This is a genomic window from Cloacibacterium rupense (assembly GCF_014645495.1).
Taxonomy (GTDB): domain Bacteria; phylum Bacteroidota; class Bacteroidia; order Flavobacteriales; family Weeksellaceae; genus Cloacibacterium; species Cloacibacterium rupense.
In genome coordinates, this window is sequence record NZ_BMLV01000002.1 from 1 (window position 1) to 57,671 (window position 57,671).

46 protein-coding genes and 2 tRNA genes are annotated in these 57,671 nt (G+C 33.2%); 10 read left to right on the forward strand and 38 right to left on the reverse strand.

All coding sequences use genetic code 11. The features are described from left to right. Window positions 1-581: 581 nt before the first annotated feature. The 12 genes from IEW40_RS03960 to bglX all read right to left on the reverse strand — a co-directional run bounded on the left by IEW40_RS03960 (window position 582) and on the right by bglX (window position 22,710). Window positions 582-875 carry a VanZ family protein gene (locus tag IEW40_RS03960; RefSeq protein WP_505625219.1) on the reverse strand — a complete coding sequence of 98 codons (294 nt, stop codon included), beginning with the start codon at window positions 873-875 and terminating at the stop codon, window positions 582-584. 55 nt (window positions 876-930) lie between these two features. Beyond that, complete coding sequence (gene gcvH / locus IEW40_RS03965) at window positions 931-1,308, reverse strand: glycine cleavage system protein GcvH (RefSeq protein ID WP_188616802.1); 378 nt, start codon at window positions 1,306-1,308, stop codon at window positions 931-933. A gap of 117 nt (window positions 1,309-1,425) precedes the next feature. Further along, on the reverse strand, window positions 1,426-8,412 hold the full coding sequence (gene sov / locus IEW40_RS03970) for a T9SS outer membrane translocon Sov/SprA (protein WP_188617474.1): 6,987 nt from the start codon (window positions 8,410-8,412) through the stop codon (window positions 1,426-1,428). A gap of 66 nt (window positions 8,413-8,478) precedes the next feature. Continuing rightward, window positions 8,479-9,063, reverse strand: a complete 585-nt coding sequence (gene ruvA / locus IEW40_RS03975) for a Holliday junction branch migration protein RuvA (protein WP_188616803.1) — start codon at window positions 9,061-9,063, stop codon at window positions 8,479-8,481. A 111-nt stretch (window positions 9,064-9,174) separates the two neighbouring features. Continuing rightward, window positions 9,175-9,858 (reverse strand): carboxylesterase family protein, encoded by a 684-nt coding sequence (locus IEW40_RS03980; protein WP_188616804.1) that lies wholly within the window; start codon window positions 9,856-9,858, stop codon window positions 9,175-9,177. Between the two features lie 152 nt (window positions 9,859-10,010). Continuing rightward, window positions 10,011-11,390, reverse strand: coding sequence for a glucoamylase family protein (locus IEW40_RS03985; RefSeq protein WP_188616805.1), 1,380 nt, complete (start codon window positions 11,388-11,390; stop codon window positions 10,011-10,013). Window positions 11,391-11,406: 16 nt separating this feature from the next. Continuing rightward, window positions 11,407-12,795, reverse strand: coding sequence for a glucoamylase family protein (locus IEW40_RS03990; RefSeq protein ID WP_188616806.1), 1,389 nt, complete (start codon window positions 12,793-12,795; stop codon window positions 11,407-11,409). A 93-nt stretch (window positions 12,796-12,888) separates the two neighbouring features. Next, a complete protein-coding gene (locus IEW40_RS03995; RefSeq protein ID WP_188616807.1) occupies window positions 12,889-13,950 on the reverse strand; it encodes a LamG domain-containing protein in 1,062 nt (353 codons plus the stop codon). 26 nt (window positions 13,951-13,976) lie between these two features. Then, complete coding sequence (locus tag IEW40_RS04000) at window positions 13,977-15,488, reverse strand: RagB/SusD family nutrient uptake outer membrane protein (RefSeq protein WP_188616808.1); 1,512 nt, start codon at window positions 15,486-15,488, stop codon at window positions 13,977-13,979. A 25-nt stretch (window positions 15,489-15,513) separates the two neighbouring features. Then, window positions 15,514-18,360 (reverse strand): SusC/RagA family TonB-linked outer membrane protein, encoded by a 2,847-nt coding sequence (locus IEW40_RS04005; RefSeq protein WP_188616809.1) that lies wholly within the window; start codon window positions 18,358-18,360, stop codon window positions 15,514-15,516. 194 nt (window positions 18,361-18,554) lie between these two features. Further along, a complete protein-coding gene (locus IEW40_RS04010; protein ID WP_188616810.1) occupies window positions 18,555-20,363 on the reverse strand; it encodes a discoidin domain-containing protein in 1,809 nt (602 codons plus the stop codon). Window positions 20,364-20,373: 10 nt separating this feature from the next. Beyond that, the gene (bglX, locus tag IEW40_RS04015) at window positions 20,374-22,710 is read right to left on the reverse strand and encodes a beta-glucosidase BglX (RefSeq protein ID WP_229663374.1); all 2,337 of its coding nucleotides are present in this window, start codon (window positions 22,708-22,710) and stop codon (window positions 20,374-20,376) included. A 177-nt stretch (window positions 22,711-22,887) separates the two neighbouring features. Here bglX and IEW40_RS04020 point away from each other — a divergent pair, with 177 nt between their 5' ends. Further along, window positions 22,888-24,657, forward strand: coding sequence for an AMP-dependent synthetase/ligase (locus IEW40_RS04020; protein ID WP_188616811.1), 1,770 nt, complete (start codon window positions 22,888-22,890; stop codon window positions 24,655-24,657). Between the two features lie 43 nt (window positions 24,658-24,700). On the opposite strand, the gene IEW40_RS04025 is transcribed toward IEW40_RS04020, so the two are convergent. The 3 genes from IEW40_RS04025 to IEW40_RS04035 are packed head-to-tail and all read right to left on the reverse strand — an operon-like array spanning window position 24,701 to window position 28,174. Next, window positions 24,701-26,986, reverse strand: a complete 2,286-nt coding sequence (locus IEW40_RS04025) for an NADP-dependent malic enzyme (RefSeq protein WP_188616812.1) — start codon at window positions 26,984-26,986, stop codon at window positions 24,701-24,703. A gap of 27 nt (window positions 26,987-27,013) precedes the next feature. After that, a complete protein-coding gene (locus tag IEW40_RS04030; protein WP_188616813.1) occupies window positions 27,014-27,874 on the reverse strand; it encodes a BadF/BadG/BcrA/BcrD ATPase family protein in 861 nt (286 codons plus the stop codon). A 45-nt stretch (window positions 27,875-27,919) separates the two neighbouring features. Beyond that, complete coding sequence (locus IEW40_RS04035; protein WP_188616814.1) at window positions 27,920-28,174, reverse strand: hypothetical protein; 255 nt, start codon at window positions 28,172-28,174, stop codon at window positions 27,920-27,922. Window positions 28,175-28,393: 219 nt separating this feature from the next. On the opposite strand from IEW40_RS04035, the gene IEW40_RS04040 reads away from it, so the two are divergent. The 5 genes from IEW40_RS04040 to IEW40_RS04060 all read left to right on the forward strand — a co-directional run bounded on the left by IEW40_RS04040 (window position 28,394) and on the right by IEW40_RS04060 (window position 32,949). Next, entirely contained in the window at window positions 28,394-28,852 is a 459-nt protein-coding gene (locus IEW40_RS04040; RefSeq protein WP_188616815.1) for a GtrA family protein, read from the forward strand. Window positions 28,853-28,855: 3 nt separating this feature from the next. Beyond that, window positions 28,856-29,578, forward strand: a complete 723-nt coding sequence (locus IEW40_RS04045; protein WP_188616816.1) for a lysophospholipid acyltransferase family protein — start codon at window positions 28,856-28,858, stop codon at window positions 29,576-29,578. A gap of 81 nt (window positions 29,579-29,659) precedes the next feature. After that, window positions 29,660-30,934 carry an MFS transporter gene (locus IEW40_RS04050; protein WP_188616817.1) on the forward strand — a complete coding sequence of 425 codons (1,275 nt, stop codon included), beginning with the start codon at window positions 29,660-29,662 and terminating at the stop codon, window positions 30,932-30,934. Window positions 30,935-30,936: 2 nt separating this feature from the next. Further along, on the forward strand, window positions 30,937-31,890 hold the full coding sequence (locus IEW40_RS04055) for an ROK family protein (protein WP_188616818.1): 954 nt from the start codon (window positions 30,937-30,939) through the stop codon (window positions 31,888-31,890). Between the two features lie 6 nt (window positions 31,891-31,896). Next, complete coding sequence (locus IEW40_RS04060) at window positions 31,897-32,949, forward strand: DUF3810 domain-containing protein (protein WP_188616819.1); 1,053 nt, start codon at window positions 31,897-31,899, stop codon at window positions 32,947-32,949. Between the two features lie 291 nt (window positions 32,950-33,240). Here the strand turns inward: IEW40_RS04060 and IEW40_RS04065 are convergent. The 7 genes from IEW40_RS04065 to greA all read right to left on the reverse strand — a co-directional run bounded on the left by IEW40_RS04065 (window position 33,241) and on the right by greA (window position 39,126). Next, a tRNA-Met gene (locus tag IEW40_RS04065) sits at window positions 33,241-33,314 on the reverse strand. 44 nt (window positions 33,315-33,358) lie between these two features. Then, window positions 33,359-34,645, reverse strand: coding sequence for a TlpA family protein disulfide reductase (locus IEW40_RS04070; protein WP_188616820.1), 1,287 nt, complete (start codon window positions 34,643-34,645; stop codon window positions 33,359-33,361). A gap of 45 nt (window positions 34,646-34,690) precedes the next feature. Further along, entirely contained in the window at window positions 34,691-34,903 is a 213-nt protein-coding gene (locus IEW40_RS04075) for an Fjoh_0651 family PID-CTERM protein (RefSeq protein ID WP_188617511.1), read from the reverse strand. A gap of 6 nt (window positions 34,904-34,909) precedes the next feature. Further along, entirely contained in the window at window positions 34,910-36,916 is a 2,007-nt protein-coding gene (locus IEW40_RS04080; RefSeq protein ID WP_229663375.1) for a T9SS type A sorting domain-containing protein, read from the reverse strand. An 83-nt stretch (window positions 36,917-36,999) separates the two neighbouring features. Continuing rightward, window positions 37,000-38,190: an ATP-dependent Clp protease ATP-binding subunit ClpX gene (gene clpX / locus IEW40_RS04085; RefSeq protein ID WP_188616821.1), complete on the reverse strand. Its 1,191-nt coding sequence runs from the start codon at window positions 38,188-38,190 to the stop codon at window positions 37,000-37,002. 54 nt (window positions 38,191-38,244) lie between these two features. After that, window positions 38,245-38,634 (reverse strand): HIT family protein, encoded by a 390-nt coding sequence (locus IEW40_RS04090; protein WP_188616822.1) that lies wholly within the window; start codon window positions 38,632-38,634, stop codon window positions 38,245-38,247. Between the two features lie 24 nt (window positions 38,635-38,658). Then, the gene (gene greA / locus IEW40_RS04095) at window positions 38,659-39,126 is read right to left on the reverse strand and encodes a transcription elongation factor GreA (RefSeq protein WP_188617477.1); all 468 of its coding nucleotides are present in this window, start codon (window positions 39,124-39,126) and stop codon (window positions 38,659-38,661) included. Between the two features lie 109 nt (window positions 39,127-39,235). On the opposite strand from greA, the gene IEW40_RS04100 reads away from it, so the two are divergent. Together IEW40_RS04100 and dtd are read left to right on the forward strand one after the other, a co-directional pair. After that, window positions 39,236-39,688 (forward strand): hypothetical protein, encoded by a 453-nt coding sequence (locus tag IEW40_RS04100; RefSeq protein ID WP_188616823.1) that lies wholly within the window; start codon window positions 39,236-39,238, stop codon window positions 39,686-39,688. A 4-nt stretch (window positions 39,689-39,692) separates the two neighbouring features. Next, entirely contained in the window at window positions 39,693-40,142 is a 450-nt protein-coding gene (gene dtd, locus IEW40_RS04105; protein ID WP_188616824.1) for a D-aminoacyl-tRNA deacylase, read from the forward strand. Window positions 40,143-40,176: 34 nt separating this feature from the next. Here the strand turns inward: dtd and IEW40_RS04110 are convergent. The 10 genes from IEW40_RS04110 to IEW40_RS04155 form a co-directional block, all read right to left on the reverse strand. Next, a tRNA-His gene (locus tag IEW40_RS04110) sits at window positions 40,177-40,252 on the reverse strand. A gap of 39 nt (window positions 40,253-40,291) precedes the next feature. Then, the gene (gene bshB1, locus IEW40_RS04115) at window positions 40,292-41,011 is read right to left on the reverse strand and encodes a bacillithiol biosynthesis deacetylase BshB1 (protein WP_188616825.1); all 720 of its coding nucleotides are present in this window, start codon (window positions 41,009-41,011) and stop codon (window positions 40,292-40,294) included. A gap of 64 nt (window positions 41,012-41,075) precedes the next feature. After that, window positions 41,076-42,740, reverse strand: a complete 1,665-nt coding sequence (locus IEW40_RS04120; RefSeq protein WP_188616826.1) for a tetratricopeptide repeat protein — start codon at window positions 42,738-42,740, stop codon at window positions 41,076-41,078. Window positions 42,741-42,831: 91 nt separating this feature from the next. Then, complete coding sequence (locus IEW40_RS04125) at window positions 42,832-43,695, reverse strand: PstS family phosphate ABC transporter substrate-binding protein (protein ID WP_188616827.1); 864 nt, start codon at window positions 43,693-43,695, stop codon at window positions 42,832-42,834. A 247-nt stretch (window positions 43,696-43,942) separates the two neighbouring features. Continuing rightward, window positions 43,943-44,779 (reverse strand): energy transducer TonB, encoded by an 837-nt coding sequence (locus IEW40_RS04130; protein WP_188616828.1) that lies wholly within the window; start codon window positions 44,777-44,779, stop codon window positions 43,943-43,945. Between the two features lie 24 nt (window positions 44,780-44,803). Further along, window positions 44,804-45,367 carry an ExbD/TolR family protein gene (locus tag IEW40_RS04135; protein ID WP_188616829.1) on the reverse strand — a complete coding sequence of 188 codons (564 nt, stop codon included), beginning with the start codon at window positions 45,365-45,367 and terminating at the stop codon, window positions 44,804-44,806. Window positions 45,368-45,379: 12 nt separating this feature from the next. Next, window positions 45,380-45,973 (reverse strand): ExbD/TolR family protein, encoded by a 594-nt coding sequence (locus IEW40_RS04140; RefSeq protein ID WP_188616830.1) that lies wholly within the window; start codon window positions 45,971-45,973, stop codon window positions 45,380-45,382. Window positions 45,974-46,061: 88 nt separating this feature from the next. Further along, entirely contained in the window at window positions 46,062-46,925 is an 864-nt protein-coding gene (locus tag IEW40_RS04145) for a MotA/TolQ/ExbB proton channel family protein (protein ID WP_188616831.1), read from the reverse strand. A gap of 266 nt (window positions 46,926-47,191) precedes the next feature. After that, complete coding sequence (gene leuS / locus IEW40_RS04150) at window positions 47,192-50,002, reverse strand: leucine--tRNA ligase (protein WP_188616832.1); 2,811 nt, start codon at window positions 50,000-50,002, stop codon at window positions 47,192-47,194. A 120-nt stretch (window positions 50,003-50,122) separates the two neighbouring features. After that, window positions 50,123-50,599, reverse strand: a complete 477-nt coding sequence (locus IEW40_RS04155; protein WP_188616833.1) for a lipocalin family protein — start codon at window positions 50,597-50,599, stop codon at window positions 50,123-50,125. A 74-nt stretch (window positions 50,600-50,673) separates the two neighbouring features. On the opposite strand from IEW40_RS04155, the gene IEW40_RS04160 reads away from it, so the two are divergent. Further along, entirely contained in the window at window positions 50,674-51,426 is a 753-nt protein-coding gene (locus IEW40_RS04160; protein WP_188617478.1) for a glycosyltransferase family 2 protein, read from the forward strand. Here IEW40_RS04160 and IEW40_RS04165 read toward each other — a convergent pair. From IEW40_RS04165 to IEW40_RS04190, 6 genes are all read right to left on the reverse strand, one after another. After that, on the reverse strand, window positions 51,419-52,108 hold the full coding sequence (locus IEW40_RS04165; RefSeq protein WP_188616834.1) for a carbonic anhydrase: 690 nt from the start codon (window positions 52,106-52,108) through the stop codon (window positions 51,419-51,421). The two genes, IEW40_RS04160 and IEW40_RS04165, sit on opposite strands and share 8 nt — an antisense overlap. Before the next feature lie 73 nt (window positions 52,109-52,181). Further along, a complete protein-coding gene (locus IEW40_RS04170; protein WP_188616835.1) occupies window positions 52,182-53,447 on the reverse strand; it encodes a 3-deoxy-D-manno-octulosonic acid transferase in 1,266 nt (421 codons plus the stop codon). Next, a complete protein-coding gene (locus IEW40_RS04175) occupies window positions 53,448-53,903 on the reverse strand; it encodes a DUF1648 domain-containing protein (RefSeq protein ID WP_188616836.1) in 456 nt (151 codons plus the stop codon). It lies immediately after the preceding gene. 69 nt (window positions 53,904-53,972) lie between these two features. Next, window positions 53,973-54,677: a C40 family peptidase gene (locus IEW40_RS04180; protein ID WP_188616837.1), complete on the reverse strand. Its 705-nt coding sequence runs from the start codon at window positions 54,675-54,677 to the stop codon at window positions 53,973-53,975. Between the two features lie 83 nt (window positions 54,678-54,760). Beyond that, window positions 54,761-55,405, reverse strand: coding sequence for an O-methyltransferase (locus IEW40_RS04185; RefSeq protein ID WP_188616838.1), 645 nt, complete (start codon window positions 55,403-55,405; stop codon window positions 54,761-54,763). A 347-nt stretch (window positions 55,406-55,752) separates the two neighbouring features. Then, window positions 55,753-56,589, reverse strand: coding sequence for an OmpA/MotB family protein (locus tag IEW40_RS04190; protein WP_188616839.1), 837 nt, complete (start codon window positions 56,587-56,589; stop codon window positions 55,753-55,755). 88 nt (window positions 56,590-56,677) lie between these two features. Between IEW40_RS04190 and tilS the strand changes: the two genes are divergently transcribed. Then, window positions 56,678-57,604: a tRNA lysidine(34) synthetase TilS gene (gene tilS, locus IEW40_RS04195; protein WP_188616840.1), complete on the forward strand. Its 927-nt coding sequence runs from the start codon at window positions 56,678-56,680 to the stop codon at window positions 57,602-57,604. Window positions 57,605-57,671 lie beyond the last annotated feature (67 nt).

Below are 57,671 nucleotides of genomic sequence, written 5' to 3' on the forward strand. Positions count from 1 at the left end.
CCTTTTTACCTTTCAATCCAAATCTTTTGAAAGATTTTTTGTGTTTTATCTCTTTATTTATCTTAATGCTCTGGTTTTTAGAGAGAAAAATTTCGTATTTTTTTGCCTTTATTTTTGAACATTTTTCAAAAATACCACCTGAAAAATCTTTTATATTGTCATATTAATAAAATTAGGGGTTGGGGTTTTCTTTTTTTTTGTTGAAGCACATTATAAATCCAAGCGTTTTTATGGGAGTTTTTGGAAATTTCTTTGGAATGGAAATAAAAAAAACTTTAGTTAAGATGTTTTCTTATGTAAAGCTTATGTCTTTTTGTGATGAAAATTAAATTTGAGCGGGTAGTTGCAGCCCGACCTGAGTGGAGCTCTCCCAAAATGGCGCTGGTTTTTGCTCGGGATTTGGGAAGCGGGAACGGAGGGCGGATGAGCTGCCCTAATAAAAATAAGATTTAGATATGATTTGTGGTAGAAAATTCCCAACAGACTTTTCTAATCAGGTGGGATTTTGTAAATGATTGAATCAGCTATATTAATAAAATAGTGAAAATATATTTTTTGAACTTGAAAAAATGAAATGGCTATTATAATAGTCTTTTTATTTTCTTGAAAACATAATACCCTACAAGTACCCCTATGGTGTCTGCTAAGATGTCTAGATTTTCCATACTTCTGCCGAGATGCATTTCGTCTTGTAGAATTTCTGTAAGGAATGCATAGATTAGCATTATATATATATATATGGAAAGATTGGTTTTTGGAAATGCTGATTTATAAGAAAAACCTAAGAATGCAAAAATGGAAAGATGCAATATTTTATCAATTCCGGAAAACATAAACCAGTACTCTTGGTTTTCCACGCCTGGTTTAAGGAGCATATATGTAAGAATTGCCCAATAAATGGGCAATACTATTTTGAATATTTTTGAGATTTTAGCCAATGAGTTCTTGGTATTGTTCAGCTGTAAGTAGCTCTGATTGATCTGCGTCTGCTGAAATTTCTAGTTTTATAATCCAGCCTTTTCCGTAAGGGTCTGTATTTACTAGTTCTGGTTCATCTTCTAGAGCTTCGTTAAATTCTATTACTTTACCAGTAACTGGTAAATAAAGGTCAGATACAGTTTTTACTGCTTCTACACTTCCGAAAACGTCTCCTGCACTTAATTCATCATCTAGAGAATCTACATCTACAAAAACGATATCTCCTAACTCTCCTTGTGCGAAGTCTGTGATACCAATAGTAGCTACATTATTTTCGATTTTAATCCATTCGTGATCTTTGGTGTACTTAAGTTCTGCTGGTGTGTTCATTTTAAATTTTATTATTTTCCAAAATTACGGAATTTTGATAAAGTTGCAAAATAAAGATTTATTAATAAAAAAGAACCGACAGAGTGCCGGTTCTATACTATATATATAGTGTAATTTTTAAAAACCTTGACCACCTCCGAAGTTGAATGTAGCAGTAAGCCCCGCTCTGATGGTTGAAAGTGGAAATGCTGTAGAGATTTTGTACTTGGTCATCATCTGGTCATAGAAAAACCTTAGATTAAAATTTTGCGAAATATTATAATCTGCAGTTAGCTTAAGACTGAATAATTTTTGACCTCCTGTGATTTGTGAATCATCTAAAAGGAAATTGCTAATTCTGGTCTGATTATCTCTAAGAGAGAAGTCAGCTCTTATATTAAGGTCACTTTTTAGATTTTTCTCTTTTCCTTTGAATCTTACTTTTAGTTTTAAATCTTTAAGAATGTAACCAAAACCGACTACATATTCTGAACCTAGATCTTCGGTAAGTGTAGTATTTACTAAACCTAGGGTGTATAATCTGCTTCTGTTATAGGCAAATTTGAATTGCATATTGTTTCTCATGGTAACATCTGCACCTACAAGTGGTGAAAACTCTTCTACATAACCTATAGTTGTAAATGTATATGGATTGTAAAAATCTCCGTTTGCATCTTTCCCTGTCAAAGATGGGTCACTAATAGAATTGGTCTGGTAATTATAATAGTCTACACTTCTCTGAATACCTGTAGCTGTATAAGTAGAGGTATAAGCGTGCAAAACATCAAACTTAGAAAACTTGCTATTGATAAAAGGAATATTTTTAAGCCCAGAATAGACTACTTTCCAGTTTGGCATTGGGAATTTAGATTTGGTAGGATCATTTTTAGTAGCTGTTTTACCTTCTATTGCTGCTTGGAAAGCTGGCACCAAAACATAAGCATTCGACTTACTATAACCTTCGGCATAACCATCTGGTCCAATTACACCACCAAATGACTGTGAAATAACTTTGGTATTCTCTATAATTGTGTTATAAATATCTGCACCATTAGTAAAACTGGTTCCAAAGATAATATTAGAATTGGTAAAAGTTATCAGTTCGCTAGCAAAAGAGAAATCATTATTAGAGTTCACAAATTTATTAAAGTTATTGTGAATTAAATTTCTAGCATAATTTCTAGTAAAACTTACATCTATTCTAAAATCATTAATTGGTTGAATTTGAATGTTTCCATTAAAAGTTTGGTTGGTAAGTTGAGAATAAGCGTCGGTCATTAAATCTGAGCTAGAAATCCAACTGTTCTCTATAGCATATCGTCTGATATCTGATTGTGAACCTAGTAAAAATCCTATAGTAGGACCACCTATTCCTTGCCCATATCCATAAAAATTAGGAGATGATAAAATGCCTGGAAGAACAGTACCATTGTTTTCGGTGTAATTAAAATCTACTTGTTTGATTGAAGTAAGTGCGTAGGCAAATGCTTGCAATGGTTTCAATCTATTTTTAAATGTATAACTTTTGAAATTCTTTTTGTTACCTTTTTTAGCATAAAGTTGTGTATAGGCATTATTAAGAGAATCTATTTCTGCTCTTCTTTTTGACATTACTTCGTTTACTTTTTTGAAATAATTAAATTTATTAAAGAAAGAAGTAAAATCTGCACTACCTGTAGCATTGATATTATTGGTATTCTGCGCCATATTCCCAAGATTATCTGACGGATTAGCTGTAAGAACTGTAGACCGTGCACTCCAATTGTACTGCGTGCCATAACCTACCTCAGCAGTTAAGAAATCTAAATATGGTAAGTATTCAAATGGAAATTTATAATTCAATTGAATTTTATGATTGTACAATACTGGCCTACCTGCTCTGAAAGGATTTTCGAAAATGGAAGATCTGGAAAAAGAATTAACATTAAGATTATCATTAAGCGTTCTGGTAGCAGAAGAAATGTCTAATTTCAGAGATTTGGTAAGTGCAAACTGTAAATTATATTGCCAACCGAAGAAGAAATTTCTATTTCTAATCACATCAAAATCTTGACTAGAATTTCCGTTTAATAATGCATCAATATTTCTAAATTCTAACTCGTTGTAGTTTCTATCTAATTCTGTACGGAAAGAAATTCTAGTTGGAATGAGATTGAAATTTACTTCCTTCGCCCATCTTAGATATTTGTAAGATTTGGCAGTGTCACTTACCATTTTATTAAATGGTCTCAACACCCAAGGTTTAAAGTTAAAATTATAATCTATATTACCTCTCAGATATTGTCTGAAATTGGTTTTGGTATATATATCTCTGTAAAAATCATCATTATACACCGCTGTGATAGAGATGTTTTCTACATCATAGAATTTTGGCTTTTTATTAGGGTTGGTTCTTTCTTTTCTCATATTCAGAACCCCTAAACTTCTTTGTTGAGTAAAAGTTCTGGCAACTTTTTTCAATTCATCTTTCTTAGGATCTTTACTGAATTCTACATCATCGTTCAGAGGATTGTATTTAGGGTCTTCAGTAGTTTGTGAATATGAATAGTTGACTGGAATTTTAAGACCTATTTTCTCTGGAAGAAACTTATCTACATTGACCGTAGTGGTAATTCCGAAAGCAGAATTGGTGGTCTGCGCTCTTTCTGATGGTTTTTGATTGATATTCCCGAAACCAATAGTAGAGTAAGCCCCAGAAGCATTCACAACAGCAAAATCTCCTAAATTAAAATTCAAACTAGCAGTACCTGCATAACCTCCTTTATTTTCTATACCAGAAAGTCTAATTTCGTTTACCCAAAGCACTACATCTTTAGAAGATGCTGAATTATTTCTCACCCCAATCATTATGGTAGAAACGTTTCCTAGACTTGGTCTACCTTTTACATATATTTTTTTATCTGCATCACCATAAACTGTATCTTCATAACGAGTATCAATAGGTACTCCAGATTCATCTTTTCTCAGTTTAGCATCTACAAAATTCTGAACGGCAAGATTAACTGTATTTTCAGTTGGCCAAATATCTAATGGTGAAGTAGAAGTAGCATTGGTATACTTCAAAGAAGATTCGTATTCGTAGTAATTATCTGTAGCATCACTACCAAAACGGATGAAGAATTTAGCGTCTTTGTCTACTACAGAAGACATATTGTTTTTCATATCTTCAGCGTGTACAAACAATTCTAGGTTTTGGAATCTTCTCATGTCCAAAGCCACATTTTTGAAAACTCCTCTGGCCTCGTTTTTGAAATCTTTAGCTCTTAAATAGAGAGAAGCTTCATTTTGTCTTTGTGCTCCTGCATTACCACTCAGTACTTGTCTATCAATTCCCGGAGGCAAAACATAAGGTGGTTTTCCTAATGCGTTTTCTTCTATATTTACGCTTCCCACTTCAAAATCTGCATTATCTACAGTACCTACTCCTTCAGAAGTACCAGGAACTGAATTAGAAAATACTTGTTTGGTGTATTTTCTCCAATCACTTCTTACCAAATCAAAAGTCCCGAAACGAATGGTAGAAGTATTGTCAAAGCCTGCAAGCATTAATCTAGAAAAACGCACATTATTAAGAATCTGTGCTGCGTCTGTTGCGTTGGTTTCAGTAGAATAATCATAATTAGCTACAGGAATTCTGAATAAGTACCATTTGTTTTTAGAAGTTTGTCCGTTTTGGAATTTGACGGTGACTTCCTTCATATCAACGATATTATTTCTACCAACTGCTAAATCTGACTGTAATAAACTAATATTATACTGATTATAGTTTTCTGTTTGGTCTAAATTCAAATCTTTATTTACATCTTCTGCATCTGGAGTTTGTGATGCCACCTCCAGAGAATTTGATTTAGAGTTACCATCTGGATTTCTGAAATATCGATATCTTTCTTGCAATGAAGAAGCCAAAGCACCTTGGAACTGGTCTGAAAGATAAAACATGAAATTATCCGAAGCTGGGTCTGGTGCATTGGTCACTGGATTGATAAAATTAGTCCCGAATTTGGTAACCTCAGCATCGTCATCTAAACCATCAAAACCTACATCTTGTGCAGTTCTTTCTTCGTTTTCTGTAGAGAAAGCATACAAAACCGGAAATTGCTCAGGTTGCACCCCTAGGTTGGTGGTAGAAGTTTTGGCAGGTATATTAGGTATAGGTAGACCATTTTCGTATTGTAATTTACCATCTTTTAAGATATCTTCAGAAACGTTTCCTAATTGCAATAATAGTCTTGGATTAGTACCAATAGGTTTTCCATCTGCATAGGGGTCCATCATCCAAAATTCTACATATTCTATATTTGAGTTGACAAAATTAGAAACAGAAATAGCTCTCATAAGTCCCGCCCATCTTTGATTGGCAGCTTCATTTAATTGATTAAAATTGTATGGCCCTCTTTCTTTAGGGTAATAAGTAATATCAAAAGTATTAGAAAAAAGTTGTTCACCCGCTACAAAATCTCTGTTATTGAATAGTTCAGACATTTGCACTCTTCTAGAGGCGTGATTAGAGAGGGCATCTGCATTAATTCCATTCGGTGCTTTACCTCCTACACCGTAGAATCTTGGGTCTATGGTATACCAAGAAAGTAAACCTCTTCCGTTACCATTATTAATATCATTTGGATTGCTATTTCCAAAAATTGGGTCATTACTATTTTCTGGTTTAGAAGCAAGAGACCACATTGCAGGCTCTTTTAGGGAAATTTTAGATGCACTTTGTTCGAAATCATCTATGTAAGACTGGTCATTTATCCCTTTATTTTGCCCTGGAATGAGATAAGCTCCTTCCATTTTAAAATTAATATTTGAAGGCGCTTCTGTATTTACAAAAGGAATTTTATCTGTTATTCTGGTTAAAAACTGCGACTGATTGTTGTACATTAAATTGAAACCAGCCATTGTATTGTTAACAGATTCTTGTCCCATTTGCACTTTTTGAGTAAGAGGTCTTTCAGAGTAATTAATTACAGAGATTCCTGCAGTTAAGTTATCGCTGAATTTTCTCTCTAAATTCAGTCCCATAAAAGTTTTACGCTGGGTATTGAAGGTCAATTGGTTTTCTAAGCTTACATTAATGGCTTGCCCAGATTGTTTTACCATTTCGTTAATAATGGTTACTTGCCCTAGCATATAATCTACGGTATAGTCTACACCTTCTGTAAGCAAAACGCCATTAGCGGTTACTTTTACAGAACCTTTGGGAACATTGATGGCACCTAGAGAAATACCCGTTCCCTGTGCACCTTTGTATCGACCTTCTAAACTATATCTTAAAGCCAAATTATTTTGAGAGGCCACTTGTTTCTGCTGAGTGTATAAATCTTCAAAAACAAATTGAGGATTGTTACTTCCCAAAACACTTTGTAAATAACTACCAAAAGGTTGTGCTTTGGTAAAAATCACCCTTCCGTTTTGTGCATCAGCAGTAATACCAGGCACAAAATCAAATAATCCATCGCCAGTAGTTCCGTTTCCGTTTTGTTGGCTGTCATTATTCACATTTAACCTATCCCAATTCAGTAATTTCAATAAATTAATATCCGAAACTGATGTTCCTGGCAAGTAATTTACTTTTCCATTCTGAGGGTCTTTGTATAAAACATTCAGTAAAAAATTTTGAGGATCTATTTGATTGGCATTGAGAGAATACACGTTTTTCATCATCAAGTTCCACATAGGAGATGATGTTTTTACTAAAACGTTTGGTTTTAAAAGTTTGGTAATTATTACAGGACTTTCTTCAGAAAACTCTCCCACTTTATATACTTTACTATCTCCCGAAAGGGTGTAAGAAAATGAAACGGCCAACAATTGCTCATCATTTAGCCTTTGATTAAGGGAAATGTAACCCAACTGAGGATTAAAATTATATTCAGATGCATTTAATCTTTTTGCTCTGCTATGAAACACAAAATGCTCACCAGCTTGGTAAGGAGTATTGCCACTTACGGTTGGCAAACTATTTCCGTTTACGGCATTGTATGGATCTACCCTCACATTCGGGAGTGATGAAATTGCAGAATACACTCCACTTTGAGAGTTGTCTGGTGTACCAGATGAGCCTTCACCTAAATCTCTAATTCCTAATATATTTTTTTGTTCTTGAAGATTACCAGCACCTTGATTCAATACCCAAACTTCTAATCTCATGATTGATATTCTAGAATTAATAAGAGGATAATTGAGTAAAGCCCCATCATAATTGTTTAAGAAATATTGACCTAAAAAATAATGCTGGTTGTCTTCATAATCTATAGCATTTACTTTAAAAGTTTGCATTACGCCACCACCTTGTACTACTACATTTCTGGCTTCGCCTTGTTGCTGAGAAAAAACTACGGTACCATACGTTTTCCCCAATTGAAACTCGGTTTTAAGACCAAAAAGAGACTCAGAACCTCTGATTAAATTAGTAGAAAGCGGCATGTTGACATTACCAAATTCTACTCTTTTTATGATTTTGTCTTCGCCACCTTTATTGAAATCTTTAACTTCGCCTAGTGCTTTATTTTGTAGATCTTTCCAAGTGCCTTTGGCTTGCCAAACGAGATTCATTCTATTCTCAAAAGCGAAACCACTTTGGGTATCATAATTGGCTTTTAGCTGAAGATTTTCCCCTACTTTTCCAGTTAATCCTAACTGTATTCTTTGCTGAATATTAATGGCAAAATTGGTTCTATTCTGAGGTAAGATTAATGGATTATCAATTTTTTGATACAAACCTCCCAAATCAAAACTGGCAAAACCGTTCGGGATAATTTCGATTTTATTGCTACCAAAAATAGTTTCGAAAATTTTATTTCTTACCATAATTGCAGGAATCAAGCCTTTCTTTTCGGCTTCCTTCTTATCTTCTTTGTAGAGGTTGGTTCCAGCTAATTTTTTTTGGTAATAATTGGTAAGTTGTTTATTAAGAAAATAGTCTGAATATTCTTTGGGTGATAAAACAATTGGCGCTCCTACTACCGTATTCCCTATTTTTGGATAGAGATAATACATTCCTGTTTTAATGTCATAAAATGGTTCGTATTTGGTAGGATTAGGTAGAGAATAATCTTTCCTAATGGATATATTGGCGGTATCAGCAGGCTTTTGTTGTGCAAAAACCATTGCCGAAAAACACATAAAAAAGAATATGAAATAGTTATGATTGAATAGTGGAAAATTGTTCTTCACTTGTGTTTTTTATAGTTATAAATTTTTTAAAATCTGTTTCACCAAATCTTCGGTTTGGATGTCTGGATTTTGTTTTAGAATTCTATCGGCAATTTTCTCACACATTTTTCTCGAAATGCCCAAAACTTCTAAAGCAGATAACGATTCTTCTCTCACTTTATTATCTACAAACGCAGAAATATTTTCATCAGAAGTCCCGAATTTCAATACTTTATCTTTTAAATCTACAATAATTCTCTCGGCAGTTTTAGCCCCCACCCCTTTTACTTTTTGTAATAAAGCACTGTTTTTATTGAGGATAGCGTGGGCAATGTCTTTTAAATCTAATGAAGAGAGCAGAATAAGCGCCGAAACAGCTCCTACGCCATTTACAGAAATGAGCAGATTAAACATTTCTTTTTCTTCTTTGGTATGAAACCCGAAAAGCAGATGTGCATCTTCTCTGATAATTTGTTGAGTAAAAATGAACGTTTCTTTACCCAAAGTTAATTTATTAGAAGTTTGAAGGCTAATCCCAACATAATATCCTACACCGTTTACATCTAATATCGCATAAGTAGGGGTAAGCTCTTGAACAATTCCTTTTAAGAAAAAAATCATTTATTAAAATTTTGTTAAAAAGCAAAATTACTCATTTATCTATTAATAAGAAAATCAAAACCTTCCGAATGTTCAGAAGGTTTTGATTTTCTATTTTTTCTATGATATTTTCTATTTTTTAAGCGAAAGCATCCACTCATAAAAAGCAGGATTAGAATAAGTAGAATCCCAAGAATTGTGATTATCATTCGGGAAGATAATTAATTCTGCTTTGGGATTAATGGGGTGAACTTGCATCCAAAAATTAAATGCATTTTCTGGCAAAACCACATCATCCATTCCGCCGTGGTAGATTTTGAGGTTCATCTCTTTATAATTGTGAATATTGGCCAACATTACTCTATCAGTAGGTGCGCAAACAGATGCTACAGCAGCAAACATTTCGGGATGCTCACCTGCTAGTTTAAGAGTGCCCCAACCTCCCATAGATAAACCTGTAAGGTAAATTCTAGATGCGTCTATTTTGTATTTCTGTACAATTTCTTGAATCAAAAAATAAATGGCTTGCGTATCCCACCAAGTATTTTCTGGGCATTGAGGCGCAAGAATAGCCACTGGTTCTTTGATTAAATTTTTATACGTAAATGGGCTGTGTGCTTTTACCATTTCTAGATTGTTTCCTCTCTCGCCAGAGCCATGAAGAAATACAATGAGCGGAACTTTGCCTTTTACATTCTGAGGATAATCTAAAACGTAAGAGATGTTTTTCTCTACTTTTATTTCTTTTTTGAATTCAGCTTTTACTTCTTGTGCATTGTATAGGAATGGAAGAAGTAGTAAAAATAAATATTTCATTTTATTAAATTTTCTTGAATTAAACTTGGCTTGAATCTCAATTTAGCAATAATCGTTTCATAGCCCCGATTGCAGCGGTTACCCCGCAACAAGCCTTGGGCTGAGCCTTGGCGTGAGGAGTATGAGCGGAAAGCGGGAAATAGCTCCTAAAACTATTTGATGTTGTATTTTTCTGATTTGAAATCCAATTTTTTAAGACCAGCTTTAATTTCTGGTGCGTTCATAAACAGTTTCCACAAAAATCCTGTTCTGTAATTTTCTATCATTGGTGCAATGGTGCCTTGGTCTATGGCCAAATATCGAGGCGTAAACCAATTGTTATAATGAATTGAAGTAGCATCAAAAGGGCCTGCACTGCCTATAAACTGTGGTTTTTGAGTGTAAATAAATCTCAAAAAATCCATAGATTCTTTTGGGGAATACGGAAAACTACTCAACGCAGCAGTGGGCGTAATCACACCTCTATCTTCTGTTGGTTGATGTGCGGTGTAGCCTACACTGCCATCATCATTTCTGGTATAGCTGGCGGTAAGTCCCCAATAATTTTCTCCGTAACCGTTCCATTTTTTAGGATTTTCTACGCAATATTTGTAATCAATAAGCACTTGATTTTTATTCAAATCAAAATAATTTTTGATGAGTTTATCGCTCAAACCTCTAGGGTCTAAGCCAATGTAAGAATAATGCGCCCAGAATAATGGCCCGCCATATTCTTCGGAATAATTGTGTTTTACGTAAAGTGGAAGTCCGTATTTGGTTTTATCAGTAAGATACGTTCCGTTTCTGGTCCAGCCTTTGTAAAAAGTTTCTGCGTCTATAGAATGTGTAGGCGAAGAAGCTGCCAAAATGTAAGTAATTAGACATTCATTATAACCTTCGAGCGGAAAATTCATTTCCCAACCGTAATTAGGAGACCAATGCCAATAGAGAACTTTTTGTCCGTCTTTGGTGTACCAATTCCATTCTATGCCTTTCCAAAGTTCGTCGCATTTTTTGGCAAGGGCTTTTTCTTCGGCATTTCCGTCTTTGAAATATTCGCGAACCATTAAAATTCCTGAAGTAAGAAATGCGCTTTCTACTAAATCTCCGCCATTGTCTTTTTTGCCAAATGGAACTACTTTGCCTGTTTCGCCATTAATCCAATGACTCCAAGCTCCGTGAAAGCGGTCTGCTTTTTCTAAGAAATTCATCATGGTGGTTAGTCTTTTCACCGCTTCTTTTCTAGGAATAAAACCACGTTCTACGCCTACTAAGATAGTTGCTAATCCAAAACCAGAACCTCCCGTTGTTACTACATGCTTATCATTGTCTGGATAAATATTGTCTTCGTGGTAGCGCTCTCTTCCAAGAAGAGAATTAGGCTCAGCATATTCCCAAAAATATTTAAGCGCATCACTCTGAACTTTATCCATCAATTGATTGTCTGACCATTGAGAGATAGGAGTGATGGTCTTAGTTTCTTTTTGCACTTTATTGGATTGGCAAGAAGCCAAAACAAAACTTAACAATGCAAATATTACTGTTTTTTTCATTTTTAAACTTTATGATTTAAAATCCGTATTGTGTAGAGTGAAAACCTAACTTAATAAGTCCTGCTTTAACATCTGGAGCGTTCATAAATAAATTCCAAAGGAATTGGTTTTTATGATTTTCGATCATAGGAGCAATAGTTCCTTGGTCAATTGCCAAATATCTAGGAATTACCCAATTATAATGAATAGAATATGCATCATAAGGACCAGCAACTCCTATATATTTACTGTAGTTTTCGTTGTATAAAAATCTTAAAAAATTCATACTTTCTGTAGGAGTGTAAGGCATGTCTGAAATGGCAGCTGTAGGAGAAATAATACCTAAATCATTATTGGGCTGATGGGCAGCATAGCCACTAGTTCCGTCTGAGTTTCTACTATAACTAGCAGTAAGTCCCCAGCTTTTAGAATTATAACCTTGCCATCCTTTTGGATTTGTCAAACAATATTGGTACATTATTTTAGAGTGATTTACTACTGCATCACCATAATTTACATAATCATCTGTAAGCCCTCTAGGATCTAAACCTAAGAATGAATAGTGTGACCAAAACATAGGCCCAACCGTTCCGCTAGCTCCGTTATGATTAACCACCAAAGGAATTCCGTATTGAGTGCCTGTAGATTTTATTGCGCCACTTCTAGCCCAACCTTGGGTATAAACAGCTTTATCAATAGAATAATTAGGTGAAGCTGCTGCTAAAACATAAGTGATTAATGTTTCATCAAAACCTCTCAACTGCATATTCATTTGAAAATCATAATTAGGAGACCAATGCCAATACAAAACGTTTTGACCTTGGGTGTACCAATTCCACTCGATTCCTTTCCAAAGGTCGTCTGCTTTTTTAGATAAAGCCAATTCTGTAGCGTCAGTAGAATTTTTAAAATATTCTCTTACACAAATTAAACCTTGTGCTAAAAATGCCGTTTCTACCAAATCACCGCCATTATCTTTGGTACTAAAAGGAATTACCGCACCAGAATTTCCGTCTATCCAATGTGGCCAAGCCCCGTGGAATCTGTTGGCATTTTGTAAAAAATTAAGAGCGGTTGTAAGTCTAGAAACAGCATCTGCTTTAGCTACATAACCATTTTTAATTCCCACTAAAATAGTCATCAGTCCGAAACCAGAACCACCTGTGGTGACTACATTTGCATCTTGACTTGTATTATCAGTATGGTATCTTTCTCTGGCCAATTTAGAATTAGATTGTGCATAATCCCAAAAATATTTCAGAGCATCTTTCTGAGTCATTTCAATAATTTCAGCGTCTGTGTATGTTTTGGGTGGGTCAACTGGAGTAGGATTGGGATAAGTCCAATCTCCACTAGAGCGCGAGCAACCTGATAAGATTGAAATTATCGCTAACAGCAATAGTACTTTTAACTTATTATTTATCATAATATTTGTTTTTATAAAAAACACTTTATGGCAAATGAACCATAAAGTGTTTTATTAGATTATATAATCACATAACTTATAAGAATTACATAATTATTTCATAGTATTCTGAACTTCGGTTTCCGTTAAAGCTTTATCATAAATTCTAAGTTCATCTATTAAACTTAAATCAGATTTATGATCCCAATAAGTGAATGAAGGAGCACCAGAACCAATGGTAATTGTAGAACTTGTAGAAAAATCAAATGAAGTAAATGTTGCTGTTCTTTGTAAAACTCCATTAAAATAGATTTTAGAATCTGTAGGAGAAACGGTAACTGCTACGTGTACCCATTTTCCATCAACCGCAATATTACCGCCGTCATTCCAAGATTCCCCAGCACCTGTACCTACATTAAGTTTCACTGTTTGTGAAGTTGCACCTCCTTCTCTAAACAATCTTAGTCCTTTAGTTCTGTTATCATTAGTATTGTCATTGTCATCATTAATAACTATTATACCTGAACGATTAGGTGTAGCATTTACTTTATACCAAAAAGTAAAGCTGATTCCATTAGCGCTATATAATCCTGAAAGTGGTAGAGTAATATATGAGTCTGTAGCTCCTTGATAGGTAGCTCCTGTGTAACCAGTAGCAACTGTTGTAGGTGTTCCAACAACTGTAGGAACCTTTCCAGCAACTATGTCTGTAAAAGTATTACCTCCAAAGAACGGAATGTAAACTTTTTCTCCAAATAGAGGGGTATACTTATTATCTATATTGAATGTAACAGATTTTGTACTAGATTTTCCTGCTAAATCTTTTGCATTTACAGTAAATGTATGGTCACCTAATCCTAGGTTATTATATGCATAGCTATCAATAAATACTCTATAATCTTTAAAAGTGCTGTAAGTACCTAGCTTTACACCATCTAAAAGAATTTCTATGGAACCCAACTCAATATCATCTGATACCTTGTATTCAAATTTGATATTAGTTTTTGTATCTGTGAAAGGAATTGTTAAGTTCCCAGATGGACTTGTTATCTGTATTTGAGGAGCTGAAGCATCAGTTCCTTGCGGCACCGGAGTTATATCATCTATATAACCATCTGAGCAAGATGCTAAAGTTATAAGCATGCCGGCTAATATACTATTTAAAATATTTTTCATTGTAATTAAAATTTAAATAATTAACACTATTTACTTAATGCATTAATTTTATCTACTTGAGCTAATGGATAAGGTAAGAATTGTTTTTCCATAGTAAAAGTTCTACCATCATAACTTAGTGCTGCAGTATTACCTAATCTCACCATATCATAATAACGAATTCCCCATTCCATACCTAATTCAGCATATTTTTCGTCCATTACTTGGTCTGCAGTTACAGAACTCAATGCTGATAAACCAGCTCTTTGTCTTACCAAATTCACTGCTGCTACTGCTGTACCTGCTGTAGGACTAGCTCCTCTAGTTACTGCTTCTGCATACATTAATAAAATTTCTGCATATCTGGTAACTATGTAGTTTTTGTTTGTACCGTAATCTAATCTACCAGGAGTTAATTGTTTAGACGGTAAATAGTGTTTTCCACTTACAAACATAGCACGTGCATAATCTTTTATTTTGTCTCCATCTTTGGTAGTACTAGAAACCCAAGAAGGTAAAGTAGCAAAATTAGGATCTTTTTTAATTTCTGTGATTCCTCTGTCTGTGAATAACACACTAGTTTCTAATCTGGTTTTTTCTCCTCTAGCCAGCATAAATTTGATGTATTTTAAACTTGGTTCATAGAATCCCCAACCACCGTTTGCACCAGTGACTGCAGGAGTCCAATCTGTAGGACCATAGAAAGCCCATAAGTGACTAATATTAGTACCAGAACCTGTACCAAAATCTGAATATTGAATTTCTAACAAGTTTTCGTCAGCAAGTTTACCTGGAATTTTAAATAATTGATAGAAATCTGAATACAGCGTAAATTTATTAGAGTTGATAATAGCTCCTGTAGCATCTGCAACACCTTGATAATTTTTAAGCTCTAAGTTTGCCATTGCTTTAATTGCTAGTGCTGTATACTTAGTAACGCCTCCTTTTAAATCAGTTCTTTGATTAGGTCTCATATCTGGAAGGTTAGGAATAGCGCTATCCATTTGAGACGAGATCCACTGCATTATTTCATCTTTTGATTGTAATTTCAGCTGGGTTTGATCAAGAGTTTCCATTAAAATAACTTTACCCCAAACTTTAGAAATTTGTAGCAAATAAAAAGCTCTAAGGGTTTTACACTCTGCTTGATATTGATCAATTAATTTAGAATCTACGCCTGCAGCTCTAAATTTTTCTAATTCTTCCATTTGAGCAGTAACTTGTACTATGGTTTGATACCAGTTTTCCCAAACAGAGTTATACATCCAATAGTTGCTATCGTAAACAAATTTATCAGTATCTGCGAACGGTTGTTGATCTCCTAAACCTCCTGAGTTCACATCATCTCCTCTTACTGCGATTAGTGGAATTTGCTCCCAACCGATATCTTGAAATTTTGCATATGCACCTACTAAAGTACCTTTTGCTCCTTCAGCACTTGTATAATCTACACTACCTCCGGTGGTTAGCTCTAAATCTTCGTCTAGTTTATCAGTACAACTGAAGAGCGAAATGGCTAAACCTAATAATAAAAACTTTATATTTATTAAACGTTTCATTTTTTCTTGATTTAATTATTAACTTTTAAAACTTAATACTATACCCAAAAGTGAATACTGATGGTGTTGGATAAACTTCATAGTCTACTCCATCAGATCCTACCTCAGGATTCATTAGCACATTACTTCTGCTCCAAAGATATGGTCTATCCGCAGTTATAGTAAATCTCATTTCTGGTAGAGATGATGATTTTAATGTATAACCTAACTGTACGTTTTGTACTCTAAAGAAATCTCCTTTTTCTAGGAAAAATCTAGAGTTTCTTTGGTTCCAACCATTTCTATAACCTTCAGATGATGTGAACTCATTGCTAGTTCCCTCACCATGCCAACGATTAATTGCTAATTCTGCATCTACATTTCTACCTGTGGTTCTAAATACTTCAGCTCTGTTTCTATTAAGGACAAGATTTCCTCCTTGACCATAGAACGCAACTGATAAGTCCCAATTTTTATAATTCATTCCTAATGAACCACCATAGTAGTAAGTAGGAACTGGTGAACCTAAGTAAACTCTATCATTAGCATCTAAAATACCATCACCATTTACATCTCTATATTTAAAGTAACCTGGCTTAACTGTTCCAGCAGACTGTGCGTTTGCATACTGTGCCATAGCATCTGCATTTACTTCAGCTTGTGTTTGATAAACTCCTACAATGTCCCAACCATAGAATACATCCATTGGTTGACCTACTACAAGACGTTGTCTAAATTCAGCCATACCTCTGTCTAGAAATGGTTGTCCATTTAGGCTGGTAACTTCATTGTCAATCTGGCTAAAGTTACCATTGATGAAATATCCCCAATCTTCATTAAGTTTAGATTTCCAACCTACACTAATTTCATAACCTTTATTTCTTACACTACCTACATTTGCAAGACTAGATTCTGTTCCTACAAGCGGAAGCACTGTAATTGCAAGATTTTTAGTATCTTTAATAAAATAATCAGCTTCTAAGGTTAATCTTCTATTGAAAAATTCTCCAGACAAACCTAGGTTGGTTTCTTCAGTAAATTCCCATCCTAAATCATCTTTGTAAGTTGAAAATCTTGAACCTGATACTAAGTTATCATCAAAAACAGTATTGGCAGCTAAAGCAGTACTTGGTCTATTGATAGGTATAGCATCATTGGCTAATCTACCCCAACCTGCTCTGAATTTTAATAAATTAAGCCAACTTGCATCTTTTAAGAATGATTCTTCAGAAGCTACCCAGCTTACCCCAAATGCAGGAAGGTTTACATATTTTTCTGCATATTTATTAGAGCCTTCATTTCTAAAAGTAGCATACGCTATGTATCTATTTTTAAATTTATAAGAAAGTCTTCCGAAATAAGAAGTACCATAATAGCGAGTACCAAAATCATCAGATATCCTTCCATCTACAGCAGTATTTCTAATGTACCATGTCTGTTCTCTATCTCTAGAAAATGGACTTCCGTCGTAGAAAAATCCTTGTACACTATTCATACTATAATAATCATCTCTGTAAGACGCCCCCGCCATTAATGTTAAGTCATGGTCACCAAATTTTTTATTATAAGTTAATGTATTATCCCAAATATAGTTTTCATTGGTATAATTTCCTCTTGTGATAGAAGATTGGTCTAATGTTCTTTGGAAACCATAATCACTGTTAGAGAAATATGGCAATGACATTAGACGCTCATTATCTTGTCTATTGTTATAAGATAGCATAGATTTAAAGGTTAATTCCTTAGGAATTAAACTTACATCTGCATATACATTCATAACCATTCTTGTTCTAATTCCTAATCTATCAGAATTATCCATGGTTGCAAATGGATTTTGATGGTCTCTGTAACCAATAGCCATAGCATCTGCATAAGGATGAGGATAGGCACCCGTATAAGAATTATCATAAACAGGCAAAATAGGAACAGCGTAATAGATCTGTCTCCATGCAGAAACCTCGTCATCATATTTTTGACTTCTACTGAATATCATGGAGCTTCCTACTGTTAACCAATCTTTGGCTTTTACATCTATTTTACCTCTTACATTAAATCTCTCAAAACTATTTTTCATTTTAAGGATACCATCTTGTTTAAAGAAGTCTCCTCCTAAAGCATAAGCTATTTTTTCTGAACCTCCTTCTACAGACAAACTATGATTTTGAATTGCTGCCAAGCGAAGAGTCTCTTTGTACCAATCCGTATTTACATCTGGAATATTAGGATTTACTCTACTTCTACCAAAACGTTGTATTGCTTTTTCGATACTTGCTATTTCAGAAGCAGAACCAGACTCTAAAGCAAAATTAGTAAACTGCTCTGCATTAGCCATTTTAGTTACATTATAAGCGCTTTGTACCCCAAAATAGGTATCATAACTTACCTTAGCTTTTCTGTTGTAACTACCTCCTTTTGTAGTAATAACTACTACACCATTAGCAGCTTTCACCCCGTAAATTGCAGAAGCAGAAGCATCTTTTAATACTGTAAAATCCTGAATGTCATTAGAATTCAAGAAATCTATATTATCTACAAAAATACCGTCTACTACAAACAAAGGTTGATTATCTCCATACAAAGATTTAATCCCTCTGATGTTAATTTTAGGAGCTTCACCTGGTGAGCCAAAAGAACTAATCTGTACCCCAGCTACCTTACCTTGTAAAGATTGAGCAGCTTGCCCCGCTGGTGTTTTTACAATTTCTGTAGATTTAATTGTTGCAACTGAACTGGTAAGGTCAACTTTTTTGGCTGTACCATAACCAATCATTACCACTTCTTCAATCTGCTTCTCCTTGATAGAGTCATTTTTTGCTTGCGCGCTTAATTCTTGATACCCCGTAAACAAATAGATTACGGCTATCATGCTTGTCGCTTTTAGTGTGTTTTTCATGTTTTTTTTGAATTTAATTAAACTCAACTATGTTAAATGAATTGTTTGCATTTTTTATTGTCTCAAAAATACAATTTAATTTTGATAATGTTAATAAATTATTAATTTTATTTTAATTAACTGTTAAAATTTATTAAAAGAATTAAAATTTAGGATTATTGTTCTCCTATTTAAGACTTCAATAAAATTTTATTCTAATCTATTTTCATTATATCTGTTTTCTCTGATACCCCATTATTATTAAAGGCTTCTATCTGAAAATAATAAGCATCTGTAGCATCCATCCCCGTAAAATAGTAGTCATTCTTACCATAAACCATAATACTTCCGTATAATTTATCTGGAGATTTACCAAAATAAATCACATATCCATCTGCTAAATCATTTTGTTTCCACTTCATCCAAGAGCTTCTTCTTTCGCCAACTTTATCTTTGCTAGACCTTAAAACCACAAAATTTTCTACCTTTTTGGGGTTCTCACCATTACCATTTCCGAAAACTCTGAATCCACTGATTGCAAATTTGCCAGTTGGCATCTTTAAATTTTGAATTTTTAGATACCTCGCAGTGAAAGGTTTTTCAACTTCTATATAATCGTGAGGTACATCTTTAGTGTTTTTAGATTTATCAACTACCACTTTCCAATTTTTCTCATCATCAGAAGCGTAGATCATATATTGATGTGATTTGCCTAAAGTCTTGCCCAAAAACTCCGCATCTTGATCCGCAAAATTGATTTGAATGGCTTTCACCAAAGATTTTTCGCCTAAATCTGTTTGTAAATATTCATTTTTATCGCCCGTTTTTGCACTCCAATACGTTTTAATATCTTCATCTACCGCAAAATTCGGTTGGAAACTTCCCAAAGTCGAAGAAACTTTCACAGGTTTATTATAATTCAACAACATCCAACCTGTAAATAAACCTTTGATGTGGTCTGCATTTTTATTCGGAAGATAGGTAGGATAGTCACCATATGCTGTATTGCAATACATCACATCATCTTGATCAAAACCAGCTGGCCAAATTCCAATTCTTCTTTCAAAATTATTTTTTTGGCTCAAAACCACGGTAGAAACGTGCCAATATTGTCCGAAATTATCTTCGAAAGTAGCACCGTGCCCCGCTCCTCTTGCAAAACCACCCGGTTTATACGAAAACGGATTGTGTCGCTGATAAGAAAAAGCATCCAAAGGATTTTCGCTTACATAAACTCCATCTGCATAACCAGAAAACTCGGTTCCAGGAGCGCCATATTGTAGGTAATATTTATTGTTGTGCTTCGTCATCCAAGCGCCTTCTATAAATGGAGGCAAAAAGGTATTGTCATTATACTCCCCAAATCTTTCCCAACCGTGAACTTCAGGATGCAAGCCTAACAAAGGCTTCACATAACCTTCAGATTGTAAAGTCTTGGTATTAATTTCCGTTCCTAAAAGAGGAAATTCATTACTAGAACCCCAATACAAGAATAATTTTTTCAAATCTTTATCATACAAAAAAGCGGGGTCCCAAGCTCCTACTTTGAAATGCTCTACCGCAATTTGCCAATCATCTTTTTCAGGGTTTTTAGATTTCCAAATAGAAAAACCTGGACCGTGAGTAGAACCAATCACATACAACTCACCTTCCATTTCGAAAACTGCAGGTGCGCAGAGTTCATCATAAATTTTAATACTTGGGTCTGGCATTTGATTTGGCATTCTGAAAGCTCCCGGAGGAAATTGAGGAAACTCATCAGTCGGTTTTAAGAATTTTCTGGAAATAAAATTCCAGTTAGACATATCATCACTCCACCAATACCCCCATTGATTGGTGCTAAAAAGGTAATATTTCCCTTTGAAATTCACAATTACAGGGTCTGCTGTAGCTCTGTGTTTTCCCTGAGTTGCAAAATTAGGAATTGGGGTATAGCCGTAATCTACATTGATAGGATTACAGTAAGTCTTCTGTTGCGCCGAAAAAAACGCAACAGAAAACAATGCGATTAAAAAAGTTCTCATTTTTTGAGAGTTATTTATTCCATGTAATTTTTTGAGAAACAGTCTTTTGCGAATCACCGCCTACAAAAAATTCAAATTCGCCAGATTCCCAATCGTATTTAAGATTGTTGTCGTAGAATTTAAGATCTTCTGGAGTGATGTTAAAAGTAACCTTTTTGGTTTCACCAGCTTTTAAGAATACTTTTTGGAAACCTTTCAGTTCTTTTACAGGTCTGGTATTGCTACCTACGATATCTCTAATGTACAATTGTACGATTTCAGCACCATCGTATTTGCCGGTATTTTTTAGGTCAACGGAAACTTTCAAAGTTTGATTTCCTTTTAAATTCTTAGAACTTAAACTTAAATTATTGTAAGCAAATTGCGTGTAGCTTAATCCATAACCAAACGGATAAAGCGGTGTATTACATTCATCTAAATAATTAGAACGAAATTTTTGGAACTCACATTTTTCTGTTTTAGCTTCATCTAATGGTCTTCCTGTATTTTTATGATTATAGAAAATAGGAACTTGACCTACGCTTCTAGGGAAAGTCATCGGCAATTTAGCAGACGGATTTACTTTACCAAAAAGTACATCAGAAATGGCAAATCCAGCTTCAGAACCAGGGAACCAAACGTTAAGAATAGCATCTGCCAATTCGCTTTCTTCTTTAATTTCCATAGCTCTACCTGCAAATAACACCAAAACAATTGGTTTACCCGTTTTTTTCAATTCTATCAATAAATCTTTTTGAGATTGAGGAATAGAGATATTAGTTCTAGAACTTGCTTCACCACTCATTTCAGCAGTTTCGCCTATTGCCAGAAGAATTACATCTGCTTTATTGGCAACGTTTACCGCTTCTTTTAGCATTTCTTCTTTGCTTCTAGAATCTCTATAAGTGTTTTTTCCAAACATTGCAGCGTTTTGTTCAAAAACAGGATCATAATCTACATTAGCACCTTTGGCATAAGTAAAATTTACAGAATTACCAAAAGTTTGTTTAAGACCTGACAAAAGAGAAACCGCATCTTTATGCTTAGCGGCTACACTCCATGTACCTGGCATATTTTCGGCATTGTCTGCTAACGGACCAATAACTGCGATATTTTTTTGAGATTTTAAAGGAAGAATTTCGTTGGCATTTTTCATTAAAACCATAGATTGCGCTGAAATACTTCTTGCAATATCTCTGTTTGCTTGACTGAAAACTTCGGTTTTTGCTCTATTTACATCACAATACTTATAAGGATCATCAAAAAGGCCTAAATCATACTTCGCTTCTAAGATTCTTTTTACTGCTAAATCTATCTGTTTAATGTCTACTTTTTTCTCTTGTACAGATTTTTTAAGTGTGGTAAGGAAACCTTCTCCTACCATATCCATATCTACACCTGCATTCATAGCCAAGGCAGAAACTTGTTGTAAGTCTCCCATTCCGTGATCTATCATCTCGTTGATACCAGTGTAATCTGTTACAACAAATCCTTTGAATTTCCATTGATTTCTAAGAACTTCTGTCATCAGCCATTTATTTCCAGTAGCAGGAATTCCGTCTACTTCGTTGAAAGAAGCCATCACAGAACCTACACCTGCTTCTACTGCTGCTTTGTAAGGAGGGAAGTATTCATTATACATTCTTACGTGGCTCATATCTACGGTATTGTAATCTCTACCAGCTTCTGGCGCTCCGTAAAGTGCAAAATGTTTTACACAAGCCAAGATGGTGTTTTTAAGTGATAAATCTTTTCCTTGATAACCAAAAACCATTGCTTTAGCCATTTCAGAACCTAAATATGGGTCTTCGCCAGCACCTTCTGCTACCCTTCCCCATCTAGGGTCTCTAGAAATATCTACCATTGGTGAGAAAGTCCAGTTGATACCATCTGCACTAGCTTCACTAGCCGCAATTTTTGCAGATTGCTGCACTAAATTAGTATCAAAAGAAGATGCTAAACCTAATGGAATTGGGAAATTGGTTTCGTAACCATGTATAACATCCATTCCAAAGATTAAAGGAATTTTGAGACGGCTTTTTTCTACCGCTACTTTTTGTACTTCTCTGATTTTTTCAACGCCTTTTATGTTGAAAAGACCTCCTACTTTTCCTTCTTCAATTTTTTTACCGATATCAGAACTTTGGGCTTGACCAGTGGTAATATCACCAGCTCCGGGAAGATTAAGTTGTCCTAATTTTTCGTCAAGTGTCATTTTAGACAATAGAGAATTTACGAAAACTGTTTTTTTGGATTGGTACTCTTTAGTCTGATAACTTTGAACAGGCTGTCTTACAATTTCTTGGGAAAATCCTACAACAGAAATCAACAGAGTACAAAACACCATTTTAGGATTAAAGGTTAACATATGTATTTTTATTTAGGATTAATTTAGGATAAAATTATAAATCTTTTATGATATACATACTATAAAATCTATATTTTAACACTTTGAGACAATAATAAAAAAAGAAAAAAAATTGCCTTTAGAATGATAAATTAATTAAATTTGGAAAATTGTAATTATAAAAAATTTATCATAAAAATGAAATTAATACAACTGCTACAAAAAAATGCGCAGATTCTTCCAAATAAAAATGCTATAAGCTATAAAGATGGTGAAAATCTTATTGTTTTGACATGGAAAGAATTTTGGGAAAAGGTCTGCCAAACAGCTAACGGTCTTCACACTTTAGATGTAAAAAAGGGAGATTGCGTAGGCGTTTTCTCTCAAAATTCTAAAGATTGGGTGATTTTTGATGTAGCAGTGCAAATGTTAGGTGCCATTACTATCCCTATTTATGCCACTAACAATTATGCACAGACAGAATACATCATCAAACAAACCGAAATGCAACACATTTTGGTGGGTGATACCCCTCAATTAGAAATTCTGAAAAGTGCCGAAACTCACCTCAACAGAAAACTTCATATTTTCACTTCTCACACCATAAAAGATGAAGCAGAAAATATTACCTATTTCCCTGATTTTATCAAAAATTTCTCTACCGAAAGAAAAATGGCAGAAATTTCTGATGATGATTTAGCAACCATTCTTTACACTTCTGGAACTACAGGTACGCCAAAAGGTGTAATGTTATCACACGGTTGTTTCAAAGATGTAATAAGTGCGCACAATCAATTTTTTGGTTTTGAAAACTTGCATACCATGAAATCATTGGCTTTCTTGCCTTTGAGCCACATTTTCGAAAGAGCTTGGACTTTATACGTACTCTCTCAAGGTGGTGAAGTTGCCATTTTAGAAGACCCAAAAAATATTCTCAGCACCTTAAAACAAGTACAACCCAATGCGATGTGTGCAGTACCTAGATTCTATGAAAAAGTGTATCAAACTTTGGTTAAAAAAATAGATGCAGCATCGCCAACCAAACAAAAACTGTTCAAAAAAGCTTTAGAAGTAGGTGCTAAAGTTGCCGATAAAAAAAGAGTAGGTGCTTCAATTCCTTTTGGATTGAACCTTCAGCATAAATTTTTTAATGCTTTGGTTTTCAAAAAAATTAAAAATGAATTGGGCGGAAATCTAGAATTCTTGCCTTGTGGCGGCGCCATGCTTAAAAAAGAAATTTCAGAATTCTTTGCTGCCATTGGTTTACCTGTAATTGTAGGATACGGATTAACCGAAACTACGGCTACTGTAACTGCTCTACCTACCAAAAATTATGTATATGGCAGTGTAGGAATCCCGTTACCAGGAGTAGAAATAAAAATAGGTGCTGAAGACGAAATCTTGGTAAAATATGGTGGTGTAATGAAAGGTTACTATAAAAATGAAGAAGAAACTGCCAAAGTTTTTACAGAAGATGGCTATTTCAGAACAGGTGATGCCGGCAGAATAGACGAAAATGGTAATTTATACATTACCGACAGAATTAAAGATTTAATGAAAACCTCTAATGGTAAATACATAGCACCACAGAGCATTGAAATCCCTTTACAATCTCATCCCGAAATCCTCCAAGCCATGGTAATTGCGGAAGGAAAGCCTTATGTTTCTGCGGTGATTGTACCGGATTTTGAAACTTTGATTGAAAAATATCAGGAGTTTAAAAATTATGTTTCATTAACTATAGAAGAAAAGAAAAAACTTCTAGAGTCTCCATTTATCAAAGAAAAATTCGAGAAAATAGTATCAGAAATTCAAAAGGAATTTGCGTCTTACGAAAAGATTAAAAAATTCAAACTTCTGCCAGAAGAATTTACGATAGAAAAAGGCGAAATAACCCCTACCCTCAAAATTAAAAGAAGAGTGGTTTTAGAAAAACTAAATGCTCTGATTGAAGGAATGTATGCTTAATAAAAATATCCCCTTAGACTAATTCCAAGGGGATTTTTATTGATTATTTAGATTCTCTCATTTGCGCATCCAAAACAGCAATAGTAGCGAGATTTACTATTTCATCTACACTGGCTCTCATTTGCAATACATGAACTGGCTGGCTAAGTCCCATCAAAATAGGACCAACCACTTGTGCAACCTTCATTCCTCTGATGATTTTATAAGAAAGATTGGCACTTTCTAGATTCGGGAAGATAAAAGTATTGGCAGGTGTATCTCCTAATTTTGAGAAAGGATAATCCTGAAGATGGTCTGCACTCATCGCGAAATCTGGTTGTATCTCTCCATCTACAATCATGTTAGGATACTTCTGATGAAGAATTTCTACCGCTTTGGCTACTTTTTTAGAAATTTCTGCATTAGAAGAGAAATTTTCGTAAGAAAGCATGGCAATTCTAGGTTCTATAGCAAAAGATTTGATGGTTACTTCTGCCATTTTTGCAATATTTGCCATTTCCTCAGCTGTCGGATTTTGATTGATAGAAGTATCAGCAAAAAAATAGGGTTTTTTATCAGACAGAATCATCATCATAGCCGCTACTCTGTCAACGCCTTTATCTTTTTCTATCAACTCAAGCACAGGTTTTAGTACAGTTCTATAATTTTTAGAATACCCTACAATCAGTGCATCAGTATCACCATGCTTCAGCATTAGTGGCCCGAAATAATCTCTTTGTCTTACCAATCTTTTGGCAATATATTCATTAATACCTTTTCTGTTTCTAAGTTCCCAAAGTGTATTTCTATATTTTCTACGATTTTCTTCTTGGTCGTCATCCGAAGGATCTACAATAGGAACATCTAAATAAATATCAAATTTTTCCATTTGTTCCAAAATGTATTTTTTCTCTCCCAATAATATAGGATGTGCTATACCTTCTTCGTATAGAATCTGTGCAGCTTTTAGCACGTTATATTCTTCGGCATTTCCTAGTACTACTCTTTTCGGGTTAGAACGGGCGCGATTTTGCATCATTCTGATGAGTTTTTCGTCTCTTCCCATTCTATCTAACAACTGTGTTTCGTATGCTTCGAAATCCGTAATCGGTTTACCTGCAATTCCACTTTCTATGGCCGCTTTTGCCACTGCAATAGAAACTTTGGTTAAGAGTCTATTATCAAAAGGTTTTGGGATAAAATAATCTCTTCCGAATCCTAAATTTTTAACATTATAAGCCAGTTTCACCATTTCTGGAACGGGTTCTTTGGCTAAATCTGCGATAGCACGAACTGCCGCTAATTTCATTTCTTCGTTAATTCCCGAAGCTTGTACATCTAATGCACCGCGGAAAATGTATGGGAAACCAAGTACATTATTCACCTGATTAGGAAAATCACTTCTACCCGTAGCCATAATTACATCTTTTCTCACAGAAACTGCCAGATTATAATCAATTTCTGGAGTAGGATTTGCCAGCGCAAAAACCAAAGGATTATCTGCCATAGATTGCAGCATATCGGCAGTCATTACGTTTCCTTTAGAAAGACCTACAAAAACATCAGCTCCCTTCAAAGCATCTTCTAGCGTTTCGATTTCGGTATGAGCAATAAAATCAATTTTTTCTGGAGTTAGGTTTTCTCTTTTATGATTAATCACGCCTTTAGAATCGCACATTAGCACATTATCTTTATTGAGGCCAAGTGCAATGTATAATTTGGTACAAGCTATAGCTGCAGCTCCTGCACCATTCACTACCATTTTTACATTTTCTATTTTTTTACCTGCCAATTCTAAAGCATTGATAAGTGCTGCAGCCGATATAATTGCCGTACCATGTTGGTCATCATGCATTAAGGGAATATCAAGCTCTTCTTTTAATCTTTGTTCTATGTAAAAAGCTTCTGGAGCTTTGATGTCTTCTAGGTTAATCCCCCCAAAAGTAGGAGCAATTCCTTTTACGATTTCTATAAATTTATCTGGGTCTTTTTCATTGATTTCAATATCAAAAACATTGATATCCGCAAAGATTTTAAACAATAGACCTTTACCTTCCATTACAGGTTTAGAAGCCTCAGCACCTATATCACCCAATCCTAGAACTGCCGTTCCGTTTGAAATTACGGCTACTAAATTACCTTTAGATGTATATTCATAGACTGTTTTTGGATTTTTTTCGATTTCTAAACAAGGTTCAGCAACTCCTGGTGAATATGCCAAAGATAAATCTCTCTGAGATGAATGTGGTTTAGAAGGAATAACCTCTATTTTGCCTTTTGGTTCTGATTTATGATAATCAAGAGCTGCTTGTCTGAACTGCTCTTGATCTCTATGTGTTTTGTTAGACATAATGTTTTAAAAAATAATTGGCTAATTTTATAATTGGTTGAAAATATATTTTTTGTGATATTCTACCAGGCTTTCTATTGGTTTTTGAACAATATGACCTACGGTTAGATTCAGTTCTGCTGCTGCAGCACGCAGTACATCTTCATAATAATAGGCAATAGAACCTATGAAATTAATCTCAGCTTCTCTAGCTTCTTCGTATGGCAAAACTTGGTACTCAAAGAAATTCTTCATTTCATCAAAAACCATATTTTGAAAGTATGGATGCTGCTTTCTTTGAATCACAAATTTATTAAACTCTGCTAAGTAAGCATTAGCACGAGGATTGTGATACATATTCTTGATAGCATCTTCTATGGTCAAATGATATGTTTCAACAAATTCTTGATGAAGGTCTTGAGGTAATTTTTTCATAAAAAATCTTCTAAGCAAGTGCTTCCCGAGTGCACTGCCACTGCCTTCGTCACCAATTAAAAACCCAAGTGATGGCAGGTCTCTTCTGATGGAATTTCCATCAAAATAACAAGAATTAGAACCAGTTCCTAGTATACAAACAATCGCTGGTTTACCATTGTATGCTGCATATGCTGCAGCGGTAAGATCTTCTTTAACGGTAACTTTGGCATATGGGAAAACTTTCTGCAATTGTGTCTCTACAAGCAAAGCATTTTCTGCAGTTCCGCAACCAGAACCGTAAAAATAAATGTACTCTAATTGGTTTTTGATAAGGAATAAATGCGGATTTTTTTCGATTTCCTGAGGAATAAGGTCTGCATTTATGATATTAGGATTAAAACCGATGCTTTCGGTTTTTTGAGAAACTTTTCCTGAATTTTCTAGAATTACCCAGTCACATTTTGTAGAACCACCATCAACAATTGCAATCATACTAATAGAATGTTTATCCTGCGAAATTAGGAATTTTCGGTCAAATTACTCTACGTTTTCTTCATCTTTTAAACTGAGCCAGTTGTCTATTTCATCTTCTAGAATATTGGTTTGCAACTGAAGCGCCAACATGAAATCATCTGTTACAGAATCTTTGTCGCCAGTTTCTATATCCCATATCTCGTCTGAGAGATTTTCAAACTCAGTATAAATTCTCTTAAAGCGAGGACTTTTTTCCTCTAGGTTTTTAATCTTATCTTGTTGGAATTGAAATTTCCTGTAAGATCTTGGTGTTTTCATCATTAATTGTTTTGTGTTTTTAGAAATAAAATGAGATAATCTGCGGTGTCTCAAGATAAAAAAACACTTTCATATCTCTATGAAAATGAGTTTTTTACTTTGTCTTTCTATTAATATTTTATGTTAACTAAATTATACAAATTTTTGAAACAAAAAAATTTTTTAATTGTTTTTATCAAACTTTAACATTTAAGTTTAAATTTGTGGGTTAGAAATTTTATGAAACAACTTTTATTAAAACAAAAACAAGTTCTGTTTTTTATTATAGCAGGTGGTTTAAGCGCAATTGTAGAAATTGGCAGCTTCAAATTATTCAGCGTATATATCCCTAATTTATTTACATTGGAGAAAGATTTCTACGGAATTCATTTCCCTCTGAGCAACATTTTTTCAACCTTTTGTGGAATTATCTTCAATTATTTCCTAAGCATTTGGTTCGTTTTTGAAAGAGGCAAACATTCTAAAAGAAAGGAGTTTGCCTATTTTATGTTTATTTCTTTTTTATCAACCCTACTAAGCTTGCTGTTTTTCCAAATTTTCTTTCGATATGTATTTAAAGATAATATAGATTTAATTATTTATACTTTAAGTCCTGAAATAATTAGTAAAATCTCTGCGATTATATTGGTTTCTATTCTCAATTATTCTGTAAAGAAAAATGTAATTTTTAATGGATAAAAAATGACAAAGTTCTTTAACTATTTATGGCGAGGATGGATGATCATAATAGCAGGTATTCTGCTGATTCTATTTTTTATCCCCGTATATCTACTATCGATAAGAAAAGAGCATTACAAGTATGCTTATTTTTTTGTGAGAATCTGGTGCATTGGCATTTTCTATGGAATGGGTTTTAGATATGAATTAAAAAAACTCACAGAAAAAAAAATAGACAAAGACCAGCAGTATGTAATTATTGCCAATCATACCTCAATAATGGATATCATGCTACCTGTGATATTATTCCCTGACCATCCTATTTGTTTTGTAGGGAAGAAAGAATTGGTGAAAATCCCAATTTTTGGAACCATATATAAAAGAATATGTGTATTAGTAGATAGAAAATCAGCTAAAAGTCGTGCAGAAGTTTACAAGAGGTGTGCAGAGAGAATGAATGAAGGTGATAGTATAGTCATCTTCCCAGAAGGTGGTGTACCAGATGACACTTCTATTATTCTAGACCAATTCAAAGATGGTGCTTTTATTCTTTCTAGGGACCATCAATCTCCTATTGTAGTCTTTACATTTATGGGACTAAAAGAGATGTTTCCTTTTGACAATAGCAAAGGACACCCTGGAAAAGTTAAAATTTATATGAACGACATCATAGAACCAACAAAAAACATACAAGAATTAAAAGAAGTTTCATATAATCTTATTAAATTTACGCTTCAAAATAATTAACCCAACTATTGTATCAATTTGAGAAAATAATATATATTTGTGTTAAGTATAAATTGAAAACAAATTAAAAAACAAATAAATATGAGCACTACAGAGAAAACGCAGAGCTATGCTTTGCCGATTGCAATGATGTTTGCACTCTTTTTTATGATTGCCTTCGTAACAGGTTTGCCAAGCCCAATGGGCGTAATTGTTGCCAACCAATTCGGAGCATCAAATTTCGAATCACAATTAGGATTCTTAGGTAATTTTATCGCCTATGCATTTATGGGAATTCCTGCAGGAATTATGCTGAAGAAATTAGGTTATAAAGTAACCGCATTAATTGCCATAGCCGTAGGTTTTGTTGGCGTAGGGGTACAGTTCTTATCTGGGCAAGTAGGTCTTTTTGCTGTCTATTTAATTGGTGCTTTCATCTCTGGTTTCTCTATGTGTATGCTAAATACTGTAGTAAACCCAATGCTAAACACTCTAGGAGGTGGTGGTAATTCTGGAAACAAATTACTACAATTTGGTGGTTCTTTAAATTCTATTGGCGCTACTATTACCCCAATGTTAGTAGGTTATTTAATGGGCGCTGAGGCTGGTAGAACTATAGAAAAAGCTAATCCTGCACTATTTTTAGCTATGGGTATTTTTGCCGTAGCTTTTGTGGTATTATCTTTTGTTAAAATTCCTGAACCGCATAAAGAAACAGCTGAAGAGCGTAGTGTAAAACACTCTCATAGCCCATTATCTTTCCGTCATTTTATTTTTGGTGCTATTGCAATTTTCATCTATGTAGGTACTGAAATTGGTATTCCAAGTACTGCTAACCTTTTCATGACAGCTAAAACAACTGCGGAGAACCCTGGATTAGGAATAGATGCTACTATCGCTGGAAGTATTGTTGGAGTTTATTGGTTATTAATGCTAGTAGGTCGATTAGCTGGTGGTATTCTAGGCTCTACAATTTCAAGTAAAAAAATGTTGATTTCTGTTTCAGTATTAGGATTAGTTTTAATTCTTCTTGCCATTTTCACTCCTGTTAGCACTACGGTAACCCTTCCATTTAATGGTGCACAAGTCCCTCTAAGTATTGTATTTTTAGTACTTTGTGGTTTATGTACATCTATCATGTGGGGAGGTATTTTTAACTTAGCTGTTGAAGGTTTAGGAAAATATACTGCTGCTGCATCTGGTATTTTTATGGTGATGGTTTGTGGTGGAGGTATAGTACCTCTAATCCAAGGATGGGTATCAGATAATTTTGGTTATATGAACAGTTATTGGGTAATGTTTGCATGTCTTGCTTATATGCTTTGGTATGCATTAATAGGTTGCAAAAATGTAAATACAGACATTAAAGTAGATTAATTATGAAAGCAAAATATGCAATTGGTATCGATGTAGGTGGTACTAATACTAAATTCGGTGTAGTAAATAGAAACGGAGAGATTTTAATTCAAGATAGAATTAAAACTAATGAAAAAGAAAATGTAGAAGGCTTTATAGAAGTTTTAGCAGAAAAACTTCAACCCATGATTGATCAATTTGGCGGGCCTGAAGCATTTGTAGGAATTGGAATGGGTGCTCCTAATGCTAACTATTACCAAGGAACTATAGAATATGCTGCCAACTTAAAATGGAAAGGGATAATTCCTATGGCAGACATTATGGAAGAAAAATTTAAAATTCCCACAAAACTTACCAATGATGCTAACGCTGCCGCAGTAGGAGAAATGCAATATGGAGTTGCTAAAGGCATGAAAAACTTTATCACTATCACCTTAGGAACTGGTGTTGGCAGTGGAATTATCATTGATGGAAATATTGTACTAGGATTCAATGGTTTCGCGGGTGAACTCGGCCATGTCATTGTACGAAATGGAGGTAGACTTCACAAAGGAACCGGTTTAAAAGGAGCCCTAGAATCATACGCTTCTGCAACAGGAGTTAGAGATACTGCTATTGAACTTTTACAATCTAACCCTGACATTCCAAGTTTATTAAGAAGTTTTACGATCGATGAGTTAACTAGCGAAACAGTTTTTAAATGTGCAGAACAAGGTGATAAATTAGCTAATGAAGTATTCGAATTTACAGGTAAAATTCTTGGTGAAGCCTTAGCGACTTTCGTATTGTTTTCAGCACCTGAAGCTATAGTTCTTTTCGGAGGCCTAACCAAAGCTGGAGACTTGATCATGAAACCTACAAGACAAGCGATGGAAGAAAACTTGCTACAAGTGTTTAAAAATCAAGTTAAAATATTATACAGTACTTTAAATGAGGCAGATGCCGCTATTTTAGGCGCAAGTGCTTTAGTCTGGTAAACTAACATGACTATTTTCAAGAACTATAATCGCAAAATTATATATTGGGTGAGCATTTTGTTTGCCCAATTTTTTTTATTTTACATATTATCAATAACCACTTTGGGAATAAGATTAGCCAATACTATTTTTGAACTAAAGAAAAAAAGTCATCAGACAATATTCTCTATCACTAATTTTTCTATAGGAGACATAATTTACAGCTTTATATTTTTTTTCCTTCTAATCATAATCTATAAAATCTTTAGAAAAAAATCACGTCATGCATACTTAGTAAAACTTCTAAAAACTATAAACATCCTATATTTTATCTATCAAATTTTCTGGGGACTTCTATATTTTCAACCGCCAATAATTGAAAAACTTCCCACAAAAAAAATTTCAGAAGAAACTCTAAGTAAATTAACCCTAAAATATATACACAAAACCAATATCAGTAGAAATTATGTGCTACAAGACAAAAATGGAGTTTTCTGTATTAAGAATATAGAAGAGACAAAACATAAAATACTTGAAAATCAAAAAAAAATTCCAAGAAAATTCTCTGAAAAACAATACACCTTGATTGATAATTTTAAACCCACTCTTTTGGGTAAATATTTCAGTTATACAGGTATACTCGGGTATTACAACCCTTTTACATCAGAGGCACAGTATAATCCTCAATTACCCGCAACTTATATCCCATTTACCTTAGCACATGAAAGCGCACACCAATTAGGTTTTGCTAGAGAACAAGAAGCTAATTTTATAGCCTACCTTATATGCAAAAATTCAAAAAACCCTGACCTTGAATATAGCGCAAATCTCTATGTCTTAAAAAGTCTATTAAATGCACAGTTAGAAAAAAATCCCGAATTTGTGGGGCAAGCAAAATTATTTTTATCAGATGCTGTAAAAAGAGATTTAGAAAACAATAAAATGTTTTATGAAAATCATCAAGGTTGGATCAACAACCTATTTCATGCAACGAATGATTTGTTCTTAAAATCTAACAGACAAGAAGGCAGTATCACCTATAGTTACTTTATAGAACTGCTTATTAGATATGAAAATTAGCTGTTTTAAACAAAAAAAAGAATCACATCTTTCGATGTGATTCTAAAAACACAAATGATGAAAAAAAATTTATTGCCTTAAGAGCAGAACGCTCATTCAAAGCGGTGTAAAAGTACATCAATATTATCAATTTACAAAATATTTTTGCGTTTTTTTTATCAATATTTTACCAATAAATATCATATAATTAGTTATTCTATTAACAATTAACATATTATATTATAAATAACAATAAAAAATGGGCTAAAATCATGCAAATAAAAAAAAGACAACAATAATTGTTGTCTTTTGTAGCGAAGACGGGATTTGAACCCGTGACCTTTGGGTTATGAATCCAACGCTCTAACCACCTGAGCTACCTCGCCGTTTTTCGTGGTGCAAATATATGAATATTTTTATTCTCTGCAAATTATTTTAAACCAAGAAAATTTAAAACTTCAACAAAATTATCGGGATTAGAAATAATTTTATTGGAAACATCTACTATATAAAAAGTTGGAGTTGCATGTATATTATATGTATCTACATAAGAACTATACCATCCTTTTAATTCAGAGTCATTTATCCAAGGTAACAGTTTTACTTTTTCTGTATATGAATGCTTATCAGAATCTAGTGATAATCCGACAACCTCAATGTTTTTAGATTTAAGCTCATTATATTTGGTAAGCATTTCACCAATTTCTTTTTCGCAATGAGAACAAGTAGAAGCCCAAAAAATAATAACTTTTTTATCCGCTTTTATATCGTATATTGATTTTGTTTTTGTATTAGAAGGAGCAATAAATTTATAGTTTGGAAACACAGAACCTATTGCCGTATTTTCATTAGATTTAATCGTTCCTGACAATCTATCATTAATCGTGCATTTTAGCGCCTTAGCTTCTGCAAGATATTTATCCTTTAGATCCTTAATACTGTATACATTAAATATTTCGATTAATTCAGAAAGAATAGTTTGTCCTCTAGGCGTCTCTAGATTTACTGTCTTTAATAATTTATCTGTCTCCTCTGCTAAGGATGCCTTGTTAGAATTACTTAAAAAACTTATAAGTATTGGCCTAAGCAAAGATGATGTTTCTAAATAATTGTTTGTAGAATTAAGAAAATTGATGATTTCACTATTCCCTGGGGCTTTTACACCTGCTGTTTCGGAAAGATATTTTTTGTAGTTACTTGTATAATAATCTATGAAAGGATGTTTTTCTGCATTATACGAAATGTTTGTACTTAGATTACCAATTTCGTCATTTAAAGCTTTTCCAAATGCTGAATCATCTCTGTAGAATGTTACTATCTGATAAAGTGCAGGAAGAATTTGCTCCTTCTTTTTTTGTTGATCTTGTAAGCCATAAAAAATTTTATTGGCTTCATCTAGATAATCAATTTTCGCCACTTTACCATTTTTAGTAGTAAAATTTAATAAGACATTACTATTCTCTGAAATAAAAGTAACAGATGAATTAGTTTCTGGAAAGTAGACTTTCATCATCCCTTCATACTTTTCTTTTACATTAAAATCCCAAGTATTGTTTTTTTTAAAGGCTTTATCTATGATTAGATCTTTAGAACCATTCAATTTATACAAATAAGCCTCTGATGCATTAAAATCAATAGGTGCTTTTATGCTAATTGCAAACTGAGCTTTATAAAAAGTAGCAATAAATAATGATGTAAGTAATATAATATTTTTCATAGGATAAAGATAAAAAAACTCACAATTTCTTGTGAGTTTTTATGATTAATTTTTTACTAATCTATTTGATTTTTTATACGTAAAGTATATTACAAATATTGCTACAATTGCCAAATATATTATGTAATCATCAATTGGAGATGCTGGAGCTCCAGGTGTTACACCACCTCCACCACCTGGAGGAGTTGGTGGTTGTGCATTTACTATATTATAAAATAAAATGGCAAAGAAAAATAATAATTTATATAGATGTTTCATGGCTTCTTATTTTATAATTTTAGAGGTTACTTTTTCACCAAGTTCTGAAATAACATTAACAATGTACGCATTGTTTACGTTATCATCAAGTTTGATTAAATAATCAGAACTAGCGCTTACGTTTTTATCACTAAAAATAAGTCTGCCACTCATATCGTGTACATATATATCTGCTTTTTTCCAATTTGGATCAAATTTTACGATATATTTCTTCGCGTCTTCTATATATAATATCTTAGTTCTAGAAGGAGTTTTTCCTTCATTAGTCCCCAATGTTCCGTCTGTTTGTGGTTTGCCATAATACAAATCATATTCTGTAGAAGTTACAGGAATTGTATTCATCTGTTTAACATCTATCAAGCTACCATTGTTTTTGGCATCTTTGATATAGAATCCTTCTCCTGAAGATAGCAAATGAGTTCCATCGTTTACCAATTGAGCATTTTCTCGAATTTCAAATTTATATGATTTGATTTTATCACTATAGTTAACTAGTTTTATATTTTTTCCTTTAAAGTCGTTCTCATTGGCTTCATTGATGTACAACCAATATTTACTAGTTTGGTTATAGTCATATCCTCCGTTCAATGCTTCTTCATAAGTTCCTACAATATTATTACTGAAAGCGGTAACTTGTGTATTTGCTTTTGTAGAGTTACCTGTAGTAGCATCAGGATACACAACATAATAAGTTCTACCTATTTCATTTCCATCAGCATCTAATGCTATTACACCTAATTGTTTAGTAACAGTTGACGCTTTTTTAGATGAGACTCTTGCAGCAGTTACGCTATAATTATTGACTTGCCTTGGATAATATTGAAATCTTCTTAAAGTTTTAAAATCTAAAGTCCTTTGAGCTACTGGAGCGGTTTTGGTGTTATCTTTCATTTTTATAACAAAAGTCCCCATTGGCCTAACCATCATATAATCAATATCCCCAGTCGGATTTCCTGCTGTATCAAAAGTTACATACTTATATGAAGTAGAACCTCCACCTACATTACTAGTGTATTGAACTCCCGAAACCTCTAACCTAATACCATATATATTAGACAAAAAATTACCGTCGCCAGAAGCTCCTTCGTTAATCGCTATTCTAGTTAAATCAAGATTAGTTAAAAAAGGATTCCCGAATTGATATAAATTTTTCCCAAAACCCTTACCATTAGCATCCGCAGAATCCCATGCTACTCCTCCACTTGCTATATGAAAACCATCTTGTAAATATGAATTATATCTTTCGTTGTATTGATTACGATTATTACCTCCTGTCCCAAAATTAATTGCAGCTCCTGCATTTTCTAAAATAACATTTGGCACATTCAAATCAGAATAAGGGATACCTTTAACCGTGAAAACTTTAGAACTTGTATCTAAATTTTTAGAACCCAGTATATAATAATCTGTACCTGTTGCTGTTTTGTCTGTTACTGGAGTGAAATCAAAAACAACATTGTTGTTATTCCATTTTAGAATTTCGTTCTCTGACCATCTTGTATTGGTAAATCCTTTACCTAATTCTGCAGAAGAACTTAAAGTAGATAAAGTCTTAAAGAAAAAAGGCATTGCAATCTGTTGGTATGAGCCATGCTTTACTGCTCTATACTCTTGGTCTACAAACCCATCAACGTTCAATTGAGTTAAACCACTTATATAAAGTTGGCCATAAGTATAAACGGGGGCATTAGCAGGGTTTGCAGAATTAATTGATCCATAGTTATTAGGCTCATTAATTTTATTAATAAAATTACCTCCTGCTTCTGATTCAAGTTTAGGATTCCCATTTGCCTTTAGAGTTCTAAAAACATCACTTGCTCCTCCTACAATCATTACATTTCCACCATTAATAACCTGAGCATTGTCTTTTAGCACTAAACTGCCAGTATTGTACACTAACGCACCTTTACTTACTGACATCTTTGCATTGACATCCATAAATGTGCCATTAGTCTGGGCTTTTACAAGTATAAGCCCTCCAATTAATGTTAGAGTTAATAAATTTTTTTTCATTTCGTTTGTGTTTTGAAAGAAGATAGACTTCTTCTGAACTTACAAAATTATAAAAATTTATTGGATATCCAAATTTTTAACGCTTAAATAATGGATTTAACATCATCTTCATCAATAATTAATGATGAATTAAGGGTATCAATATCAAACATATAGTTTTCTAAGACCTTTTCTGTCGTTCCCCTAAGCCCTCTAGCACCAAGACCTTTGTCTATTGTATACTCTACTATTTTTTCTAAAGCCCTGTCTTTAAATCCTATATCAATTCCGTCTAATCTAAATAGCTCTGTGTATTGATTAATAATAGAATTTTTAGGTTCTTTCAAAATTCTTAGTAAGGTTTCCTTGGTAAGTTTATCTAAGTAAGTCACAATAGGAAATCTTCCCAAAAGTTCTGGTATAAGTCCAAAACTTTTAAGGTCAGATGAATTCAATTTTTCTAAGATGTAATCATCACCCTCAGTTTTATTGATTTTTTCTGAACTAAAACCAATAGCTTGTTTGTTTAATCTTCTTTCGATAATTTCTTTTATACCATCAAAAGCACCACCAGCAATAAACAAAATATTTTGTGTATTTACTTGGATATATTTTTGGTCAGGGTGCTTTCTGCCACCTTGCGGTGGTACATTTACAATACTTCCTTCCAAAAGCTTTAACAAACCCTGCTGTACACCCTCACCAGAAACATCTCTTGTAATACTTGGATTATCTGATTTTCTGGCAATTTTATCTATTTCATCAATAAAAACAATTCCTTTTTCCGCCTTTTCCACATCATAATCAGCGACCATTAAAAGTCTAGAAAGAATACTTTCAACATCTTCACCTACGTAACCAGCTTCTGTAAGAATCGTAGCGTCTACAATACAAAACGGAACATTTAATTGTTTAGCTATGGTTTTAGCAAGCAATGTCTTACCAGTTCCTGTTTCACCCACCATAATGATGTTTGACTTTTCTATTTCTACAGATTTATTTTCGTCTTCGTTATGTAAAAGTCTTTTGTAATGATTATACACAGCTATAGATAGTTGTTTTTTAGCTTTATCCTGTCCTATGACATATTCATCTAAAAACGCTTTTATTTCTCTCGGCTTTTTGAGTTCTTCTATAGATTGAGCTGGCGCAAAAGAATCTGCCCCTACGCTTTCTTTTACAATAGCATGGGCTTGCTCTACACAGTTTTCGCAGATATAACCATCTTTACCAGAAATTAAAATTTCTACTTCACTTTTTTTTCTGCCACAAAATGAACATTGATTTGGATTCATTATATATAAATTTTAAAAAACTCAAATTCCTGAAAGAATTTGAGTTTTAGATTTTTATTGATTTACAATTTTATCTTGTATTTCTCTATATTGTTCAGGGCTTAGTTTTAATCTTTCATTACCAAAATTAAGGTCTTGCATACTATTGAGTGGCACCAAATGTATATGAGCATGTGGCACTTCAATACCAACTACAGCAACACCTACTCTTATGCACGGTATTGCTTTTCCTACTTTTTTGGCTACATCTTGAGCAAACGCCCAAAGATTTTTAAATTCTTCAGATTCTAGATCAAAAATTAAATCTACTTCTTTTTTAGGAATAACCAATGTATGACCTTCCACCAATGGCATAGCATCTAAAATAGCGATATGATTTTCATCTTCGGCTATTTTATAACAAGGGATTTCTCCGTTTATTATTTTTGTGAAAATAGTACTCATGATAATAAGATAAACCTAAGAAACTTATAATGAAATATCTAAAACTTCAAATGAAAGTTTATTTCCGTTTGGCAATACTATTTCTGCAGTTTCGCCTATAACTTTACCAAGCAAACCTTTAGCAATAGGAGTATTAACAGAAATCTTTCCTGTTTTTATATCAGATTCATTATCAGGTACTAAAGTAAACTTTTGTTCCTGCTTTGTCGCATTATTTTTAAGACGAACTGTACAAAGAATAGAAACTTTAGAAGTATCTAACTGGCTGCCATCTATCACTTTAGAATTCGCAATAGTATCTTTTAATTTAGAAATTTTCATTTCTAGCATACCTTGAGCCTCTTTAGCTGCATCATATTCAGCATTTTCAGAAAGATCACCTTTGTCTCTAGCTTCTGCAATTTGTTGAGTGATTTTTGGCCTTTCTATACTCTCTAGCTGCTCCAATTCAGCTTTCATTTTTTCTAAGCCTTCTTTGGTTACATAATTTATAACTTTGCTCATATCTCGTTTATTTAGCGTTAGTATAAAAAAATAATCCGACCTTTGTCGGACAATATTCATTAATTTTTCGAGTTACAAAGATAACACTTATTTTTATATGAAAACAAAATTTATCAAGATACTAGCCTCAATAATATTGGTTATCAGTTTATTAAAAATATTCTATTCTTGTGGAAATAGAGAAGAAACCACCCAATGCTTCCCTAATCAACTCATTTCTGTTCAAATTAACATTAATCTCCCTGCATACTATCAGTTACAAAACATTGGGGGATGGATTTATCTTTCAGAACAACAATCTGGCACTAGAGGACTAATTATCACCCGTACACCATCTGGCTTCAAAATATATGATCGAAACGCTCCTCATATTTGTCCAGATACAAATACAACTTTAGAAGTAGAAGGTGGCACGCTAGTAATTTGTAAAAAAGATAATGCAAAATGGTTTCTAAACAGTGGCGCTCCAGCAGAAATTAGTCCGTATCCTCTTAAGCAATATTTCTATAGTTTTAATGCCTCCACCAATGTTTTGAACATTTATAATTAATGAAATGAAAATAGTAGTACAAAGAGTAAAAAATGCTAATGTAAAAGTAGATGGAAAGATTGTAGGTGAAATTTCTGAGGGACTAATGTTACTAATTGGAGTATGTGAAGATGATGAAAAAAGTGATGCAGATTGGCTAGTAAAGAAAATTTTAGACTTAAGAATCTTTTCTGATAATGACGGCAAAATGAATCTTTCTGTGAAGGATATTTCGGGAGAAATCTTATGTATTAGTCAATTTACATTAATCTCTGATTACAAAAAAGGCAATAGACCATCATACATCAGAGCTGCAAAACCAGAAAAAGCAATTCCGCTGTTTGATTATGTAAAAGATGAGTTAAAGAAATCTGACTTAAAAATAGAAAGTGGGATTTTCGGAGCAGACATGAAAGTCTCTTTATTAAATGACGGCCCAGCAACTCTGGTTTTAGACAGTAAAACAAAGGCATAAAAAAAGCATCCATATTTAGGATGCTTTATTTTTTGGGTGAATGATGGGTCTCGAACCCACGACCTTCGGAACCACAATCCGACGCTCTAACCAACTGAGCTACAATCACCATTTTTTGCGTGTGCAAATATATAATTTTTTTTGAACAATTAACAAATAATTCCGTCAAAATTTTTCAAAGCAATTAATTTTTCAGCAGTAAAGCCTTCTGCATAATCTACACCAGACAATCTTCCTAAATCCTGAGCTCTATAAGTAAGGCTTTCTAAAAAGTCTTTAGTGGCAATAGGAGTCATTGGCTCTGTAGAGTTTGGGTCATAAAATTGAGTTGCATAAGCCAAGCATGCTTCTATCTTTTTTTCTAAAAATCCTGTAATATCAATCACAAAATCTGGTTTTATATTTTTCCATTGTATGTAATGAAAAACTTGCTTTGGTCGCCAATTTTCTTGTTTTTCACCATTTACTTCCGTTTCTATTTTAATCAAACCTGAAAGGAAACACGCATCAGAAGCTAATTTAGCAGCCTTTGCATGATCAGGATGCCTGTCATCTATGGCATTACAAAATACTATTTCTGGTCGATACTTTCTAACTGCTTTAATAATTCTTAGTTGATAGTCTTCCGAATTTACAATAAATCCATCTTTCATATTAAGATTTTCTCTGGCCGAAATTCCTAAAATTTCAGCAGCATTTTTTGCCTCTAAAGCTCTGGTTTCATGAGTACCTCTAGTCCCTAATTCCCCTTGGGTAAGGTCTATTATGGCTACTTTTTTTCCTTCGGAAATGAGTTTGGCAATGGTACCTCCGCAACCTAATTCTACATCATCAGGATGAGCACCTATGGCTAATACATCTACTTTCATAACTAAATTTGAAATTTGATGAACAAAATTAAAAAAACTCCTTAATTCTTAAGGAGTTTTGATATTATTTATTTAAAAGTTTTTGAAGACTTAGCGCACTTTGATCAGTAGGTTTTATCGCAAGTGCTTTGTTTATGTTCTCTACTGCTTTAGCTTTATCTGCATCTTTCAATAAAAGTGCTACATTATAATATGCTCCGTACAAATTATCTTGAAGCGGCTGTTGTTCTGCAACTGGTTTAGCCATTACCACATCTATATACTTCATGTATGCTAGAGCTGCTGGCTGATTATAACCGCCTTTTTGAAGAGCGTAACCTTTACTATAATATGCTGGTTCCCATGTTGGCAACAATTCATTAATTTTTTGCCAAGTTAGAGCAGAACCTTCCCAGTTAGAAGCTGTCTCATAAGCTTGTGCTAAATTGAACAATACCGTAGTATCTTCTTTATTTACAGCTGCTTGCTTTTTCAATCCTTCTATGGTTTCATTAGTAGGACCTGCATCTGCTTTAGCTCTTAACTCACTAGCTCCACTTATTACTTTTGCGTATTCTGTATCCCAATTTAGAGTATCATCTTTAGCTGCTTTTACAACTGCCATTTTTTCTGCAGACTTCTGCATAAGAGTAGCTTTAGCTGTAGCATCTGCTTCTTTGGTTGCAAGCCCAGCATAGATTAGCGCTTCTAAACCTGAATCACTTGGTATAATTCTAGATTTTTCTATATTTTGCAGATAAGTTTCTAAATTGGTTTTAGCTCCTGCAAAATCATTATCTTCATATTGAAGGTAAGCTTTTAATTTGTACTTAATAGGATCTGAAACCTTATCAAAAACTTTATCTAAAGTAGCTTTAGACTCTGCGAAATCATTATTAATAAAATATAATTTTGCTATTTCTAATGTAGTGCTAGGATCTTCATCAGCATATTTAGTATAATTGATTAGAGCTTTAGTAGTTTCTTCTGGTCTTTGAAAAACTCTATTATACTCTGCTTGTGCTTTGTATGCTGGCGCATATGTAGGGTCTGTGCTTATCGCTTTATTTATATTTTCTTCAGCTTTTTTATATTGTTTAGCAGCCATCCAAAGTGTGGCCATTCTATAAAAAACTGAAGCCTTGTTCTTAGCTATAGAAGATGCATTTTCATATGCAGACATTGCACTACCTGGGTTCTTAATCATTCTATATGCATCACCTAAAGTGTAATAATAATGAGCAGGTACACCATCTTTATCTGCTGCTTTTTGAATTGCTTTATCAAGATAAGTGATTGCTAAATTAGGATCATTGCTATTCTCATACATAGATAAGGCTTCACCAATTCTATACAAAACCTCTGGGTCTTTTTCTCTAGAATCTTTTGCAATTTGGGTTAAATCTGTGATAGCAGAAGCTTTCTGACCTTTACCAATTTTAATTGCTGCCAAACCAATTTTGTTTAAATAACTTTTAGAGTCTAGCGCTAGTCCTTTATCAAAATTTTCTTTTGCTTTATCAAAATTTGGTTCAAATTGAACTAAATATGCATTTCCTAGATAGAAATAATTTTCAGCAGAAGGTGATTTTGCTATCAATTGATTGAAAACTTCTTTTGCCTTAGCATATTTATGACTATCTAAATAATTAATACCTTCCGCTACTGTTTGTGCGCTGGCAAAACTTAAAACAAAAGTTGCTGCCACACTCATTACTACCTTTTTTGGTATATTAATACTATATTTCATATCTAAATTTTTTCTTTAAAATTAATTCTTTATTCAGAATACACAATTTTCGCGCCAAAAATAACTTAATTATGCCAAAATAAAAAATTTTTTATCTCATTTGTACTTCTCTTTTAAATATATTATAGGGTTGTAAGCCTTCTTTACTTACTACTATCTGCCCAATTTGAGTACACGAGAACCTAATAAAACCATTTCCTAGACCAAAATACCCCTCATTGGTCAAAAAATATAAAATTCTTGTAAATGGATATTTCATATACCTAATATTTTCTTGATTAGGTAAATATGAATTTCCTTTTTCATCTACAACAGGTAAGATTTTAACTTTATTTCTTAAATTTTCTGCTTCTTTAGTGTATGGATTCGAAAATGTGTTAAAACTAATAACCCCAATACTTTCCGGATATTTATCTATCTGAGAAATGATATTTTCATTTCCTTTAATTACAGAAAATTTCATTTCTGTGGGTTCTAATTTCAATTTTTGAGATATAAAATTGAAATTTCCAGTTCTGGCACCATCAAAAACAACTTTTCTGTCTTCGGATAAAAGTTCCTTTTTAAGCTCTTCTATCGTAATTGAATTTCTTGGTGAGTTTTTAGCTGTTACAAAAACTGTTGCATCACCTGCAAACTTTGCTGGTTCAAATGGTAGATCAACCATTTCTTTGTAGAGATTTTTTTCCTTCTCTGTGAGCTCTCTAGACATCACAATTACTCTTACATTTTGCTTGAGTAAATCCATCAGTGCATAATCTTCTTTTTGGAAACGAACATTGATTTTCGTATCTGGATAAAATGCCATATATCTTTCAGCCAATGCAGTGGTTACATTCTTGAAAGACTCATCAGCTACTACTACAATTTCTCCTTTATTAGGCGCGTTACCACTATCCTTAGAACAAGAAATTGTGATGAGTAACAAAGACAAAAAAATCAAAAACTTATTCATCTTTTTTTCTTAGAAAATTTAAAGCTCTAATAATTCTAAAAAATCCATATATAATGAGTACACCTCCTAATAAATATGGAATAATACCATCTAGGGTCACAACAAAGAACTTTTTAACGATTACAAAAATACCCAATGCAATGTAAAAAAAGCCTATTAATAAAGATAAAATATTAAACATATTGATTGATATAAAAATGAGAAGCTTTCGCTTCTCATTAAGATTTATTAGAAAAATTTCAAGATCTTATTCAAAATTCATCGTAATAGGCATCTTATATCTTTGTCTTACCGGCTGATCATTAATCTTAGCTGGTTTCCACTTAGTTCTGACGCTTTTTACTGTTCTGATGGCTTCTTGATTAAAATCAGAATTTCCACCTTGAACTTTGATATCCGTAATAGAACCATCTCTTTCTACAATAAAAGTAACTGTAGCTTTAATAGTTCCTTCTCCTCCTTCCATTGCACTTGTATCAAAATTTTCAGAAAATTTGGTTCTGAATGCTGACAAACCTCCTCCTGGGAATTCCGCATCTTGATCCACAGATTCATAAACTTCTGTAGTACTTGGCGCTTTAGATTCTACTGCAGCAGCTTTTGGCGGTGCCTGTACTGGCGGCGGTGCATAAGTTGTTTGCTTTACCCCTTCTTGATTGACAAGACCTGTTGTAGTTTCTAACTGCTTAGAAATTGGTGGTGGTGGAGTTTCCACTTTAGGTGCCTTCACTGGCTCAGGAACAACGTTTTGAATAATTTCAATTTTTTCTTCCTGTTTTGGTGGTGGTGGTGGTGGAGTTTCTTCTTTTTCAATTACTTCATCCTTTGGTTTTTCTTCTTCTGGAAGAATTTCCATTAGATTAGCATTTACTTCTTGTTTATCAGGTGCAGTTAATTGCTTAATCTTCATTATTACAAATGGTGTAATAGCAGCTAAACAAAACAATACCGTACCAATAATTACAGATTTTGTAAGGATTCTTCTGTAATTAGTTCTTAAATCATAAGCACCATATTCCTTATTTCTATGCTCAAATACAATTTCATCTAATGATGGATTGTAATTTAAATTATCATTTTCCATAATATTCAAAATGTTTTGAAATTATTATTTCGCTGGTGCTGGTGTAGAACCTCCAACTTTTTTATCGTAAATCACTTTTTCCCACGGCTTAATGTCTGTTACACCATACTGTTCAGATTTAGTAACTGCCATTTCATCTAAAATATCTACGAAATTCTTATATACAGCATCATCTGTAGGCTTAATAATTACAGTAAATTTAGTAACATCTTTAGCTCTACGCTTTGCTTGCTCGATTACTTTTGTAATCCCTTCTCTATCAAAAGTAGTTTCCATCAATGTCTGCTCATTAAGACCAGCTTGATCTAACTGATGATAAAAAATTCTGTTATCTTTACCTATGATAAGAGAAATTGAGTTTGATAAATCAATCTCAGTCTGTTGAGGCTTGGGTTGATCTTTTTTTGGTTTAGCTGGTAACCCAAGATCCATTACATTCGGTTTACTAAAAGTAGTAGTAAACATAAAGAATGTTATCAAAAGAAAACCTAAGTCTACCATAGGAGTCATATCGACTCTAGTACTCTGCTTTTTGGAGCGGACCTTGCCCCCCTTTTCGCTTTTATCTTGTACTTGTACTTCTGCCATTTCTTTTGTTATTTATTTTTCTTGAGTTGTTATCAACCAAAACTTATAATACTCTATATCTCTAAGTCCCTCAAAAAGGTTTTTCACTTTTGGGTAATTCGTACTTGCATCTCCTTTAATTGCCAATTTATACTCTGGATTAATTTCCAAACTAGCGCTTACCCAATCAATCATTTGATGATTTACACTATCTTGAGGAATCCCAGAAATTTTAGCAAATTTTCTTTTATCTTCAGGCATTTGTAAGAAACCTTTCAATTGATTCATTGGAACACCAATAGCCTGAGTTTTGAAGAAAGCAACCTTATCTTCGTTAGAAAAAGTCATTCCATATTTTTTACCCATTATATCTAATAATTGTGATCTTTCATTAAAATTATTAACAGGTGCAAAATAAAATTTACCTTGAGACGTAATATTAATTGTCATTAAATCTTTATCATCAAGTAACTTTTCCGAGATAGAAGATGGCGGTTTGATTTGCTCTACATCTGGCTTCTTAAACTGAGTAGTCAAGATAAAGAATGTAAGCAAAAGGAAAGCAACGTCAGTCATAGCAGTCATATCGACTACAACACCGTGTCTTTTAGGTTTGACTCTCGCCATTTTATTATTTTTATTAAATTAAACTTCTAATTTTTTACAATTTTCTACTGAAAGAAAATGCAATTATTTTGCCAAAACTAGCTATTAATTAGTTAAATTCAGCAAAAGATTGTTGGATAGACATACCGATTTCGTCAATCTTGTATGTAAGACCATCAATTTTAGAAGTAAAGAAATTATAAAGGATAATAGCGATAGCAGAAGTACCAATACCTAAAGCTGTATTAATCAATGCTTCAGAGATACCGATTGATAACGCTGCAGCATCTGGAGTACCACCACCAGAACCTAAAGCGAAGAACGCTTTAATCATCCCGATTACAGTTCCTAATAACGCTACTAATGTAGCAACAGTACCTAAAGTAGAAAGAATCATCATATTCTTTTCTAGCATTGGCATTTCTAATGTAGTAGCTTCTTCTATTGATTTAGTAAGTGCTACTAATTTTTGCTCTTTGTTTAGAGTATTATCGTTAGTTAATGCTTTGTAAGTTGTAAGACCTTCTTTTACTACATTACCTACAGAACCTTGCTGAGCATCACATTCTTCGATAGCTTCATCAATTTTGTTTTTGTTTAGTAAACCTCTAACTTTCACTACATAGTTGTCTAGATTACCTTTACCAGCTGCTCTTCTTAAAACGAAGAAACGCTCAAAAGAGAAAACGATTACTGTAATCATAAAAGTAATCAAAATTGGTACGATAGGACCTCCCATGTAGATAATTCCCATGAAAGACTCTGGGTGTACTTCTTTTAATGGAATATCAGACATTGCAACTGATGCTCCTGTAAGTCTAGGGTCTTCCTTGAAATTACCAGGATTTCCTAATACAAATAAATAAATACAGATACCTATAACAAATAAAATAGGTAAAACGATTGCAGGATTAAGACCACCTGCTTTTTTAGCAACTACTTGCTCCTCTTGTGTTGAAACATTCATTTCCATATTAAACTAAATTATAATTGTTAATTTTTTTGAGGGTGTAAAATAAAGCCAAATTATTGTAAAATGCAAGTAAAAAATCCAAACTATGACAAATTTCTGGTTTTCAAAAAAACTTCGTAAGTTATCAAATAATCAAAATTTTAACGGATTTTTATAAATTATAAACCCATCTTTTTAAAACAATATGAATTAATAAATTTTAACTATATTTTTTTTACAAATGCACAATAAAACAATGAGTTGATTTTATATTTTTTAACAAAAATTTAAAATACAATGTTGATAATTTTCTTTGGTACAATAATTACTTTTTTAGGGGTTGCTCCCGCTAAAATCTCCTGAACTTTTTCATTTGCCATTGCTATTTCTTCAATTTGTTTAGCGTCTAAATCCGCTGCTAAAGCCATGGTAAACTTCATTTTACCATTGAAACTTACAGGATAGTTTATCTCATCTTCTACCAAATACGCTTCATTTAATTCTGGCAATTTTTCAAATTCTATAGAAGTATTTTTGCCTAGTTTTTCCCATAATTCTTCACAAATGTGTGGTGCAAAAGGCGAAATAATTACTGCCAAAGGCTCTAAAATTGCTCTCTTATTACATTTTAATTTCTGTAATTCGTTTACAGCAATCATAAACTGCGAAACAGATGTATTGAAAGAGAAATTCTGAATATCAAACGTAAATTTCTTAATCAAAGTATGCAGCACTTTCAGTTCTGCTTTGGTTGGTTCTTCGTCTGAAACAGAGAAAGTATCTCCATCAAAATAAAGATTATAGAATTTTTTCAAAAATCCGTAAACTCCGCTTAAACCTTGGGTATTCCATGGTTTTGATTGTTCTAATGGACCCAAAAACATTTCGTACAAACGCAAACAATCTGCACCATATTCTTCTGCAATATCATCTGGATTTACGACGTTGTGTGTTCTTTTTGACATCTTGTCAACTTCTCTTTCAACAATATACTTTCCGTTTTCTAGAATAAATTCAGCATCTTTAAATTCAGGACGCCAATTTCTCAACGCTTCTGTGTCTAATTCATCATTTCCTTTAATCATAGAAATATCAACCGGAATTCTTTGAGTTTCGTAATCTTTGGCTAAATTTTTAGAAACAATTTTATTCGTTCCGTCAATTCTAAAAATTAATGCACTATAACCCAAAATCATTCCTTGATTGATTAATTTTTGGAAAGGCTCATCTTGGTTGATGTACCCTCTGTCTTTTAAGAACATATTCCAAAAACGGGAATACAATAAGTGTCCGGTTGCGTGTTCGCTTCCACCAATGTATAAATCTACTTGTCCCCAATAATCTGATAAATCTTTTGCACAAAATTCTCCATCATTTTTTGGGTCCATATATCTCAAAAAATACCAAGAACTTCCCGCCCAACCTGGCATTGTAGAAAGTTCAATCGGGAAAACGGTTTTTTCATCAATTAAATCTACAGAAACTACTTTTAGATTCGTTTCGTCCCACGCGAAATTTTTAGCATTTCCTAATGGCGGATCGCCGTCTTCGGTTGGCAAATATTTCTCTACTTCTGGCAATTCTAAAGGCAATGCAGAAACAGGCAAAGTATAAGGCATTCCTTCTTTATAATATACAGGAACTGGCTCTCCCCAATATCTTTGACGAGAGAAAATCGCATCACGCTGTCTATAATTGGTAGTTCCGTGACCGATGCCCATTTTCTCAATTTCTGAAATAATTTTTGCTTTCGCATCATTATAATTCAGTCCGTTCAAAAATTCAGAATTTACACAAACCGAATCTTTAGAATCATAAGACTCTTCTTGAATATCTTTATCATTTTCGATAACATTGATAATCTCTAAACCGAATTTTTTCGCAAAACGGTGGTCACGCTCATCATGCGCAGGAACCGCCATTACCGCACCCGTTCCGTAACCCATCAAAACGTAATCTGAAATATAAATTGGGATATTTTTCCCTGTGAAAGGATTTATAGCGTAACTTCCTGTGAACGCTCCAGAAACGTTTTTCACGTCTGCCATTCTATCGCGTTCAGTTTTTTTGGAAGTTTCTTCAATATAATTTTCAACTTCAGATTTTTGTTCTGGAGTCGTTAATTTTTCTACCAAAGGATTTTCTGGCGCCAAAACCATAAAAGCTGCCCCAAAAATAGTATCAGGACGAGTGGTGAAAACTTCAATCTGTTCTTCAATTCCAGAAACATTAAATTTCACAGCTGCTCCTTGAGATTTTCCAATCCAATATTCTTGAGAGTCCTTCAATGGTTGTGGCCAATCTAGCTTTTGTAAACCTTGCAACAATCTTTCAGAATATGCCGTAATTCTCATGCTCCACTGCATCATTTTTTTCTGAAACACAGGATAACCGCCACGTTCCGATTTTCCATCTTTTACCTCATCATTTGCAAGAACAGTTCCTAAAGCTGGACACCAATTTACGGTAGTTTCGGCTCTGTAAGCTAATCTGTAATTGAGTAAAATGTCTTGTTTTTCGTTTTCATCGGCAGCATTCCATTCTTCTGCAGTAAAATTTAATTCATCATTCTGAACTGCATCTAAATTTTCAGTTCCAAATTTTTCAAAATGTTCTACCAAAGTATGGATAGATTCTGCTTTATCTGAAGTTTTATTGTACCAAGAATGGAATAATTCTATAAAAATCCATTGTGTCCATTTATAATAAGAAGCATCCGAAGTTCTTACCTCTCTACTCCAATCGAAAGAGAAGCCAATTTTACGCAATTGCTCTTCGTATCTTGTAATATTTTGCTCTGTAGTAATCGCAGGATGCTGCCCAGTTTGTATGGCGTATTGTTCTGCTGGCAAACCAAAAGAATCATAACCAATTGGATGAAGCACGTTAAAACCTTGATGTCTTTTGAACCTTGCATAAATATCTGAAGCGATATAACCAAGAGGATGCCCTACGTGCAAACCTGCTCCAGAAGGATACGGAAACATGTCTAAAACGTAGAATTTAGGTTTTGTAGAATTATTTTCAGTTTTATAAGTTTGGTTTTCTTCCCAAAACTTTTGCCATTTTTGCTCTATCTGCTTGTGATCGTAAAACACGCTGTTATATTTTATAGTATTATTAAACTTGATTTCTAAGAATTTACAAATTTAAGATTTTTAAAAGAAAAAATCCTCATCAATTTTTGACAAGGATTAAATATAAAATTTTTGATTAATTTACTTTCTCTTCATTACGGTTGTAATCTTGCCAGAGAACATAGCTCCTTCTACTTGAAAATTAGTAACATTTTCTTCACCCACCATTTCACTGCTGGTTAATTTTGTAAGGCTGGTAACGTCTGTTTCACTTACCATTTTAATGGTCAACACCTTAGAAGAAGTATCATAAGTATAGGTAAAATTCTCATCTTGAATTTTAGTACAAGTTCCAGAAGTATCTTCCCAAGAGGTTGCATTACCCGTGCCATCTTGATTAAAAGTTACGGTAGATTTTTGCATACAGCTATTCAAGGGCTGAGTTATATTAATTGGTGTAGAAATGCCATTTTGACTTACTGTTCCGTTAAGACCAACACTGTAAATATACCAACTGCCTAATACAGATCCAGAAAAATCTGAAGAATCATCATCTCTGCTACATGATAAATTGAGAAGTAAAAACGCACCAAAGAAAAATAGAATTAGTTTTTTCATTTTAAAAAATTTATTGGTTATTGATAGGTAAAGATACAAATGTTTTTCTAGACATTGGTTATATTTGCAAAACTATGGCGCAAGTTTCCATTATTACTCCTTGTTATAACTCTTCTAAATTCTTAGAAGACACCATAAAATCTGTTCTGTCACAAACTTTTCAGGATTGGGAATGGATCATTACTGATGACCAATCTGCTGATAATTCTGTGGAAATTATAAAAAGACATCAAGATTCTAGAATTATTCTGATAGAAGCAGAAAAAAATGGAGGAGCTGGTCACGCTAGAAATCTATCTTTAGAAAAAGCAACGGGAAAATACATTACTTTTCTAGACGCTGATGATTTTTGGGAACCCAATTTTCTACAAGAAATGATTTCTTTTATGAAATCTGAAAATGCAGAACTCGCCTATTGCACCTATGCAAGATGTGATGAAAATTTACAACCAAAAATCGCAAATTTCGAAGCAGATATAGAGGTAACTTTTGATAATTTATTAAAAACTTGTAGACTTTCACTTCTTGCCTCAATGTATGATTCTGAACGAGTTGGCAAAGAGTTTTTCCCAGAAGGAAGCAAGCGAGAAGACCACGTAATGTGGCTGAATTTACTAAAGAAAATCCCAAAAGGAAAACCACTGAAAAAGACACTAGCCAAATACAGAATGCACGCAACTAGTGTTTCTAGAAAAAAAACCAATATCATGAAAGACCAATATTTGGTATACAAAGATTATATGAATTTTTCTACCCTAAAATCTCTGTATTATACCGCCAATTGGGCTTTCAATGGGTTTATGAAATATTCTAAACTATTTAATTAAGAATATCTACTTTACCATCATTAAGATGATAATAGCCTCCTACCACTTTCAGTTCACCTTTTTCTATCAACTCTTTTAATTCTGAATTTTGAAGAATTTTCTGAATTTGATGGTCTACATTATAATGAATGGCTTCATCTAATTTTTCGGTTTTCCCTACAAAAGGGGCTACTCCATTTCTAAGCGTTTCTATCAGGTTAGAAATTTCTTTGAGCTCTTTCTCATCAGTGTGATTAGAAATGGCAGCAGTAATTCCTCCACATTTTTCGTGCCCAACTACTATTATTAATTTGGTATGTAAATGCTCTACTGCATATTCTAAACTTCCCATCGTCATATCATCATCTAGAGAATTTCCTGCAGTTCTTATCACAAATAAATCACCAATTCCTCTATCAAAAACCAATTCTATAGGCACTCTAGAATCTGAACAACTTACGATGGTTGCAATAGGATGTTGCCCAGAAATTTCTTCCATCATTCTAGCTTTATCCAAATGCGGGAATGCATTTTTATGATGCACAAAATGGTCATTTCCGGCTTTTAAAACTTCTAAAATTTGATTGGGACCAAGATTTTCTTGTACAGAAACTTCTTTTTGAGAAACTTGATTAGAACTACATCCTGAAAAGCTCAACATTGCGCCTAATAACATCAAAACGCCTACATTTACTTTCTTCATATTATTTTTTTGCAAAATTATGAAGATTATGAATGGATTCTAGATGATTGTTATCAGTAATTGAAAAAGAATCTTACTCTAAAATTTTCTTCAAAATAAGTTCTGAAGAATTCGGTTGAGTATGCACAAATTTTTCTGCATTTTGACTCATTTCATTCAACAAAATTGAATTTTTAGTTAATTCTAAAACAAAATCTGCAGCTGATTCTTCTTTAGTAAATGATTTACCTCCATTTTGGGCAATCAAACCATCTGCTTCAGGATTTTTTTTGTATTGATTTCCAAATAGTACTGGGATGCCAAAGGTTGCAGCTTCTAAAATATTATGCAATCCTTTATCGTGAAAACCACCTCCAACAATTGCTATATCTGCGTAAGAATAGAGTTTTGAGAGTAAGCCAATAGAATCTATAATGAGTATTTGTGTAGTCGTAAAATCGTTAAGTTGTAAAATGGCTTCATTTTCAGTTTTACGATTTTGCGATTTTGCGATTTCGCTGTAGAGAATTGCGCTTGAAAAGATTTGTTTGAGATTTTGCACTCTTTTCAAATCGTGCGGAGCAATAATCATCTTGAAATTTTCTAATTTTTCTGAAAGAATTCTTGCTATTTTTTCTTCTGCTTCCCAAGAACTTCCGAAAACCAACAGTTTTTTATCGGCTTTAAATTCATCAATAAATTCCACTGAATTATTCCGATTTTTAATCTGTTTTACCCTATCAAATCTTGTATCTCCCGAAACTGAACCTTTGGTTAAACCAATTCTTTGGGCCAAAGAAAAAGATTTTTCGGTTTGATGAAAAATCCAATCAACATTCTTTTTCAGTTCATTTACAAACCATTTTCCTTGTGGCTTGAAATACACTTGTTTATCATAAAACAATGCGGAAACCACGAAAACTTTTGCCCCGTTTTTCTTTAATTCATCTAAAAGGTGATACCAAAAATCGTATTTTACAGTAAAGAAAATTTCGGGTTTTACGGCTTTCACAAACTCAGAAATCGTGTTTTTTTTATCAAATGGAAGATAACACAGAATGTCTTCTTTATTTTTTTTCACCACGTTTTCATAACCAGAAGGCGAAAAAAAAGTGACCAAAACTTTATGATTAGGATATTTTTCTTTCAATTTTTCTAAAACGGGCAATCCTTGTTCATATTCCCCCAAACTTGCAGCGTGCATCCAAATGACATTGTCGTCTTTAGAAATTTTAGATTCTATAATTTCTAAAGAATGTTTTCTACCTTCTAAACCGCGTTTAATCTTGTCATTGAACCATGACAAAACTTTGAACGCTAATTCAAGATGGAAGATGGATATGTTGTAGAGATGCTTCATTTATTTATAAATATTTGCAACAATCAAGAAAAAACCAATAATGAAAAATAAGCCCAAAATATGTTTTACCATTGGAATTGATTTTTCTGTTTTTTTGAGAGAAATGTTTTTGATATGTTTTTGAAACGTAAAAAATATAAAAAGAACATATGCAATAATTGTTTTTACAGCCAAAATAGCAATAACTAACTGCACATCTTTGTTTTCTTTGGTAATTTCTACTGGATAATTATTTATTTCTTTCACATTATATCCTAGAAAAAAATATAATAACAAAGCTAGAATAGGCAAAAGAAAAATAAAATATTTTGAGCCGAAATTATCTGGCTTACCATCAAACCCAAAATGAATAGGGATTATCTTTGGCAATTTATTGAAATTCATCAACGTATAACTCCACAATATCAATAATATAGAAATTGAAAATCCATCTAGAAAACTAATAATACCACTCATTTTTTATGGCTATAAATTACTTTGTAAGCACAAATATGAAACTAATTATATTTAAAACTTTATCTAATTCTAAATAACTGTTTTCACCATTCTCAGTTTGTGCGTATGCTTGTTTTTTTCGGCGTTGTAAATTCCAGAAAAATCTAGAGAATCTATGCGCACTTTTCCGCTGGCATGTATCAATTCGAACGGAGAAAGCACCAAACCAACGTGCGAAATAAAACCTGTCTCGTCTTCGAAGAACGCCAAATCGCCTGGTTCACTTTCCTCTACAAAATCTCTGGCTTCGCCTAGTTCTGCTTGTTTATCCGCATCTCTAGGCAATGCAACGCCATGAATTTTATACACCAATTGAACCAAAGCACTACAATCTATCCCAAAATAACTTCTTCCGCCCCATAAATAAGGAACATTTATGAATTTTTTGGCAGTTTCTACCAAACTTTCTCTGATGTTATTTTTATCTATTAAATTTTCAGTTTCAAAAGCAACTTCGCTGCCTAAAGAAAGCAAATTTCTACCTTCCGGCAAATCAAAAACACCATAAATTTGGGTCACTAAATTTTTAGAAATTTCTGAATTTTCCTTTTTTAAAACCGAAGAATTTACCCAACCTTCATAACCATCAAAATCCATTTTGATTTTGCTGTACAACCCTTCCGTTTCGATGATTTCGCAGGTTTCTCCGTACAAAATTTGAGAAGTCATTTCAGATTTCTCAGAAATATCTGCTCTAATTGGCGAAACTGATACGCTGCAGTAGTATTTTTCCATAATCTATTTGAGATTAAAGAAAAAAGAGCATAGATTAAAGACATTCATCTTTTCTCTTTATTCTTTTCTCTTTGTTCTTAACTTTAAATTTTACGAGCTAAATGAATTCCGTCTCGCAAAGGTAAAATTACATTTTCAAAATCTGCGTCTTCGGCAATTAATTTATTAACCCATTTAATTTGTTCTGTCTGTTTGTTTCCTTTTTCATCAAGAACTTTTCCGTACCAAAGCACATTATCTACCATCAAAACACTTCCTGATTTCATTCTTGGCTTTACCAATTTTAGATATTCTGCATAATTTTCTTTATCAGCATCAATAAAAATCAAGTCAAAAATATCGTCAGAATCTTTCAAAAATTTTTTAGCATCTTGAAGCTTAAAATCGATTTGAGCAGCAAATTCACTTTCGATAAAATATTTTTTTGGCAAATAAGCCAAATCTTCATTAACATCTAATGTGGTCAATTTTCCATCTTTTTGCATACCTTCTGCCAAACAAAGCGCAGCATAACCTGTAAAAGTACCAATTTCTAATATGTTTTTTGGATTTATCATTTTTGAGATTAAAGAAAGTAACCTGCCCTGCAAATAACCTGAAATCATATGTGGCTGCGTGGTTTTTTGGTAGGTTTCTTTTCTAAGGCGTTTTAGAATTTCTGGTTCTTTAGAAGCCGTATCTTCTAAATATCTGTCCATTTCAGGGTGCAATTCTTCGAAATAACTCATTTTTTTGTAGTGCGATGATTGGTTGATGTGGTGATGTTTACAAAATTACAGATTTATTTACTTTTCTTTTTAACTTTGGACAAAATATTCAATTTGAAAACCATCTTCTACCATCCCATCTTCATTTTTTTCATTTGGCCAATATTATTTTTTCCTCTTATTATAATAACAGGTTATGAAATTTTCTACAACAATCACTTTAATAAAAATACAAGGAGAAATTTATTTTTAATGTCTTTTGGAACATTATTTTATCTAACTATTGTAGTCTATCTATTTTACATTGTGTCAAAAAAATAAAAAATCCCGAAAAAATCGGGATTCTTATTCTGTTAAATTACTTGAAATTATTTTTTCACTGGAGCAATGTCCATCAATTTCATAAATTCATCTAGCTTAGGCATAATGATGATTTCTGTTCTACGGTTTTCTGCGCGCCCAGAAACCGAAGCATTGGTAGTTTTAGGATTGTATTCACTTCTACCACCAGCAGTAATTCTATTCGGATTTACCCCAAATTGAGTCTGTAAAACTTTAGCAACTGAAGTAGCTCTAAGAGCAGACAAATCCCAGTTGTCTTTTGGCAAGTTAGCACTTGCCAAAGGTACATTATCTGTATTTCCTTCAATCAAAACGCTGTAAGTATCATAATCATTGATTACTTTCGCTACTTTTCCTAGCACATCTTGAGCTGCTGGTAAAATATTATAATCGCCTGACTTATAAAGCATTTTATCTGACAATGAAATCATTACCACACCTTTTAATACTTTAACGTCTACATCTGCATCTGCAACATTGTCTAAACTTCTTTTCAACTTGTTAGATAAAGCCAAATTTAAACTATCATTTTTAGAATTAGTAGAAATTAGACGTTTGATGTAAGAATTAGATGCATTTATTTCCCCGATTAGTTTATCGATATTGGCAGAACCTTTTCCTGCATTTGAAAGACAAGCATCTAAAGAAGTTTTCAATGCGCCGTTTTGATCTCTAAGTAAAGCATTTTCACTTGTTAATCCAGCATTAGCAGATTTCAAGTCTTGTATTTCACGTTGTCTTTCTGCTGCACCTTCTATGCATTGTTTGTAATTAAGATTTAATGCTTCATACTGTTTCTTGCTTACACATGAGGTAAGAGAAACACCCATAACTGCGATGGTTAAGATTTTAAAAATTCTCATAAATATCATATTTAGATTTAAAATTGATTTCAAATTTACAAAAAGGATTTGTTTATATGGTTTATATTTGCAAAAAACATACCGTACATTGTTAGACTTTAACAATTTTAAGAAAATTTTAATGGAATTGGGAGGTGACATCTCTTCCAAAAAATTTCTCTTGGCGGTAAGTGGCGGTGCAGATTCTATGGTGCTGGCTTCGCTTTTTAAAATTGGTGATTTGAAATTTGAAATTGCGCACATCAATTATCATTTCAGAGATGAAGATTCAAATCTAGACAAAAAAATAGTAGAAGATTTTTGTAAAAAAAATGATATTAAATTTCATTTAAAAGACATTTCGGAGGAAGAAAAATCTAAAATGAAATCTTTACAAAATTGGGCAAGAGAAGTACGTTACGATTTCTTTTTTAACCTTTTAGTGAAAGAAAACCTAGACTTTATTGTAACTGCACATCATTTGAATGACGAGCTAGAAACCTTTATTATCAATCTTTCTAGAGGCTCTGGAATTAAAGGATTGAGCGGAATTCCTAAAAATGAAAACCGAATTTTGCGCCCGCTTTTGAGTTTTTCAAAATCTGAGATTTATGCATTTGCTGAAGAAAACAAAATCGATTTCAGAGAAGATAAAAGCAACCAAAAAGACGATTATCTGAGAAACAAAATCCGAAATCAAATTGTTCCGAAAATGGAAGAAGTCTTCCCTAATTTTTTGGAGAAATTTGGCGAAAGTCTTGGTTATTTAGATACTGTAAATCGTTTTTTTCAAGAAGAAATCCAAAAAACCTTCGATGAAATTTTTGTAGAGGGCAATGAATCTGAATTCACCTTGAACAAAACCATTTTATTAAAAAAACACAAAACCATTATCATAGAAATCATCAGAAAATTAGGTTTCACAGGAATTGAAATCGAAAAAATAATGTCTGCCGAAAACGGAAAGTTCTTCCGAAGCAGTACGCATGAAATCACCATAAAAAGAAAAGAAATTTTCTGTAAAAAAAGAAATTGATTTTGTAATTGATAAAGATTTAAAACCTTAAGAAGTCTTTAACATTTTTAATCCGTCGTTTTTTTTA

What these genes read in the sequence shown, in the direction of transcription:
- IEW40_RS03960 (WP_505625219.1), bottom strand. Translation starts at nt 875, where the DNA reads ATGCTCCTTAAACCAGGCGTGGAAAACCAAGAGTACTGGTTTATGTTT.
- gcvH (WP_188616802.1), bottom strand. Translation starts at nt 1,308, where the DNA reads ATGAACACACCAGCAGAACTTAAGTACACCAAAGATCACGAATGGATT.
- sov (WP_188617474.1), bottom strand. Translation starts at nt 8,412, where the DNA reads ATGTGTTTTTCGGCAATGGTTTTTGCACAACAAAAGCCTGCTGATACC.
- ruvA (WP_188616803.1), bottom strand. Translation starts at nt 9,063, where the DNA reads ATGATTTTTTTCTTAAAAGGAATTGTTCAAGAGCTTACCCCTACTTAT.
- IEW40_RS03980 (WP_188616804.1), bottom strand. Translation starts at nt 9,858, where the DNA reads ATGAAATATTTATTTTTACTACTTCTTCCATTCCTATACAATGCACAA.
- IEW40_RS03985 (WP_188616805.1), bottom strand. Translation starts at nt 11,390, where the DNA reads ATGAAAAAAACAGTAATATTTGCATTGTTAAGTTTTGTTTTGGCTTCT.
- IEW40_RS03990 (WP_188616806.1), bottom strand. Translation starts at nt 12,795, where the DNA reads ATGATAAATAATAAGTTAAAAGTACTATTGCTGTTAGCGATAATTTCA.
- IEW40_RS03995 (WP_188616807.1), bottom strand. Translation starts at nt 13,950, where the DNA reads ATGAAAAATATTTTAAATAGTATATTAGCCGGCATGCTTATAACTTTA.
- IEW40_RS04000 (WP_188616808.1), bottom strand. Translation starts at nt 15,488, where the DNA reads ATGAAACGTTTAATAAATATAAAGTTTTTATTATTAGGTTTAGCCATT.
- IEW40_RS04005 (WP_188616809.1), bottom strand. Translation starts at nt 18,360, where the DNA reads ATGAAAAACACACTAAAAGCGACAAGCATGATAGCCGTAATCTATTTG.
- IEW40_RS04010 (WP_188616810.1), bottom strand. Translation starts at nt 20,363, where the DNA reads ATGAGAACTTTTTTAATCGCATTGTTTTCTGTTGCGTTTTTTTCGGCG.
- bglX (WP_229663374.1), bottom strand. Translation starts at nt 22,710, where the DNA reads ATGTTAACCTTTAATCCTAAAATGGTGTTTTGTACTCTGTTGATTTCT.
- IEW40_RS04020 (WP_188616811.1), top strand. Translation starts at nt 22,888, where the DNA reads ATGAAATTAATACAACTGCTACAAAAAAATGCGCAGATTCTTCCAAAT.
- IEW40_RS04025 (WP_188616812.1), bottom strand. Translation starts at nt 26,986, where the DNA reads ATGTCTAACAAAACACATAGAGATCAAGAGCAGTTCAGACAAGCAGCT.
- IEW40_RS04030 (WP_188616813.1), bottom strand. Translation starts at nt 27,874, where the DNA reads ATGATTGCAATTGTTGATGGTGGTTCTACAAAATGTGACTGGGTAATT.
- IEW40_RS04035 (WP_188616814.1), bottom strand. Translation starts at nt 28,174, where the DNA reads ATGAAAACACCAAGATCTTACAGGAAATTTCAATTCCAACAAGATAAG.
- IEW40_RS04040 (WP_188616815.1), top strand. Translation starts at nt 28,394, where the DNA reads ATGAAACAACTTTTATTAAAACAAAAACAAGTTCTGTTTTTTATTATA.
- IEW40_RS04045 (WP_188616816.1), top strand. Translation starts at nt 28,856, where the DNA reads ATGACAAAGTTCTTTAACTATTTATGGCGAGGATGGATGATCATAATA.
- IEW40_RS04050 (WP_188616817.1), top strand. Translation starts at nt 29,660, where the DNA reads ATGAGCACTACAGAGAAAACGCAGAGCTATGCTTTGCCGATTGCAATG.
- IEW40_RS04055 (WP_188616818.1), top strand. Translation starts at nt 30,937, where the DNA reads ATGAAAGCAAAATATGCAATTGGTATCGATGTAGGTGGTACTAATACT.
- IEW40_RS04060 (WP_188616819.1), top strand. Translation starts at nt 31,897, where the DNA reads ATGACTATTTTCAAGAACTATAATCGCAAAATTATATATTGGGTGAGC.
- IEW40_RS04070 (WP_188616820.1), bottom strand. Translation starts at nt 34,645, where the DNA reads ATGAAAAATATTATATTACTTACATCATTATTTATTGCTACTTTTTAT.
- IEW40_RS04075 (WP_188617511.1), bottom strand. Translation starts at nt 34,903, where the DNA reads ATGAAACATCTATATAAATTATTATTTTTCTTTGCCATTTTATTTTAT.
- IEW40_RS04080 (WP_229663375.1), bottom strand. Translation starts at nt 36,916, where the DNA reads ATGAAAAAAAATTTATTAACTCTAACATTAATTGGAGGGCTTATACTT.
- clpX (WP_188616821.1), bottom strand. Translation starts at nt 38,190, where the DNA reads ATGAATCCAAATCAATGTTCATTTTGTGGCAGAAAAAAAAGTGAAGTA.
- IEW40_RS04090 (WP_188616822.1), bottom strand. Translation starts at nt 38,634, where the DNA reads ATGAGTACTATTTTCACAAAAATAATAAACGGAGAAATCCCTTGTTAT.
- IEW40_RS04100 (WP_188616823.1), top strand. Translation starts at nt 39,236, where the DNA reads ATGAAAACAAAATTTATCAAGATACTAGCCTCAATAATATTGGTTATC.
- dtd (WP_188616824.1), top strand. Translation starts at nt 39,693, where the DNA reads ATGAAAATAGTAGTACAAAGAGTAAAAAATGCTAATGTAAAAGTAGAT.
- bshB1 (WP_188616825.1), bottom strand. Translation starts at nt 41,011, where the DNA reads ATGAAAGTAGATGTATTAGCCATAGGTGCTCATCCTGATGATGTAGAA.
- IEW40_RS04120 (WP_188616826.1), bottom strand. Translation starts at nt 42,740, where the DNA reads ATGAAATATAGTATTAATATACCAAAAAAGGTAGTAATGAGTGTGGCA.
- IEW40_RS04125 (WP_188616827.1), bottom strand. Translation starts at nt 43,695, where the DNA reads ATGAATAAGTTTTTGATTTTTTTGTCTTTGTTACTCATCACAATTTCT.
- IEW40_RS04130 (WP_188616828.1), bottom strand. Translation starts at nt 44,779, where the DNA reads ATGGAAAATGATAATTTAAATTACAATCCATCATTAGATGAAATTGTA.
- IEW40_RS04135 (WP_188616829.1), bottom strand. Translation starts at nt 45,367, where the DNA reads ATGGCAGAAGTACAAGTACAAGATAAAAGCGAAAAGGGGGGCAAGGTC.
- IEW40_RS04140 (WP_188616830.1), bottom strand. Translation starts at nt 45,973, where the DNA reads ATGGCGAGAGTCAAACCTAAAAGACACGGTGTTGTAGTCGATATGACT.
- IEW40_RS04145 (WP_188616831.1), bottom strand. Translation starts at nt 46,925, where the DNA reads ATGGAAATGAATGTTTCAACACAAGAGGAGCAAGTAGTTGCTAAAAAA.
- IEW40_RS04155 (WP_188616833.1), bottom strand. Translation starts at nt 50,599, where the DNA reads ATGAAAAAACTAATTCTATTTTTCTTTGGTGCGTTTTTACTTCTCAAT.
- IEW40_RS04160 (WP_188617478.1), top strand. Translation starts at nt 50,674, where the DNA reads ATGGCGCAAGTTTCCATTATTACTCCTTGTTATAACTCTTCTAAATTC.
- IEW40_RS04165 (WP_188616834.1), bottom strand. Translation starts at nt 52,108, where the DNA reads ATGAAGAAAGTAAATGTAGGCGTTTTGATGTTATTAGGCGCAATGTTG.
- IEW40_RS04170 (WP_188616835.1), bottom strand. Translation starts at nt 53,447, where the DNA reads ATGAAGCATCTCTACAACATATCCATCTTCCATCTTGAATTAGCGTTC.
- IEW40_RS04175 (WP_188616836.1), bottom strand. Translation starts at nt 53,903, where the DNA reads ATGAGTGGTATTATTAGTTTTCTAGATGGATTTTCAATTTCTATATTA.
- IEW40_RS04180 (WP_188616837.1), bottom strand. Translation starts at nt 54,677, where the DNA reads ATGGAAAAATACTACTGCAGCGTATCAGTTTCGCCAATTAGAGCAGAT.
- IEW40_RS04185 (WP_188616838.1), bottom strand. Translation starts at nt 55,405, where the DNA reads ATGAGTTATTTCGAAGAATTGCACCCTGAAATGGACAGATATTTAGAA.
- IEW40_RS04190 (WP_188616839.1), bottom strand. Translation starts at nt 56,589, where the DNA reads ATGAGAATTTTTAAAATCTTAACCATCGCAGTTATGGGTGTTTCTCTT.